General features: G+C 66.9%; 52 protein-coding genes (1 of these 52 running past the window's edge). 31 read left to right on the top strand and 21 right to left on the bottom strand.

The features are described 5' to 3' along the window. Positions 1 to 214: 214 nt before the first annotated feature. From ACFWO8_RS28085 to ACFWO8_RS28110, 6 genes are all read right to left on the bottom strand, one after another. A complete protein-coding gene (locus ACFWO8_RS28085; RefSeq protein WP_378966887.1) occupies positions 215 to 970 on the bottom strand; it encodes an ESX secretion-associated protein EspG in 756 nt (251 codons plus the stop codon). After that, on the bottom strand, positions 967 to 2046 hold the full coding sequence (locus ACFWO8_RS28090) for a hypothetical protein (protein ID WP_378966893.1): 1080 nt from the start codon (positions 2044 to 2046) through the stop codon (positions 967 to 969). Before ACFWO8_RS28090 ends, ACFWO8_RS28085 begins: the two co-directional genes overlap by 4 nt. A 317-nt stretch (positions 2047 to 2363) precedes the next feature. Next, the gene (locus ACFWO8_RS28095; RefSeq protein ID WP_378966898.1) at positions 2364 to 2756 is read right to left on the bottom strand and encodes a hypothetical protein; all 393 of its coding nucleotides are present in this window, start codon (positions 2754 to 2756) and stop codon (positions 2364 to 2366) included. A 32-nt stretch (positions 2757 to 2788) separates the two neighbouring features. Then, positions 2789 to 3310, bottom strand: a complete 522-nt coding sequence (locus ACFWO8_RS28100; RefSeq protein ID WP_378966906.1) for a DUF3558 domain-containing protein — start codon at positions 3308 to 3310, stop codon at positions 2789 to 2791. Positions 3311 to 3390: 80 nt separating this feature from the next. Next, entirely contained in the window at positions 3391 to 3816 is a 426-nt protein-coding gene (locus tag ACFWO8_RS28105) for an HIT family protein (RefSeq protein WP_378913856.1), read from the bottom strand. A gap of 14 nt (positions 3817 to 3830) precedes the next feature. Continuing rightward, entirely contained in the window at positions 3831 to 4208 is a 378-nt protein-coding gene (locus tag ACFWO8_RS28110; protein WP_378966914.1) for a PH domain-containing protein, read from the bottom strand. 342 nt (positions 4209 to 4550) lie between these two features. On the opposite strand from ACFWO8_RS28110, the gene purD reads away from it, so the two are divergent. Then, a complete protein-coding gene (gene purD, locus ACFWO8_RS28115) occupies positions 4551 to 5834 on the top strand; it encodes a phosphoribosylamine--glycine ligase (RefSeq protein WP_378966919.1) in 1284 nt (427 codons plus the stop codon). A 13-nt stretch (positions 5835 to 5847) separates the two neighbouring features. Here purD and ACFWO8_RS28120 read toward each other — a convergent pair whose 3' ends face one another. After that, positions 5848 to 7074, bottom strand: coding sequence for a M23 family metallopeptidase (locus ACFWO8_RS28120; protein WP_378966926.1), 1227 nt, complete (start codon positions 7072 to 7074; stop codon positions 5848 to 5850). Positions 7075 to 7201: 127 nt separating this feature from the next. Here ACFWO8_RS28120 and ACFWO8_RS28125 point away from each other — a divergent pair, with 127 nt between their 5' ends. The 10 genes from ACFWO8_RS28125 to ACFWO8_RS28170 all read left to right on the top strand — a co-directional run bounded on the left by ACFWO8_RS28125 (position 7202) and on the right by ACFWO8_RS28170 (position 18740). Continuing rightward, entirely contained in the window at positions 7202 to 8365 is a 1164-nt protein-coding gene (locus ACFWO8_RS28125; RefSeq protein WP_378966937.1) for a pyridoxal phosphate-dependent aminotransferase, read from the top strand. A 157-nt stretch (positions 8366 to 8522) separates the two neighbouring features. Further along, positions 8523 to 9176 (top strand): TetR/AcrR family transcriptional regulator, encoded by a 654-nt coding sequence (locus tag ACFWO8_RS28130; protein WP_378913865.1) that lies wholly within the window; start codon positions 8523 to 8525, stop codon positions 9174 to 9176. Positions 9177 to 9182: 6 nt separating this feature from the next. Beyond that, complete coding sequence (gene purB / locus ACFWO8_RS28135; RefSeq protein ID WP_378966950.1) at positions 9183 to 10604, top strand: adenylosuccinate lyase; 1422 nt, start codon at positions 9183 to 9185, stop codon at positions 10602 to 10604. A 106-nt stretch (positions 10605 to 10710) separates the two neighbouring features. Continuing rightward, the gene (locus ACFWO8_RS28140; RefSeq protein WP_378966955.1) at positions 10711 to 11133 is read left to right on the top strand and encodes an HIT family protein; all 423 of its coding nucleotides are present in this window, start codon (positions 10711 to 10713) and stop codon (positions 11131 to 11133) included. Positions 11134 to 11297: 164 nt separating this feature from the next. Next, the gene (locus tag ACFWO8_RS28145; RefSeq protein WP_378966960.1) at positions 11298 to 12230 is read left to right on the top strand and encodes an alpha/beta hydrolase; all 933 of its coding nucleotides are present in this window, start codon (positions 11298 to 11300) and stop codon (positions 12228 to 12230) included. 134 nt (positions 12231 to 12364) lie between these two features. Further along, positions 12365 to 14512, top strand: coding sequence for a S9 family peptidase (locus ACFWO8_RS28150; RefSeq protein ID WP_378966970.1), 2148 nt, complete (start codon positions 12365 to 12367; stop codon positions 14510 to 14512). 121 nt (positions 14513 to 14633) lie between these two features. After that, on the top strand, positions 14634 to 15335 hold the full coding sequence (locus tag ACFWO8_RS28155) for a DUF2334 domain-containing protein (RefSeq protein WP_378966975.1): 702 nt from the start codon (positions 14634 to 14636) through the stop codon (positions 15333 to 15335). Positions 15336 to 15523: 188 nt separating this feature from the next. Then, on the top strand, positions 15524 to 16948 hold the full coding sequence (locus ACFWO8_RS28160; protein WP_378966996.1) for an APC family permease: 1425 nt from the start codon (positions 15524 to 15526) through the stop codon (positions 16946 to 16948). Continuing rightward, positions 16945 to 17382: a hypothetical protein gene (locus ACFWO8_RS28165; RefSeq protein WP_378967001.1), complete on the top strand. Its 438-nt coding sequence runs from the start codon at positions 16945 to 16947 to the stop codon at positions 17380 to 17382. Before ACFWO8_RS28160 ends, ACFWO8_RS28165 begins: the two co-directional genes overlap by 4 nt. A gap of 11 nt (positions 17383 to 17393) precedes the next feature. Beyond that, a complete protein-coding gene (locus tag ACFWO8_RS28170) occupies positions 17394 to 18740 on the top strand; it encodes a dipeptidase (RefSeq protein WP_378967010.1) in 1347 nt (448 codons plus the stop codon). 1 nt (position 18741) lies between these two features. Here ACFWO8_RS28170 and ACFWO8_RS28175 read toward each other — a convergent pair whose 3' ends face one another. Continuing rightward, positions 18742 to 19386 (bottom strand): MBL fold metallo-hydrolase, encoded by a 645-nt coding sequence (locus ACFWO8_RS28175; RefSeq protein ID WP_378967017.1) that lies wholly within the window; start codon positions 19384 to 19386, stop codon positions 18742 to 18744. Positions 19387 to 19483: 97 nt separating this feature from the next. Here ACFWO8_RS28175 and purS point away from each other — a divergent pair, with 97 nt between their 5' ends. Next, positions 19484 to 19720 carry a phosphoribosylformylglycinamidine synthase subunit PurS gene (gene purS, locus ACFWO8_RS28180; RefSeq protein ID WP_218718741.1) on the top strand — a complete coding sequence of 79 codons (237 nt, stop codon included), beginning with the start codon at positions 19484 to 19486 and terminating at the stop codon, positions 19718 to 19720. Further along, on the top strand, positions 19717 to 20394 hold the full coding sequence (purQ, locus tag ACFWO8_RS28185; protein ID WP_378967037.1) for a phosphoribosylformylglycinamidine synthase subunit PurQ: 678 nt from the start codon (positions 19717 to 19719) through the stop codon (positions 20392 to 20394). The genes purS and purQ overlap by 4 nt, the downstream gene beginning before the upstream one ends. A gap of 419 nt (positions 20395 to 20813) precedes the next feature. Here the strand turns inward: purQ and ACFWO8_RS28190 are convergent, their stop codons facing one another. Further along, positions 20814 to 21890, bottom strand: coding sequence for a substrate-binding domain-containing protein (locus ACFWO8_RS28190; RefSeq protein WP_378967042.1), 1077 nt, complete (start codon positions 21888 to 21890; stop codon positions 20814 to 20816). A gap of 116 nt (positions 21891 to 22006) precedes the next feature. Between ACFWO8_RS28190 and ACFWO8_RS28195 the strand changes: the two genes are divergently transcribed. Together ACFWO8_RS28195 and ACFWO8_RS28200 are read left to right on the top strand one after the other, a co-directional pair. Beyond that, on the top strand, positions 22007 to 22444 hold the full coding sequence (locus ACFWO8_RS28195; protein ID WP_378914051.1) for a MarR family winged helix-turn-helix transcriptional regulator: 438 nt from the start codon (positions 22007 to 22009) through the stop codon (positions 22442 to 22444). A gap of 62 nt (positions 22445 to 22506) precedes the next feature. Further along, on the top strand, positions 22507 to 23799 hold the full coding sequence (locus ACFWO8_RS28200; protein WP_378967049.1) for a M18 family aminopeptidase: 1293 nt from the start codon (positions 22507 to 22509) through the stop codon (positions 23797 to 23799). A gap of 76 nt (positions 23800 to 23875) precedes the next feature. On the opposite strand, the gene ACFWO8_RS28205 is transcribed toward ACFWO8_RS28200, so the two are convergent. After that, positions 23876 to 25171, bottom strand: a complete 1296-nt coding sequence (locus ACFWO8_RS28205; protein ID WP_378967059.1) for a glycosyltransferase 87 family protein — start codon at positions 25169 to 25171, stop codon at positions 23876 to 23878. Between the two features lie 163 nt (positions 25172 to 25334). Here ACFWO8_RS28205 and purL point away from each other — a divergent pair, with 163 nt between their 5' ends. Both purL and ACFWO8_RS28215 read left to right on the top strand, forming a co-directional pair. Beyond that, a complete protein-coding gene (purL, locus tag ACFWO8_RS28210; RefSeq protein ID WP_378967071.1) occupies positions 25335 to 27629 on the top strand; it encodes a phosphoribosylformylglycinamidine synthase subunit PurL in 2295 nt (764 codons plus the stop codon). A gap of 22 nt (positions 27630 to 27651) precedes the next feature. Next, positions 27652 to 29436, top strand: coding sequence for an alpha/beta hydrolase (locus ACFWO8_RS28215; protein WP_378967079.1), 1785 nt, complete (start codon positions 27652 to 27654; stop codon positions 29434 to 29436). 48 nt (positions 29437 to 29484) lie between these two features. Here ACFWO8_RS28215 and ACFWO8_RS28220 read toward each other — a convergent pair whose 3' ends face one another. After that, entirely contained in the window at positions 29485 to 29772 is a 288-nt protein-coding gene (locus ACFWO8_RS28220) for a YiaA/YiaB family inner membrane protein (protein ID WP_378967088.1), read from the bottom strand. Positions 29773 to 29928: 156 nt separating this feature from the next. On the opposite strand from ACFWO8_RS28220, the gene ACFWO8_RS28225 reads away from it, so the two are divergent. Both ACFWO8_RS28225 and ACFWO8_RS28230 read left to right on the top strand, forming a co-directional pair. Then, positions 29929 to 31632 carry an alpha/beta hydrolase gene (locus ACFWO8_RS28225; protein WP_378967981.1) on the top strand — a complete coding sequence of 568 codons (1704 nt, stop codon included), beginning with the start codon at positions 29929 to 29931 and terminating at the stop codon, positions 31630 to 31632. Next, positions 31629 to 32252 carry a CPBP family intramembrane glutamic endopeptidase gene (locus tag ACFWO8_RS28230; protein ID WP_378967095.1) on the top strand — a complete coding sequence of 208 codons (624 nt, stop codon included), beginning with the start codon at positions 31629 to 31631 and terminating at the stop codon, positions 32250 to 32252. The genes ACFWO8_RS28225 and ACFWO8_RS28230 overlap by 4 nt, the downstream gene beginning before the upstream one ends. 1 nt (position 32253) lies before the next feature. Here ACFWO8_RS28230 and ACFWO8_RS28235 read toward each other — a convergent pair whose 3' ends face one another. Further along, positions 32254 to 33120, bottom strand: a complete 867-nt coding sequence (locus ACFWO8_RS28235; RefSeq protein WP_378967101.1) for an alpha/beta fold hydrolase — start codon at positions 33118 to 33120, stop codon at positions 32254 to 32256. A 70-nt stretch (positions 33121 to 33190) separates the two neighbouring features. After that, positions 33191 to 33691 (bottom strand): hypothetical protein, encoded by a 501-nt coding sequence (locus ACFWO8_RS28240; RefSeq protein WP_378967106.1) that lies wholly within the window; start codon positions 33689 to 33691, stop codon positions 33191 to 33193. 67 nt (positions 33692 to 33758) lie between these two features. On the opposite strand from ACFWO8_RS28240, the gene ACFWO8_RS28245 reads away from it, so the two are divergent. After that, positions 33759 to 34172: a sterol carrier family protein gene (locus ACFWO8_RS28245; RefSeq protein WP_378967113.1), complete on the top strand. Its 414-nt coding sequence runs from the start codon at positions 33759 to 33761 to the stop codon at positions 34170 to 34172. Positions 34173 to 34192: 20 nt separating this feature from the next. Here the strand turns inward: ACFWO8_RS28245 and ACFWO8_RS28250 are convergent, their stop codons facing one another. After that, positions 34193 to 35608 carry a YhgE/Pip domain-containing protein gene (locus tag ACFWO8_RS28250; RefSeq protein WP_378967120.1) on the bottom strand — a complete coding sequence of 472 codons (1416 nt, stop codon included), beginning with the start codon at positions 35606 to 35608 and terminating at the stop codon, positions 34193 to 34195. A gap of 145 nt (positions 35609 to 35753) precedes the next feature. Between ACFWO8_RS28250 and purF the strand changes: the two genes are divergently transcribed. The 6 genes from purF (at position 35754) to purM (ending at position 44089) form a co-directional block, all read left to right on the top strand. Then, positions 35754 to 37334 carry an amidophosphoribosyltransferase gene (gene purF / locus ACFWO8_RS28255; RefSeq protein ID WP_378967130.1) on the top strand — a complete coding sequence of 527 codons (1581 nt, stop codon included), beginning with the start codon at positions 35754 to 35756 and terminating at the stop codon, positions 37332 to 37334. 262 nt (positions 37335 to 37596) lie between these two features. Continuing rightward, positions 37597 to 39204, top strand: coding sequence for an ABC transporter substrate-binding protein (locus ACFWO8_RS28260; protein ID WP_378967139.1), 1608 nt, complete (start codon positions 37597 to 37599; stop codon positions 39202 to 39204). A gap of 68 nt (positions 39205 to 39272) precedes the next feature. After that, the gene (locus tag ACFWO8_RS28265; protein WP_378967991.1) at positions 39273 to 40313 is read left to right on the top strand and encodes an ABC transporter permease; all 1041 of its coding nucleotides are present in this window, start codon (positions 39273 to 39275) and stop codon (positions 40311 to 40313) included. Continuing rightward, entirely contained in the window at positions 40314 to 41264 is a 951-nt protein-coding gene (locus tag ACFWO8_RS28270) for an ABC transporter permease (protein ID WP_378967146.1), read from the top strand. Beyond that, a complete protein-coding gene (locus ACFWO8_RS28275; RefSeq protein ID WP_378967156.1) occupies positions 41257 to 42921 on the top strand; it encodes an ABC transporter ATP-binding protein in 1665 nt (554 codons plus the stop codon). Before ACFWO8_RS28270 ends, ACFWO8_RS28275 begins: the two co-directional genes overlap by 8 nt. Positions 42922 to 43009: 88 nt before the next feature. Beyond that, positions 43010 to 44089, top strand: a complete 1080-nt coding sequence (gene purM / locus ACFWO8_RS28280; RefSeq protein WP_378967163.1) for a phosphoribosylformylglycinamidine cyclo-ligase — start codon at positions 43010 to 43012, stop codon at positions 44087 to 44089. 287 nt (positions 44090 to 44376) lie between these two features. On the opposite strand, the gene ACFWO8_RS28285 is transcribed toward purM, so the two are convergent. The 4 genes from ACFWO8_RS28285 to ACFWO8_RS28300 form a co-directional block, all read right to left on the bottom strand. Next, entirely contained in the window at positions 44377 to 44604 is a 228-nt protein-coding gene (locus tag ACFWO8_RS28285) for a DUF3073 domain-containing protein (RefSeq protein WP_378967168.1), read from the bottom strand. A 175-nt stretch (positions 44605 to 44779) separates the two neighbouring features. Continuing rightward, the gene (locus ACFWO8_RS28290; RefSeq protein WP_378967174.1) at positions 44780 to 45730 is read right to left on the bottom strand and encodes an asparaginase; all 951 of its coding nucleotides are present in this window, start codon (positions 45728 to 45730) and stop codon (positions 44780 to 44782) included. A 79-nt stretch (positions 45731 to 45809) separates the two neighbouring features. Continuing rightward, entirely contained in the window at positions 45810 to 46478 is a 669-nt protein-coding gene (locus ACFWO8_RS28295; RefSeq protein ID WP_378967181.1) for an MOSC domain-containing protein, read from the bottom strand. Between the two features lie 11 nt (positions 46479 to 46489). Further along, a complete protein-coding gene (locus tag ACFWO8_RS28300) occupies positions 46490 to 47593 on the bottom strand; it encodes a YgfZ/GcvT domain-containing protein (RefSeq protein ID WP_378967187.1) in 1104 nt (367 codons plus the stop codon). Positions 47594 to 47715: 122 nt separating this feature from the next. Between ACFWO8_RS28300 and ACFWO8_RS28305 the strand changes: the two genes are divergently transcribed. The 5 genes from ACFWO8_RS28305 to ACFWO8_RS28325 all read left to right on the top strand — a co-directional run bounded on the left by ACFWO8_RS28305 (position 47716) and on the right by ACFWO8_RS28325 (position 55010). Beyond that, positions 47716 to 48621, top strand: a complete 906-nt coding sequence (locus ACFWO8_RS28305) for an aminodeoxychorismate lyase (protein WP_378967192.1) — start codon at positions 47716 to 47718, stop codon at positions 48619 to 48621. Positions 48622 to 48756: 135 nt separating this feature from the next. Further along, positions 48757 to 50211, top strand: a complete 1455-nt coding sequence (locus tag ACFWO8_RS28310) for a cytochrome ubiquinol oxidase subunit I (RefSeq protein ID WP_378967200.1) — start codon at positions 48757 to 48759, stop codon at positions 50209 to 50211. A gap of 9 nt (positions 50212 to 50220) precedes the next feature. After that, the gene (gene cydB / locus ACFWO8_RS28315; RefSeq protein WP_378967206.1) at positions 50221 to 51249 is read left to right on the top strand and encodes a cytochrome d ubiquinol oxidase subunit II; all 1029 of its coding nucleotides are present in this window, start codon (positions 50221 to 50223) and stop codon (positions 51247 to 51249) included. Positions 51250 to 51351: 102 nt separating this feature from the next. Beyond that, the gene (cydD, locus tag ACFWO8_RS28320; protein WP_378967232.1) at positions 51352 to 53292 is read left to right on the top strand and encodes a thiol reductant ABC exporter subunit CydD; all 1941 of its coding nucleotides are present in this window, start codon (positions 51352 to 51354) and stop codon (positions 53290 to 53292) included. A gap of 131 nt (positions 53293 to 53423) precedes the next feature. Next, a complete protein-coding gene (locus ACFWO8_RS28325; RefSeq protein ID WP_378967245.1) occupies positions 53424 to 55010 on the top strand; it encodes an ATP-binding cassette domain-containing protein in 1587 nt (528 codons plus the stop codon). A 325-nt stretch (positions 55011 to 55335) separates the two neighbouring features. Here the strand turns inward: ACFWO8_RS28325 and ACFWO8_RS28330 are convergent, their stop codons facing one another. The 3 genes from ACFWO8_RS28330 to ACFWO8_RS28340 all read right to left on the bottom strand — a co-directional run. Further along, positions 55336 to 56028, bottom strand: coding sequence for an FABP family protein (locus tag ACFWO8_RS28330; RefSeq protein WP_378967258.1), 693 nt, complete (start codon positions 56026 to 56028; stop codon positions 55336 to 55338). A gap of 178 nt (positions 56029 to 56206) precedes the next feature. Beyond that, entirely contained in the window at positions 56207 to 56512 is a 306-nt protein-coding gene (locus ACFWO8_RS28335) for a DUF1416 domain-containing protein (protein WP_378967269.1), read from the bottom strand. A 5-nt stretch (positions 56513 to 56517) separates the two neighbouring features. After that, positions 56518 to 57047, bottom strand: the 3' portion of a protein-coding gene (locus tag ACFWO8_RS28340; protein WP_378967280.1) for a sulfurtransferase. 304 nt of this gene lie beyond the right edge of the window; only the last 530 of its 834 coding nucleotides appear in the window; its start codon lies off the right edge, out of view; its stop codon occupies positions 56518 to 56520.

A 57047-nucleotide genomic window follows, 5' to 3' on the forward strand; every position in this document is an offset into this window, starting at 1 on the left:
GGCTTCACCGCAGGCAGCCCCCAGGAAGCCCTTGACTGCGCCTGCGATCTCTACCTCGGACACTGACCCCCGAACGACTTACGGGCGTGACCACTAAGACTGCGGAGGAGTGCCTTCGCGGGCATCGTCAGGCACAAGAAATCCGGTAGAGATCGGGCTGATCTGTACCGGATTCTCTGACAGAACTAGCAGCTGCAGGTTCTAGTTGTGTTGGTTACCAGGCTGATTGGCGGGTGGTGGCGGTGGCTTGGTCGATCAGGCGTTGGAGGTTGGCTTCTATTTTGTCGGGGGTGGTGGGGGTTACTTCTACTCGTTCGCCTTCTTGGATGAGGTAGCGGCCGTCGTTGGTGTAGTCGACCAGTTGGAGGGTGGTGCCGCCTTCTTGCCAGCCGTCCAGGGCGGGGCCGGTGGCTACGCGGAATTCGGCGTAGGTGATGAAGGGGCGTTTGAGGAATTTGAGGGCTTGTTCGGCGGGGGTGCGGTGGCGGGCGTAGGGGTCGGGGGTGGTGGTGAAGTCGTCGCGGTGGACGTTGAAGCCGCCGGTGGTGCCCGCGGGGGTTTTCGGGAGGATGGCCAGCAGGCGAGTGGTGATGGCGTGGGCGGGGCGTAGGGAGATCAGGATGTTGCCGCCCTGGCCGTATTCGGGGCCGGGGAGTTGGGCGGCGATGGCGCCGTTGCCTGCTTCGGTGGTGGCGCAGGCGCGGACCATACGGGTCCGGCCGTCGAGCCGGTGGCCGAACAGTTCGATGCGGATTTCGGGGTGCGCGAGGGCGTGTAAGGCGTGGTAGAGCGATTCGTCGGTGCCCATTTTGGCGATCAGCGTATCCGCGGCGCGACGGCATTCCAGGTCGAATTCGACCTGGGTTTCGACACCCGCGGTGAAGGTGAGGGGCCAGGGCATGCGGTCGCGGCCGAGCGTTTCCCAGGCGACCCAGAATTCGAACGGGGTCAGCTCCCAGGTGTCGGTCATGCGTCGCCGCCGATCACCGGCGGAACGTGCAGGCGGTCGGGTCCGAGCAGTTCTTCGTGGACGCCGCGCAGGTAGTCGGGGGCCTGGTGCTCGTCCTCGTCGTCCTTGCCGCCGCCGCGCGCTCCGGGTGCGCCCATTCCGCCCATACCCGAGCGGCCCGACGATGCGCCGGAACCCGCGCCCGCGCCCGCTCCAGCACCTGCGGCCTGTTTCTGGCCCGCGGTGCCGGGGACTGCCGCGCCGGGGGTGCCCGCACCTGCGCCCGCTCCCGCACCCGCGCCCGCGCCTGCTCCGCCGCCGGAGCCGAGGCCGCCGGGGGACGTGCCCGCCGGGGTGGTGCCCGGGGTGGTTCCTGCCGGGGTCGTGGTGGTGGGGGTTTCGGGGGTCGTCGTGGCGGCGGTGGTCTCGTCGCCGGTCGTGTCGTCGCCGGTGGTGTCGTCTTCGCCTGGGTCGTCAGCGGTGGGGGTTTCCGGCTCCGTGGTGGTGGGAGTGGTGTCGTCGTCGCCCGGGTCGGTGGTGGTGCCCTTGTCGGTGTTGGTGCCTTTGTCGGTGTTGGTGCCGGTCGGTTTGTCGTCGCCGCCGGTTGGCTTGTCGGACTGGGGTTTCGATGGCTCGGGCACCTTCGGGACCTGAGTGTCGGACTGTTGCGCGACCGGCTTGTAGACGGTCTCCATCACCTGGCGAGCCGCGGCTTGGGCGGCTTCTGAGCGGCCTGCGCTGGTGCTGTCCATGAGCAAGGAAGTCGCGATACCGCTGCCGGGCACGACCGAAGACGCGAGCGCGGAGACCACTATTCCGCCTATGGTGCTGCTCTGGTTGTCGGACTCGTGCGGCACCGAGTACTTCACCTGATTGAAGCCGGAATAGGCCTCTTCCATCTTGTTGCCGATCAGGGAGGCGGCCTGGTCGACCTTGTGCACGTCGGCGAGATAGCTCTTGGTGCTCGCCAGCGCTTGGCTCGCCGCGCTTCCCGACCAGCCTCGTTCCATTTCCTTCTGGATACTGTCGTGGAAGGCAGTGGCTTTCGTTGTGGTGTCAGTCGCCAATTGCCGCCAGCCTTGAACGCTGGTACTCATCGTCTCAGGGGTGATCGACTCAACAAATTTCATGATATCCGAATGGCTCATGGTGAGGAATGGTTCCAAGACGGGCGGCACGACCTGCGGCGTGAACTCGCCGGAAAAACCGGTGGCGAGGCTGGAATTCTCGGCGTAGATGCGAGACCTTGCGCTGTTGCCGGCAGCCTGGGCGTCCAGTTCGGACTGCGTGGGGGCTATGTCGCTATCGAACAGCGAGCTCATTCGGTCAGTAATTCTGGATGAGCTCGAAGCTGTGTACGCAACACTGGCCACTTTGCTCATGAAATCTGAGAAAGTCATTTGTCCCCCCGGATTCAGTCTAGTTTGTTGGTCTGTTGCTTGATGGCGAGCTGGGTCGCCTCGTCGCAGTCCTTGTATGCGGCACCGGCTTTGCGGTACATGTCGGCCATGGCGGCTAGCACTTCTTGGTGCAGGCGGATGGCATCGGAGTAAGAGCCGGTGCCAGGGCCGCCGATAGCAAGGTCTGCAAATTTCTGCCCGAGCTTAGTCGCTGAGCCCAAGCTGCCGAAAGAGTCGACATTGACCATGCCTTGGGTCCGATACTTCAGGCGGTCCAGATCGGAAATGTAATTATCGCAATGTTTCGCGCATCTTTCGGCAGTGTCGAACTCGATCACCAGCCTGCCTGCGGCAGCTTCGCCAGCAAGCGTTTGAAATTTTTTCGTGAGCTCGTGAGGATCGGCCATTTTGAATATCTCCAGTGCGGATATAGTCGTCGCTAACGGGGGATCGATGAAGCGAAATGAGATGCAGCATCATTCACCCAAACGCAGGGGTCGGTAGTCGAATTACTGCTTGAAGCTTTGCTTGCCGTCAAGGTGACTCGTCCCTGGCTTGTATCGAAAACGATTTCGCATTCTTCCGGAGGGTTGATTGAACCCAAGTAGAACTGCAGGGCTGGCCTACCGTCGACTGTTACATCGCGAAAATCGCGAAAGTATTGGTTTTCGCGAAATTGTTGCAGCGTATTTGTTGTAGAAAAGAACGAAATGAAGTGATCGCCGGCCCGCCAACCGCACCCCTTCCAATCCGGTCGCGGCACCGAGAACGGGTTGTCGTCCTTCGACGCAGGATCAGCCCCCGCCGCCAGCAACACGCTGTCCGATACAGCACACGGATCGAACAACTGCTCCTTGGTCAGCGGAGCCCCGCTGGCCTCAGGCTGCCCATCGACCGCTTCAGAACATCCGGCAAGCGCCAGTACAGCGCACACCCCGGCGGCAAAGCCAACCAGTCGCATCTCTTCTCCTCTATCGCGCACAACAACCGCTCGCCTTCTTAGACGCGCGGTCGGGCGGTTCGGTTCCATCGAAATGGAAATCAGGCTGGGACGTTGGCTCCGTGGCCGAGGTCGCGCAGGGCGGCCTTGATCTTGGTCTGGGCCTCGTCGAGGGATTCGGGGGTGGGGTCGGTGTTCGCGCCCGAGATGTCGAAGTCGCCCATCGTGTAGGCGGGGAAGACGTGGGTGTGCAGGTGGGGGACCTCGAGGCCGGCGATGAGCAGGCCGGCGCGCGGGGCGTCGAAGGCGACGCGGACGGCCTGGCCGATCTTCTGGGCCAGGCCCATCATCCGGGCGATCACGGCGGGATCCACGTCTTGCCACTGGTCGATCTCCGCGCGCGGCACGACGAGGGTGTGACCCTGGGTGACGGGGCCGATGGTGAGGAAGGCGACGAACTCGTCGTCTTCCCAGACGAAACGGCCGGGGATCTGACCTGCGATGATCGCGCTGAAGACGGATGCCATACCGGTGAGCGTAGCTAGATCGACACGAAATGCGACAGGATGCCCTGCACCTCGTAGATGTCGACCTGACGGTTGAAACGCTGCTTGACCGGCTCGTCGCCGCTGCCGATCCAGATGTAGAGCTCGGCGTCGAGGTCGAAGGTGCCAGCGGTTTCGACGGCGAAGTGGCTGATCGAACGGTAGGGAATGCTGTGGTAGCTGACCTTGCGGCCGGTGACACCCTGTTTGTCGACCATGATCAGGCGGCGGTTGGTGAACAGCATCGCGTCGCGGACCAGGATGAACGCGGCATACACCTGCTCGCCCTGACCGAACAGCTTCGCGTATTCCTGCTGGGCGGCGGCCGGATCTATGCGACCGGCATTGCCCATCATCCCGTCGAGCAGGCCCATCGTGTGCTCCCCGTTTCGGTGGCGGCTCTCGCGCCATACCTGCGTTCCATTGTGGCGCAACTGAACCCGAGCCGCGAGGGCTATGCCGGTTGGCCGCGCACGGATCGACGATCGGGGTCGAGTCGCCATGCCGCGGCCGTTGGTGCCCGAGCGAGCTGGTCGCGGGTGACCGCACGGGGCTGGTTCGATCCGGTTGCTGGGTTCGGAACATGCTCGAGGCCGGAGTATCGGTACGAGGGAACCGATACTCGGTACCGATACCGCGTATCGGTTCGCGGTGCGCGAAGTGCGCGGTCAGGGGCGTGCGAAGTGCGTGCGAAGTGCGCGACTAATCTTGCCTTCGTGCGCGTACTCGTCATCGGTTCCGGAGCCCGTGAACATGCCCTCGTCCTGGCGCTGCGCCGGGACCCCTCGGTGACGGCGGTGATCGCTGCCCCCGGCAACCCCGGCATCGGCCAGCACGCCGAGCTACGCCAGGTCGATCCCTGCGCCGCCGAAGACGTCGCGTCCCTGGCCGCCGAGGTGGCCGCCGACCTGGTGGTGATCGGTCCCGAGGTGCCGCTGGTGCTCGGCGTCGCCGACGTCGTGCGCGCGGCCGGGTTCCCGGTGTTCGGCCCGTCGGCCGACGCGGCCCGGATCGAAGGGTCCAAGGCATTCGCGAAAGATGTGATGGCGGTGGCCGGGGTGCGAACCGCGCACAGCGAGATCGTCGACAACCCGGCCGAGCTGGACGCGGCGCTGGACCGCTTCGGCCCGACCTGGGTGGTCAAGGACGACGGGCTCGCCGCGGGCAAGGGTGTGGTGGTGACCACCGACCGGCGCGCGGCCCGTGATCACGGTGCCGAGCTGCTCGAGCAGGGCCATCCGGTGCTGCTGGAGTCGTTCCTCGACGGGCCGGAGGTGTCACTGTTCTGCCTGGTCGACGGTGAGACCGTGATTCCGCTGCTGCCCGCGCAGGACCACAAGCGAGTCGGCGACGGCGATTCCGGCCCGAACACCGGCGGCATGGGCGCCTACACGCCGCTGCCGTGGCTGCCGGACGAGACGCTCACCGAGATCATCGACGACGTGGTGAAGCCCGTTGCCGCCGAGCTCGTCGCGCGCGGTAGTTCGTTCTCCGGCCTGCTGTACGCGGGTCTGGCGATCGGCACGAACGGCCCGGCTGTCGTCGAATTCAATTGCCGCTTCGGCGATCCCGAGACCCAGGCGGTGCTCGCGCTGCTGGACAGCCCGTTCGCCGAACTCCTGCACGCCACCGCGACCGGTCGCCTCGCCGAGGTCGACGCACCCCGCTGGAAGGACGGTGCCGCGATCACCGTCGTGCTCGCCGCCGAGAACTACCCGGCGCGCCCGCGCACCGGCGATGTGATCACCGGCGCCGATGACGGCGCGCTCGAGGGCGAAACGCTGGTACTGCACGCAGGCACGGATCAGCGCGCGGACAAGGCACTGGTGTCAGCGGGCGGGCGCGTGCTGAACGTGGTCGGTGTCGGTGCGGATCTCGCGCAGGCGCGCGAGCGGGCCTATGCGCGGCTCGCGGGAATCAAACTCCCCGGCAGCCATTTCCGGACCGATATCGGCGCGACCGACGTTGTGGTGCCGGAACGCAACAGCGTCGTCGGGTAGTTCGCCGACGTTGTCAGTCGAGACGCAGGCCGTGCATCGCGAGCCAGGCCTGTGGATCCACATGCTGACCGTTCTGGACGATTTCGAAATGTAGGTGCGGGCCGGTGGAATCGCCGCGGTTGCCGATGCGGGCGATCTGCATTCCGGCGGGGACGCGCTCGCCCTGGGAGACGACGAAGTCGTACATGTGGCCGTAGATGCTGATGGTGCCGTCGTCGTGGCGGATGCGGACCCACAGGCCGAAACCCTGCGCCGGGCCCGCTTCCACCACGGTGCCGTCGGCAACGGCGTAGATGGGGCTGCCGAGGGGGCCCGCGATGTCGATGCCGCGGTGCAGGGTGCCCCAGCGGGACCCGAAACCGGAGGTGAACGCGCCCTTCGCGGGCAGGCTGAACCCGCCGATGGACGGGGTCGATCCGGGCACCATCGTGCCGGGGACCACCGGGGCGCGCTGGCCCATCCAGTCCTGCCATTCACCGGAAACCGCGGCAGCCGCCTCCGCTTTCGCACGTTCGAGGGTGGCGCGGGCCGCCGCGGCGACCACGAGTGCCTCGCGGCGCTTTTCGCCCGCGTCGATCGCGGCGAGCATGCGGGTCGCCGATTGGGGGTTGGGGAGGAGCTGCGGGGGATAGGCGATGGCCACGTGCAGTGCTTCGCCCGGTGCGAGTGGGGGCCCGTCGACGGCGCCGCCGAACTGCCCGTCGGCAGCGACGAACACCGCCACCGCGGCCATTCCGGCGAGGAGTACGCGCCGCTCGACCAGCACCTGACGCACCCGCTCGCGGCTGGGCCGCCGCGCCCACATGCCCTCCGCCTGCGCCTTCGGTCGCCGCCAGAAGACCTTGCGCACCTCACCGCTACGCAGCTCACCGGCGATCTCCCCGACCACCGGATACCGCGCCGCCCACTCCGTCATCCGATCGCGAGCCGCGACCTTCGAAGGCAGCTGTTCACGCCAATTCGCCTGCAAGATCCGGCCATTGACGCTCACGACCCGGCGGCTCGAACGCTCGGCCGCGTCGGCACTCGATCGTGCCGGTCCATCGTCGTGCGTTCGTTCGGAGCCCTCGGCCACGCCGCTGCGGGCGGTGGATGCGCCTGCCGTCGCGCTGTCTGCGGTGGAGGCGCTACTTCCCCCGGACCGGCCCGGCGCCGCGTTGCCTGTTCCTGACGCGGTCGATTCCGAGTCCCCACCCGGTGCGCGAATGTCGGTGTCCACGTCGGTGCCTGTCCGCTTCATCTCGCCCCCGCGCCCAGGCCCCGACGTGACCATAGGGGTCGCGTCGGCGGCTGCGTCTTCGCTGTCGGAGCCATTGTGCCGACCATATCGGTGAACGTCCGCAATCGGGTGCTCTACCGTCTCTCGGGTGTCCAGAGAATCGCGCCGGTCGGCCATTGCCCCTTTCTACGTCATGGATGTGTGGAAAGCGGCCGCTGAACGCGCCAGGTCGCACGGCGATGTGCTGGTGCTCGCGGCCGGGCAGCCATCGACGCAGGCGCCCGCGCCAGTGCTGCGGGCGACCAGAGCCGCCATCGATCACGAATTGCTGGGCTACACCGAGACATTCGGCATTCTGCCGCTGCGCGAGGCCATCGCGGGCCATCACAGCGAGACCTACGGCTACGACGTGCACCCCGACGAGGTGGTGGTGACCACCGGGTCCTCGGGCGCGTTCACGCTGATCTTCCTGGCCGCCTTCGACCCGGGTGACACCGTGGTGGTGGCGCGCCCCGGCTATCCCGCCTACCGCAACACGCTGTCCGCCCTCGGGTGCGAGGTCGTCGAACTGGACTGCGGCCCGCAGACCAGATTCCAGCCGACCGTGGCGATGCTCGAAGCGCTGCCGGAGCCGCCGAAGGGTCTGGTGGTGGCCAGCCCGGCCAACCCGACCGGCACCATGATCGACCCCGCCGAACTCGCCGCGCTGGCCCGCTGGTGCGACCAGCACGGCACGCTGCTGATCTCCGACGAGATCTACCACGGCATCACCTACGCGGGCGCGAGCACGCCGACCTCCTCGGCGTGGGAGTTCTCCCGCGAATCGGTGGTGATCGGTTCGGTGTCGAAATACTTCTCGATGACCGGCTGGCGGCTCGGCTGGATGCTGGCCCCGGCCGACCTGCGCCCGGCACTGCAACGGCTGGCGTCGAATATGACGGTGTGCCCGCCCGCGATCTCCCAGTACGCGGCCGTGCACGCTTTCGGGCCGGAAGCCAAGGATGAACTGGACGGGCATGTGCGCCGGTACGCGCGCAACCGGTCGCTGCTCCTGGAGGGTTTGCCCGCGATCGGAATCACCGATCTCGCACCCGCTGACGGCGCCTTCTACGCCTACGCCGATATTGGACATTTGACCGACAATTCCCGGGCTTGGTGTGCCGAGGTACTCACCGAAACCGGCGTCGCACTGGCGCCCGGACTCGATTTCGACACCACAAATGGAAACCACACGGTCCGTTTTTCCTTCGCAGGCGCCACCGACGACATCGCCGCAGCACTGGAGCGTCTGGGCGGGTTCCTGAAGGGCTGATCCGACCCCTTGTCAACAGTGATGTGCGACAACAACTTTGCGTAGTACGAACACATCTGTGCTGGGATACGGTAAAACTCAGTTATCCCGAATTCCCAGTGTTTCCCCGATGACGATTGCGCACGGTTGAACTGATGATGACTGGCACTCCTGCACGGTGACCACCGCAACGACCCCGAAAGGCGAACGACGTCGGCAGGCTCTGGTGGCGGCGGCGGCTGAGCTGTTGCTCGAAGGCGGCTTCGACGCCGTGCGACATCGTTCGGTGGCCTCCCGAGCCGATCTTCCACTCGCGTCGACCACCTACTACTTCGAATCCTTGGAAGATCTGATCGCCCGCGCCGTCGAGTTCAGCGGCGCGATCGAACTCGACGCGATGCGCCGCCGGGTGGGCGAGGTCAGCCATCGCAGGCGCGGCACCGACGCGACGGTCGAGCTCGTCCTTGACGTGCTCGTCGGCCCCGATGACGGCGACTTGGACGCCCGCGGTCAGCTCATCGCCCGCTATGAGCGTTCCGTGGCGTCGGCCCGTCATCCCGAGTTACGTGAGGTCCAGCTCCGACTACGCACGCAGCTCGAAGAACTGCTCGCCGACGTGCTGCGCCGCTCCGACCGAGTGGTGCGCCCCGAGCAGTTACGCAGGCTGGTGGCCGTCGTCGACGGTGCGGTGGTCGCCGCGCTGATCGAAGGCCACCCCGAGCCCCGCCGACCCGCCCGGGCCGGTTTGCTCGAAATGATCGATATCGTCGCCCCGCCCGTGGTCCCGAACATGATGCCCCAGCAGGCCGAACGGGTGCGGCAATTAGACTGAGTGCTCGTGAGCCTCGTCCCGAATGTCCTCGCCACCCGATACGCCAGCCCGGAGCTCGTCGCGCTCTGGTCGCCCGAGAACAAGATCGTGCTCGAGCGCCGGCTGTGGCTGGAGGTGCTGCGTGCGCAGGCCGAACTCGGAATCGATGTCCCCGCAGGGGTTGTCGACGATTACGAACGCGTGATCGGCCAGGTGGACCTGGCCTCGATCGCCGAGCGTGAGCGGGTCACCCGCCACGACGTGAAGGCGCGGATCGAGGAATTCAACGCCCTCGCCGGGCACGAACACGTGCACAAGGGCATGACCAGCCGCGATCTCACCGAGAACGTCGAGCAGCTGCAGATCCGGCTCTCCCTCCAGCACGTCTACAACCACGGCATCGCCATCGCGGCGCGGCTGGCCGAGCGGGCCGCCGAGTACCAGACGCTGGTGATGGCCGGGCGCTCGCACAATGTCGCCGCGCAGGCCACCACGCTGGGCAAGCGCTTCGCCTCCGCCGCCGACGAGATGCTCGTCGGCCTCGCCCGGATGCGCGACCTGATCGACCGCTACCCGCTGCGCGGGATCAAGGGCCCGATGGGCACCGCCCAGGACATGCTCGACCTGCTCGACGGTGACACGGGCAAGCTCGCCGCCCTGGAACGGCAGGTCGCCACCCACCTCGGCTTCGCGACGGTGTTCACCAGCGTGGGTCAGGTGTACCCGCGGTCGCTGGATCACGATGTGCTGTCGGCGCTGGTGCAGCTGGGTGCCGGGCCGTCGTCGTTCGCGCACACGATTCGGCTGATGGCCGGTCATGAGCTGGTCACCGAGGGTTTCCAGCCGGGCCAGGTCGGGTCGTCGGCGATGCCGCACAAGATGAACACCCGGTCCTGCGAGCGGGTGAACGGCCTGCAGGTGATCCTGCGCGGCTACGGCTCGATGGCGGCCGAGCTGGCGGGCGCGCAGTGGAACGAGGGCGACGTGTTCTGCTCGGTGGTGCGCCGCGTCGCGCTGCCGGACGCGTTCTTCGCCATCGACGGGCAGATGGAGACCTTCCTGACCGTGCTCGCCGAGTTCGGCGCCTACCCGGCGGTGGTCTCGCGTGAGCTCGACCGGTACCTGCCGTTCCTGGCGACTACGCGCATCCTGATGGCGGCGGTGCGCGCGGGCGTTGGCCGCGAGACCGCGCACGAGGTCATCAAAGAGCACGCGGTGGCCGTGGCGCTGGCCATGCGCGAGCAGGGGCGCGAACCCGATCTGCTGGACCGTCTCGCTGCCGACGAGCGGATGCCACTCGACCGCGCGGGGTTGGATGCGGCGCTGGCCGACAAGGCCGCGTTCATCGGCGCGGCGTCGGACCAGGTGTCCGAAGTGGTCGCGCAGGTGCAGAAGCTGGTCGAGGCGAATCCGGAAGCCGCGCGCTACACGCCGTCGCCGATTCTGTAGTTCACGTCGAGTGATCCGGCGTAATCGCCCAATTCGGCTCGTAATAATCAGATATCTGACTAGAACGCGACGGATTGCGCGATTTCGCCGGGGTTACCGTACGTGGGTGAATCCGTACACGATCTTCGCCGACATCATCGATGGGCTCGCCCCTGCCTCGAAGGTTTACGAGGACGACGAGGTGCTGGCTTTCCTGGATATTCGTCCTGTGACGCCGGGGCATGTCCTCGTGGTGCCCAAGGTGGCGGCGCCCAGTCTGGCCGATCTCGATCCGGCGTTGGGCGGCAAGCTCTTTCAGGTCGGCCAGCAGATCGCGGCCGCGCTGCGCAGCAGCGAAGTGGCGGCCGCCGGGGTGAATTTCTTTCTCGCCGACGGGGTTACCGCCGGGCAGGAGGTCTTCCATGTGCACCTGCACGTGATCCCGCGGACACCCGGTGACGGCTTCGGTTTGCGTGCGCGGCCGACGTCCCCCGCGCGGGCGGATCTCGACTATCTGGCCGGTTCGATCCGGGGCGCGCTCACCCGCTGACCCGCCTTTTCGGGCGAAGCGGTCATTGCAAACCGGGGAGTTTGCTGAAGAAACGCCCGAAACGCCAAATGCTTCCAGTTCGTTCACCTGTGGGTTACCTTGGACTGTCATTGGCATGCGGTTATGGAGGGTAGATCGTGCGTCGTACAGGTGTTGCTGCTGCAGTGCTGGCTATTGCTCTCGGTGTGATCGGACCGGCGGTGGTTCACCCCGCGCCGGCGTCCGCCGCGCAGATCATCGGAGTCAACGAACTGACTCCGCATCGGACGGCTATCACCGTCACCTCGCCCGCGATGGGCCGCAATATCGATCTACAGGTCCTGCATCCGGCGGGTGGTGGCTCGCGTGGCACGTACTATCTGCTCGACGGGCTCGACCCCGGTATCGGCCAGAGCACCTGGACCAACGCCACCGACGCCGAAGCCTTCTTCCGCGGCAAGAACGTCAACGTGGTGCTGCCGATGGGCGGCCAGGCCAGCTACTACACCGACTGGATCTCCGACGATCCGCGGTTCGGCCGGTACAAGTGGGAAACGTTCCTCACCCAGGAACTGCCCGGCCTGATCGACGGACACTTCAACGGCAACGGTGTGAACGGCATCGGCGGGCTGTCGATGGGCGGCAACGCGGCTTACATCCTGGCCGCCCGCCACCCCGGCCTCTACCGCGCCGTGGCCGGTTACAGCGCCTGCCCGGACATCGCGATGGCCGCTGGCGCGATGATGTTCTCCATCGCCAATCGCGGCGGCAACCCGGTCAACATGTGGGGCGCGCCCGGCAGCCCCGAATGGGCCGCACACGACCCGGCCCTGCTGATCGAAGGGTTGCGCGGCAAGGCGCTGTACATGTCCACCGGCACCGGTATCCCCGGCCCGCACGAGGCAGAGCTCAAGCCCACACTGGCGGAGAACATCTTCCTCGGCGGACCCATCGAACTCGGCGTCAACACCTGCATGGTGGCCTTCGACCAGCGCCTGCGCGGCGCTGGCATCGGCGCGAAGATCGACTACCACCCGGTGGGCACGCACTCCTGGTCGTACTGGGAGGACGCCCTGCACGCCTCGTGGCCGGTCATCGGACCCGCGCTCGGGGCCTGACAGTCTCCACACCCGACCCGGTTCGACGGCTTTACCGCCGGAGAGCCGGGTCGCGGTGTGTTCGGATGCACTGCCGCGGCCGCCGACGGCCGAGTTGGCGGGCCCGGTTGGAGTAGGGCGGCTACGGTGGACGGATGGCTGGCGAGAATGAGACTGTGTCGGCGCCGATCGCGAAGAAGGCGCCCTTCGAGCGGGTCCACCACGGTGACACGTTTGTCGACGACTACGAATGGCTACGGGACAAGGAAGACCCCGAGGTCATCGCGTATCTGGAGGCGGAGAACGCCTTCACCGCGGCGCAGACCGACCAGTTGCAGCCCCTGCGGGACAAGATCTTCGACGAGATCAAGGCCAGGACGCAGGAGACCGATCTCTCGGTGCCGACGCGCCTGGGCGACTACTGGTACTACTCGCGCAGTTTCGAGGGCAAACAGTACGGCGTGCACTGCCGCTGTCCTGTCGACGCGAAGGCCGAGGGCATCGACGCGTGGACACCGCCGCAGCTCGAGGTGGGCTCCGCGATCGAGGGCGAGCAGGTGCTGCTCGACAGCAATATCCTCGCCGAGGGTCTGGACTTCTTCGCCCTCGGCGCGTTCTCGCTGAGCCACGACGGCAACCTGCTCGCGTACTCCGTCGACAGCTCCGGCGACGAGCGCTACACGCTGCGGATCAAGGACCTGCGCACCGGTGAGCTGCTGGCCGACGAGGTGGCAGGCGCGGCACCGGGGGCCACCTGGTCGCTGGACGGTACGCACATCTTCTATCAGACCGTCGACGAGTCATGGCGCCCCGACACCGTGTGGCGCCACCGCGTCGGCACCGGTTCCGACGCCGATGTGACGGTGTTCCACGAGCCCGACGATCGCTACTGGGTGAGCGTCGGTGCGACCCGCTCCGAGAAGTACCTGATGATCTGGCTCGGTTCCAAGATCACCACCGAGGGCTGGATCCTGGAATCGGACAACCCCGAGGGTGAGTTCCGGCCGCTGCTGGCGCGCCGCGAAGGCGTGGAGTACTCGGCCGAGCACGCGGTGATCGCGGGCGAGGACAAGTTCCTGATCCTGCACAACGATGTGGTCGACGGGGTGAAGGCGGAGAACTTCGTGCTCGCCGTCGCGCCCGCCACCGACCCGTCGGGCATGACGACCCTGATCGGGCATCGCGAGGACGTGCGGCTCGAGGACATCGACGCGTTCGCCAACCACCTGGTGCTCAGCTACCGGCGCGGCGCGCTGCCGCGCCTGTCGGTATGGCCGCTCACGCCGGAGGGCTTCGGCGAACTGACCGAGCTCGACTTCGGCCTCGAATTGTTCTCCGCCGGTGCGGGTTCGAGCCCGGAGTGGGAGCAGCCGACGCTGCGAGTCGGCGTCACCTCGTTCATCACGCCGATGCAGGTGTTCGACTACGTGCCCGCGACCGGCGAGCTGCTGCTGCGCAAGGAGCAGCCGGTGCTGGGTGGTTACGACGCCGATGACTATGAGCAGCACCGCGATTGGGCCATTGCCGCCGACGGCACCCGGATTCCGATCTCGATCATCAAGCGCAGCGGGCTGCCCGACGGGCCGAAACCCACACTGCTCTACGGATACGGCTCCTACGAGGCCAGCATCGACCCGTCGTTCTCGGTCTCGCGGCTGTCGCTGCTCGATCGCGGCATGGTGTTCGCGGTGGCGCATGTGCGCGGCGGCGGCGAGATGGGCCGGCTCTGGTACGAGCACGGCAAGACGCTGCTGAAGAAGAACACCTTCACCGACTTCGTCTCCTGCGCAAGCCATCTCATCGACACCGGCGCCACCGCGCCCGACCGGTTGATCGCCGACGGTGGTAGCGCGGGCGGGCTGCTGATGGGCGCGGTCGCCAACCTGGCCCCCGAGCTGTTCACCGGCATCATCGCCAACGTCCCCTTCGTCGACCCCCTCACCTCCATCCTGGACCCGTCGCTGCCGCTGACGGTGATCGAATGGGACGAGTGGGGAAACCCGCTGCGGGACAAGGACGTCTACGAGTACATGAAGTCGTACTCGCCCTACGAGAACGTCGAGGCCAAGAACTACCCGGCCATCCTGGCGATCACCAGCCTCAACGACACCCGCGTGCTCTACGTGGAACCAGCCAAGTGGGTCGCCAAGCTGCGCGCCACCAAGACCGGCGACAACGAGGTGCTGCTCAAAACGGAGATGACCGCGGGCCACGGCGGTGTGAGCGGGCGCTACGAGAAGTGGAAGGAAGTCGGCTTCGAATACGCCTGGGTCCTGGACCGGGTCGGTCTCGCGGACGCGTGATCCGATTGGGCCCCAGCTTCGGCTGGGGCCCACCGGCAGGGGGGTGAGGCGTGCGCCGAAGTTCGTCGGGGCGTCATCGGTGGAGCACGCGGGTGTCATCTGAGGCTGTCACCGTTGGTGCATGAACGCTGAGCTGATCGTGTCGGTGTCGGGGATCCGGGATACGACTCGCGATGCCGCGATCGAGTTCGCCGGGGAGATGGACGCGCGGGGCGTGCGGCTGTCGTTGCTGGTCGCGCCGCGATTGAAGGGCAAGTACCGGCTGGTCGACGATCCGGCGACGCAGTCGTGGCTGCGCGGGCGGCGACTCGTTGGCGACGCGATCGTGCTGCACGGGTACGACCAGGCCGCCACCAAGGCCCGGCGCGCGGAGTTCGCCGACCTGCCGCGACACGAGGCGACGTTGCGGCTCAAGGCCGCCGATCGGGTGATGGAGCGGGTGGAACTGCGCACCCGGCTGTTCGCCGCGCCGCGCTGGGATGCCTCCGCCGGTGCGCTGGCCGCGCTGCCCGACGTGGGGTTCCGGATGGCATTCGGGCTGACCAGCATGCTCGACCTGGAACGTGATGTGGCCCAACGTGCTCGGGTGTACGGGATCGGCGAGGGATTCCGGGCCGAACCGTGGTGGTGCCGGGCGCTGGTGATGGGTGCCGCGCGCACCGCTCGGCGCGGTGGCGTGCTGCGATTGGCGGTGTCGGCGGCGCAATTGCAGCGGTCGGGTCCGCGACAGGCGATGCTCGACGCCGTCGATCTCGCGCTGTACCACGGTGCCCACAGCGACGTGTACCGCTGGGAGCTCTACCCGGAGGCCAGAGCCGCCTGACTGGGCCGCCGCCGCGCGCGTACTGGCGATCAGCGCGCGGCGGTGGCCTCGGTATCGAGTGTGTCGACACTCGACAGTGCATATGTTTCCCAGAGTTTCGAGCCTTTTCGCCGGACGCGCGGCGGTTATCATTGCCCAGTTGATCGAGTGGTTTCCGCTAGTTGTTAAAACAGCAGGAGGCAGCGCTGATGACAGGCACCGCGACGAAAGTCGCGACAACGACGAAATATATGTCCTGGTTGACCTTGGCGTTGATGACCACGAGTTCGGTGGCCAGTCTGCGATCAGCGCCCACGATGGCCGTGTACGGATTGGCCTGCGTATTCCTCTACGTCATTCCCGCGATTCTGTTCCTGATGCCGACCTCGCTGGTCGCCGCGGAACTCGCGTCGGGCTGGCAGGGCGGGATCTATCAATGGGTCAGCGAGGGGTTGAGTAAGCCGCTGGGATTCCTCGCCGTCTGGTGTCAGTTCGCCATGACCATTTTCTATTACCCGAGCCTGCTCGCTTATGTGGCAAGCACTTTCGCGTACATCATTCATCCGTCACTGGCGTCCAACGGGCTCTACGTGGCGATCGTGATCATCACCGTCTACTGGGCCGCGGTGTACGTGTCCTCGCAGGGGACGAAAACGGTGGCCGGATTGTCGAGTATGGGCCTGGTGATCGGCACGCTGATCCCTGGCACGCTGTTGGTCATTCTCGGCCTGGTGTTCCTCGCGCAGGGCAATCCGTCTGCGGCGCCGATGGATTCGGGCCATCTGCTGCCCGCATGGGCCGGTCTGGCGAGCCTGGTGCTGATCGTGAACAACTTCCTGTCCTACGCGGGCATGGAGATGAACGCGGTGCATGTGTCGTCGCTGAAGAACCCGGCCAGGGAATTCCCGAAGGCGATGTTCTTGGCCATGGGCCTGGTGCTGGTGATCTTCATCCTGCCCGCGTTGGCGATCAGCTGGGTGGTCCCCTCGGCCAGTCTGAGTCTCACCGCGGGTGTGATGCAGGCCTTCGACGCCTTCTTCGGCCACTTCGGGATCGGCTTCCTCACCCCGATCATCGGCATCGCACTGGTGGCCGCCGCACTCGGCGGCATGCTCACCTGGCTGGCCGGGCCGTCGAAGGGGCTGTTGCTGATCGGGCGCAGCGAGGGCTATCTGCCACCGATCCTGACCCGGCTCAACAAGCACGGCGTGCAGCAGAACATGCTGGTGGCGCAGGGTGTGTTCACCACGCTGATCGCGCTGCTCTACGCCTTCATCCCCAATGTCTCCAGCGCGTACTGGATTCTGTCGGTGATCACCACGCAGGTGTATCTGATCATGTATGTACTGATGTTCGCCGCGGCCGCCAAGCTGCGCAGGGACAATCCGGATCACCCGCGTGGCTACCGGGCGCCCGCGCTGATGGGGCTGTGCGCCCTGGGCGCCGCCTCCTCGATCGCCGCGTTCGCGATCGGCTTCGTGCCGCCCTCGCAGTTCGGCGCGGGCAGTCCGCTGGTGTACGTACTCATCGTGGGCGGTGGCATGGGCATCGTCGGCCTGCTCATCCCGTACCTGTTCTACCGAAACCGAAGGGACAGCTGGAAACTCGCCGTACCGGAAGGGAAGCAGGCATGACGACCGGAGACGCCCCCGACCGCAAGCGGCGGTGGATCTACCTCACGACCGGTGTGCTGCTCGTGGTGTTCGCCCTGATCGGGCTCTTCACCTTCACCGAGATCCGCGAGAACACCCACGCGACCGCGAAAGCCGAACAGCTGCACAACAATCTGCTCGCCGCCGGTCTCCCCGCACCGGAGACGGACGTGATCGCCAACGCGCTCGGCGACGACGGCGGGTCGGTCTGCCAGGACCCGAGTTCGCCGCTGATCAAGGCGAAATACCAGGCCTCGATCACCAACGGTGCGGCCGGGCCGGGTCAGCGTCCGGTGATCGGCCCGCGCGATTCCGCCGAAGCGGTGGCGCTCGCGATCGCCACCTACTGCCCGGATCGCTTGCAGGACTACCTTTCTCATCTCGACACCCTGAAGCTGGACGACACAACGAAGTGAGGCGCGAAGAGATGACCGAAGATGTGACAGCGCTGCGCGGCAAGGTTTCCGGGCTGATGGGCCAGGCGAAAAAGGATCTGGCCCAGCTCGTTTCGCTGAAATCCGTCGCCGACCCGCGCCAGTTCCCGGCGGAAGGCTGCGAGCAGACCGCGCAGTGGGTGGCCGACGCGTTCGCCGCGGCCGGGCTGACCGAGGTCGGCTTGCACGAGACCCCGGATGGCAGCAAGGCGGTGATCGGGCACAAGCCGGGGCCACCGGGAACGCCCACGGTGCTGCTGTACTGCCACTACGACGTGCAGCCGCCGCTCGACGACGCCGCGTGGAAGACCCCGGTCTGGACACTGACCGACCGGGACGGCCGCTGGTACGGGCGCGGATCGGCGGACTGCAAAGGCAATATCGTCACCCACCTGACGGCTCTGCGTGCGATCGGGCCGGACTTCCCGATCGGCATCAAAGTGGTGTCGGAAGGGTCGGAGGAACAGGGCACCGGTGGGCTGGAGAAGTTCGTCGTCGCCAATCCCGATCTGCTGAGCGCCGACGTGATCCTGGTCGCCGACTGTGGCAACTTCGCGGTCGGCGTGCCCACTTTCACCCAGACCCTGCGCGGGAACGTGAATGTCGTCGTCACCGTGAAGACGATGGCGGGGCCGATGCACTCGGGCATGTTCGGCGGCCCGGCGCCCGACGCACTCGCCGCGATGATCCAGCTGTTGTCGTCGCTGCGTGACAAGGACGGCAACACCACCATCGACGGTCTCACCGACGACCAGAAGTGGACCGGTGTGCAGTATCCGGTCGACGATTTCCGCGCCGACGCCGGCGTGCTCGACGGCGTCGACCTGCTCGGCAGCGGCACCGTCTCCGACATGGTGTGGGCACGGCCCGCGCTGACGGTGCTCGGGATGGACGTGCCGGCGGTGGTCGGGTCGTCGGCGGCGATCCAGCCGAGCACCAAGGCCAGGCTCAACCTGCGCATCCCGCCGGGGACCGAACCCAAGCAGGCCTATGACCTGCTGGAGAAGCACCTGCGCGCGCATGTGCCGTGGAACGCTGAGCTCGACATCGAGGTCGAGGCGCTCGGCGAACCGTTCGTCGCGTCAACGCGGGGGCCCGCCCGTTCGGCCATGGAGCAGGCGATGGCGACCTCCTACGGCCGCGACGTGACCACCGAGGGGCAGGGCGGATCGATCCCGCTGTGCAATGTCTTCCAGGACACCTACCCGAAGGCCGAGATCATGCTGATCGGCGTCGAAGAGCCGAAATGCCTGATCCACGCCCCCAACGAGAGCGTGGATCCCACCGAGATCGAACACATGGCACTGGCCGAAGCGCTGTTTCTGACCAGCTACCGCTGAGTCAGAACTGGCCCTGGTCCTCGGGTTCGAGTACGCGGAACTCGGTGCCGGCCGGGGCCATCTCGGTCAGCCTGCCGAAGTAGGTGCCGTAGGCGGAGGGGTCGATGATGCCGTGGTGGATGGGCACCGCGGTGCGGGGATTGACGGCGCGTAGGTAGTCGACGGCCTCCGAGATGCGCATCCACGGGGCGACGGCCGGGATGGCGAGCACGCCGACCGGGACCGGCGGCACCCAGAGTGAGTCGCCGGGGTGGACCAGCTGGGCGGGGTCTGCCGGGGTGCCGAGCTGGAAGACGGTGTTGTCGATCACCGGGATCTCCGGGTGGATCACCGCGTGCCTGCCGCCGCCACCGGTGATCTGTAACTCGCCGATATCCAGCACCTGACCAGCCGAAACCGGCTCCCAGCCCTCGCTGCGCTGCTGCGCGGTCTGCGGATCCGACAGCAGGCGGGCACCGGGATTGTTCTCGATGAGGTCGCCGATCCGGTTCGGATCGATGTGGTCGGGATGCTGGTGGGTTACCGCGATCGCGTCCAAGCCGGTGATGCCCTCGAAGCCGTGCGCGAAGGTGCCGGGGTCGAACAGCACTTTCACGCCGTGCAGTTCCACGAGGATGCAGGAATGACCGAAGTGGGCGATGCGCATACCCGATGCTAAGCCGCCGTGACCCCGGAACGCGGGCGCGACGGCCCGGTCAACTAAGATTTCCGAGGTAACCCACACACCACTTGAGGAGCAACGCGTGGCACGAGTCGTGGTCGAGGTCATGCCGAAGGCCGAGATTCTGGACCCCCAGGGACAGGCCGTGGTCGGCGCGCTCCCGCGTCTGGGATTCGCCGGAATCTCGGATGTGCGGCAGGGCAAGCGATTCGAGCTCGAGGTGGACGACAGTGTGTCGGACGCTGAGCTCGAGCAGATCGCCGAGGCGCTGCTGGCGAACACGGTGATCGAGGACTGGAAGGTCGTTCGGGTCTCGTGAGCGCTCGCATTGGCGTTATTACTTTTCCCGGGACGCTCGACGATGTCGACGCCGCTCGGGCGGTTCGGTTGGCCGGCGCCGAGGCTGTGAGCCTGTGGCATGCCGATGCCGATATCAAGGGTGTCGACGCCGTCATCGTGCCCGGTGGGTTCTCCTACGGGGATTACCTGCGGTGTGGGGCGATCGCGCGGTTCGCGCCGGTGATGGGCGAGGTTATTCGCGCCGCCGGGCAGGGTCTGCCGGTACTCGGTATCTGCAATGGATTCCAGGTTTTGTGTGAGGCCGGGCTGCTGCCGGGCGCGCTGACCCGTAATGAGGGACTGCATTTCATCTGCCGCGACGAGTGGTTGAAGGTCGAGGCGACCGATACCGCGTGGAGTTCGCGGTATGAGTCGGGTGCGCAGATTCTTGTTCCGCTGAAGTCGGGCGAGGGGCGTTTCCAGGCTTCGGAGAAGGTGCTCGACGAGCTTGAAGGCGAAGGCCGCGTGGTATTCCGGTACGCGGGTGACAACCCGAACGGGTCGCAGCGCGGGATTGCCGGGATTTCCTCGGCCAACGGGCGGGTTGTCGGTTTGATGCCGCATCCTGAGCACGCGACCGAGGCATTGACCGGGCCCAGCGATGATGGGTTGGGGATGTTCTTTTCGGTGATCGATAGTTTTGTGGGGGCCTGAGAACTGGGGTTTGGTAGTCCCAGGTCGGTTGTGTGGCATAGCCGCAGGGGTAGCAGTAGTCCCGGGACGGTTGTGTGGCAAAGCCACGGGGGTTTGGTAGTCCCAGGCAGGTTTGACGCTGTGTTTATTGGCGCGCTGGCGCGCGCGTGTCCGCGGCCCCAAGGGGCCGCCGATCAGGGCTCGAGACTAACGCCTTCGGCGTAGCGCTTTCGAGCCCTGATCGGCGACCCGGCCGCGGACCGGCCACTTCGTGGCCGCCGCTCCCCAGGGGTCGCGGGTGCGGGGCTGGGAGTGCGGTCATGGCGGATTTGGGGTGTGCGGTGGGGCTGGGAGTGCGGTAGGGCAGGGTCTTGGGGTGTGCGGTGGGGCTGGGAGTGCGGTAGGGCAGGGTCTTGGGGTGCAGGGTGGTTGGGGTGGGGTTAGTGGAGGGTGTCGATGATGTCGAAGTCGACGCCGTTTGCCATTGCTAGGTGGGCGGGGCCTACTGCTTGGTTGCCCAGAAAGCCTCGGCGGGTGGCTGGGCCGTCCAGGACCAGGCCGGTTTCCGCGGCGGCGATGATGGTTTTCACGTCGAGGGTGCCGGTTGTTTCGGCCAGGGTGTTCAGCAGGTGGATCGCCTCGTAGGTGGAATTGCTGAAAGTGGTCAGCGCCGGGGCGAATTGGCCTTGGTGCCGGTGGTAGCGGGCGCGGCGGGATCGGCCCTCGGTGGTGTTGTTGTCGATGAAGAAGCTCGAGGCCACGTAGAGGTTGGTGTTCGCCGACGGGCCCGCGCTGAGTAGGACGTTCTCGTCGACCGCCGGGCTGAGGCGGGGCATGACGGTGGGTAGGCCCGTGGCGGAGAATTGGCGATTGAAACGGGCGGTGTCGGCGCCGACCATCAGGATCAGGACCGCGTCGGCCAGCAGGAGCGCCGGGTTCTCCAGGAAATCGCTGAAATCGGTGGTGCCGAGGGGGACGTAGTGCTCGACGATGATGTCGTAGGGGGTGGGCAGGGATCGGCGCAGGGCCAGGGCTGTTCGGCGGGGCCAGATGTAGTCGTTGCCGATGACCGCCCAGCGGCGCACCCCTAGTTCGCGGGCCATCCAGGCGGCCGCGGGGACGGTTTGGTGGTCGGGATGTTCGCCCACCAGCAGGACACCGGGGCGTTCGTCGGGCAGGCCCTCGTGGTCGGTGGCGTAGAGGTAGGGGACGCGGGCGTCTACGGCTTCGGCGACTGCTCGGCGCACCGCCGAGGTATGCCAACCGGTGATCGCGCCGACCATTCCAGTGGCCAGGAAGGCCGCTACTTCGTCGGCGACTTCGGTTGGTTCGCGGCCGCCGTCGATGGTCGTGAGATGGATTTCGCGGCCGAGAATTCCTGTGCTGCTATTGATTTCGTCGACGGCCAGGGAAATGGCGGCGGTACACGATGGCGCGATGATGCCACCGGGGCCCTGCGTGGGAACGATCGAGAGAATCTCGATCGTTTCATCCCGGCTCTGACCAAACGAAGGCACTCTGTACTCTACCGCCTGGTACGAACTGGATCGGGCTCTGACCGAACATCCCGCACTCTGTACTCTATCGCCTAGTGCGAACAGGATTGTTCGAATGACTATTTCGGCAGGTGGGAATGCAATCGGTGGCCATCATAAGTGGGTATTCCACGCTGCACGGCGCCCTGCGCTCCGCGGAGCGCAATTGGGTAGGTCGGCTCGAATCGGCGCTGTCGGCTGACAACCTCACGGCCGACCATTGGGCGATCCTGTCGCAGTTGTCCACCGACGACGGGATGACGATGTCGGAACTGGCCGCGCAGGCGCGGCTTGCCCCGTCCTCGGCCACCCGGCACGCGGACAACCTGGCCGAACGCGGGCTGATCTTCCGGGTCGCCGCCACCGACGATCGGCGCCGGATCCTGATCGGGTTGAGCAGTCTCGGGGCCAAGCTGGCCGCCAGGATCCGCGCGCAGGAGAAGCTCGCGGAGGAAGAGTTACGGTCGCGCCTCGGGATTCGGCGCTACGGCGAATTACTGGCGGCGCTCGCGGTGATCGCCGAACGCGACGACTGATCCGGGCACGGGACTTTCCGGGGCGGGGTGCCCGGGCGCGGTGTCGTGCCTAGGATCGCAGGATGCCGGTTTCCTTGACAGCGGCCACGGCCAGCGGATTGTGTGCCTTCATCGACGCGTCACCCTCGCCTTTCCATGTGTGCGCGACGGTGGCGGCCGAGCTGGACGGCAACGGGTTCACACCGTTGACCGAGGCGTCGGCGTGGGACGACGCGGGCGGGAAACACTATGTGGTGCGCGGTGGTTCGCTGATCGCGTGGGCTGATTACGACGCGGTGCCCGCTGCCCCGTTCCGGGTGGTCGGCGCGCATACCGACAGCCCCAACCTGCGGGTGAAGCAGCATCCCGACCTGGCGGGGGCCGGTTGGCAGCTGGTCGGGCTCGAGCCGTACGGCGGGGCCTGGCTGAACTCCTGGCTGGACCGGGAGCTCGGGCTGTCGGGGCGGCTCAGTGTGCGCGAGGGTGCGCGGATGCGCGATGTGCTGGTGCGGATCGACGAGCCGATCCTGCGGGTGCCGCAGTTGGCCATTCATCTGTCCGAGGACCGGCGCGGGGTCACCCTCGACCCGCAACGGCACGTGAACGCCATCTGGGGGATCGGCGACGCACCCGCGTCGTTCCTCGACTTCGTCGCCGAGCGGGCCGGGGTCGACGGCGCCGACGTGCTCGGCTGGGAACTCATGACCCACGACCTCGCGTCGAGCACGATCGTCGGTCGCGATCTCGATCTGGTGAGCGCGCCGCGGCTCGACAACCAGGGCACCTGCTACGCCGGGTTGCAGGCCTTCCTCGCGGCCGCCGACGAGCCGGGGGCCGCGACAGCGGTGCTGGTGATGTTCGACCACGAGGAGGTCGGGAGCCAGTCCGATCGTGGGGCGCAATCGGATCTGCTGCCCGCGGTGCTCGAGCGGATCGTGCTGGCCCGTGGTGGTGGGCGCGCGGATTACCTTGCCGCGCTTGCCGGTTCGGTGGTCGCCTCCGGTGATATGGCGCACGCGACGCACCCGAACTACCCGGACCGGCACGAGCCCGCGCATCGCATCGAGGTCGGCGGTGGGCCGGTGCTCAAGGTGAATCAGAACCTGCGCTACGCCACCGACGCGGCGGGCGCTGGTGCGTTCGCGCTCGCGTGCGCGCAGGCGGAGGTGCCGCTGCAGCGCTACGTCCACCGCGCCGATCTGCCCTGCGGCTCGACCATCGGCCCGATGACCGCCGCCCGCACCGGCATGTCGACCGTCGACGTCGGCGCGCCCCAGTTGGCCATGCATTCCTGCCGCGAACTCATGGGCGCGGCCGACGTGCCCGCGTACGCCTCCGCCCTAGCCGCTTTCCTGACCCCCGAAGCGACGGACTGACCTGATCCGGGGTCCGGCCTGAGCAATGAGCTGGTCTGGACGGTGAAGGTCTAGTGACCAACCGTCCAGGTCGGGCTCAGGCAGTCGCGTGTTCTGGTGTGTCCGCGGGCTTTCGATCAGGGCGGTAGGTGATCACCGCGTAGACGATCACGGCGAACGTGGTCCACACGTAACTGCTGCCGATGATCTGCTGCCACCAAGCCCAGGCGAGTTCCTTCTCGTTCGAATGTGGCAGGACCCACTGCGGGCCGACGATGAACATCAGCGTGAACAAGACGACGAGGGTGGTGAAGGCGCGGGAGCGGCGACGGATGGCCAGGCTCACGAAGACGACCAGCGCGGGCGCCACCCAGACCCAGTGATGCGACCACGACACCGGTGAGATCAACAACACCGCGGCCGCGTTCACCAGGAGCGCGCCGACGTCGTTGCCCGCGCCGATCAGGCGGTACATCCACACCGAGGCCAGCGCGATCGTCAACGCCGACAGGCCGATCCACAGGCCCGTCGCCAGCGATTCGTCCATGCCGAGGCGGAACAGGGTGCCCTTGATCGACTGGTTGCCCGCGAAGTAGGGCGTGCCGATGCGGCCGGTGTCGAACACGGTGTGGAACCAGTATTCGACCGAGTCGTTGGGGAACAGCAGGAAGCCGATGCCCACGGCGCCCGCGGCCGACGCGACCATGGTGGCCGCGGCCTTCCAGTCCCGGCGGACCAGGAAATACAGCAGGTAGCCGGCCGGAATCAGCTTGATCGACACCGTGATGCCGATCAGCATCCCGCGTGGCAAGAACGGCTTGCGTACGAGTATGTCGATGGCGACCACGGCCATCAGGATCAGGTTGATCTGGCCGAAGTTGAAGGTCTGGCGGACCGGTTCGAGGTACTGGGCGAAGCCGAGCCCGGCGATCACCACGGTGAGTACCGCGATCCGGTCGAGCTCGGGGCGCACGCGAACCAGCACCAGCCACAGCACGATTCCCAGGCTCGCCAGCGAGGTGAGCAGCACCACGACCTCGGCCACCACCAGCGGCATCAAGGCCAGCGGCACGAAGAACATCGCGGCCAGCGGGGGATAGGTGAACGGCAGCCCGAGGCCGTACACCGGCGGCATCGGGCCGTACAGGTCGCCGCCGTCGAGCCACACGCGCGCACCGTTGCGGTAGACCTGCAGGTCGATGAACCCGTGCCACCAGTGTGCGAGCAGCGCGACGACCGCGGAGACCACGAACAATCCGATGGCGGCGGTCAGCCAGCGTCGTTGACGGTCCGGGTTGTCGGAATTCTGTTCCGAGGAGAGAGAGCTCGGTTCCGCACCTTGCGCGGGAACAGGCGGCTCGACCTGCTCGGTAACCCCCGGTCTTTCGTTCACGGCGCCAGAGTAACGGGTACTCCGATGCCCCAACCGCAAGTGTGACCAGACCGAATCCAGCCACCGTCCCAGCGTGAGGGCAGGACGGGCGGCAGGCGGTTACCCCGCAACCATTAGACTCTGCAGATCAAGTTCCCCCCGGCCGAAAGGACCCTGGTCTCCCGTGACACTGCAGGTCGACACCGTCGCTACCGCCGCAGCCACCCCGGATGCTCCGCAGCCGTACAAGGAACTCGGTCTCAAAGACGACGAGTACGCCCGCATCAAGGAGATTCTGGGCCGTCGGCCCACCGATGCCGAGCTGGCGATGTATTCGGTGATGTGGAGCGAGCACTGCTCCTACAAGTCCTCCAAGGTGCACCTTCGCTACTTCGGTGAGACCACCACCGACGAGATGAAGGCCTCCATGCTGGCCGGGATCGGCGAGAACGCCGGCGTGGTCGACATCGGCGACGGCTGGGCCGTCACCTTCAAGGTGGAAAGCCACAACCACCCGTCCTACGTGGAGCCCTACCAGGGCGCGGCCACCGGCGTCGGCGGCATCGTGCGCGACATCATGGCCATGGGCGCACGCCCGATCGCGGTGATGGACCAGCTGCGCTTCGGCGCGGCGGACGCCCCCGACACCCGTCGCGTGGTCGACGGTGTGGTGCGCGGCGTCGGCGGTTACGGCAACTCCCTCGGCCTGCCCAATGTCGGCGGCGAGACCGTGTTCGACGCCTCCTACCAGGGCAACCCCCTCGTGAACGCGCTGTGCGCGGGCGCGATGCGTGTGGAAGACCTGCACCTGGCCTTCGCCTCGGGCAACGGCAACCGGATCATCCTGTTCGGCGCGCGCACCGGCCTCGACGGCATCGGCGGCGTGTCCGTGCTCGCCTCGGATTCCTTCTCCGGTGACGAGTCCGGCACCGGCCGCAAGAAGCTGCCCGCCGTGCAGGTGGGCGACCCGTTCACCGAGAAGGTGCTCATCGAGTGCTGTCTCGACCTGTACGCGGCCGGGCTGGTCGTCGGCATCCAGGACCTCGGCGGCGCCGGTCTGTCCTGTGCCACGTCCGAACTCGCCGCGGCGGGCGACGGCGGCATGCACATCGACCTGACCAAGGTCCCGCTGCGCGCCAAGCACATGACCCCCGCGGAGATCCTGTCGAGCGAATCGCAGGAGCGCATGTGCGCGGTCGTCACGCCGGAGAACGTGGACGCGTTCATGGCCGTCTGCAAGAAGTGGGACGTGCTGGCCACCGACATCGGTGAGGTCACCGACGGCGACCACCTCGTCATCACCTGGCACGGCGAGACCGTGGTCGACGTGCCGCCACGCACCGTCGCCCACGAGGGCCCGGTGTACGAGCGCCCGGTGCAGCGTCCCGACACCCAGGACGCGCTGATCGCCGACACCACCGCCACCCTGACCCGGCCCAAGACCGGCGACGAGCTGCGCGAGACCTTGCTCACGATGATCGCCAGCCCGCAGCTGTGCAGCCGCAAGTGGATCACCGAGCAGTACGACCGCTACGTGCGCGGCAACACCGTGCTGGCCGAGCACGCCGACGCGGGCGTCGTCCGCATCGACGAGTCCTCCGGCCGTGGTATCGCCCTGGCCACCGACGCGTCGGGCCGCTACACCTTGCTCGACCCGTACACCGGCGCGCAGCTGGCGCTGGCCGAGGCGTTCCGCAATGTCGCCACCACCGGCGCCACCCCCAAGGCCGTCACCAACTGCCTGAACTTCGGTTCGCCGGAGGACCCGGGCGTGATGTGGCAGTTCCAGCAGGCCGTGCGCGGTCTCGCGGATGGTTGTGCGGCGCTGGGCATTCCGGTGACCGGCGGCAACGTGAGCTTCTACAACCAGACCGGCAAGGACGCCATCCTGCCCACCCCGGTGGTCGGCGTGCTCGGCGTGATCGACGATGTACACCGCCGCATCCCGACCGGCCTCGGCATCGAGCCGGGTGAGTCGCTGCTGCTGCTCGGCGACACCCACGACGAGCTGGACGGCTCGATCTGGTCGCAGGTCACCCACGATCACCTCGGTGGCGTGCCGCCGCGGGTCGACTTCGCCCGCGAGCAGCTGCTCTCGGAGGTGCTCACCTCGGGTTCGCGCGACGGCATGATCTCCGCCGCGCACGACCTGTCCGAGGGTGGTCTGGCACAGACCGTCATCGAGGCGGCGCTGGCAGGCGAAACCGGTTGCCGCATCGTGCTTCCCGAGGGTTCGGACCCGTTCGTGCAGCTGTTCTCCGAGTCGGCCGGGCGCGTGCTCGTCGCGGTGCCGCGTTCGGAGGAGACCCGTTTCGCCAAGATGTGCGACGCGCGGCAGTTGCCGTGGGTGCGCATCGGTGTGGTGGACCAGGGTTCGGATTCGGTCGAGGTGCAGGGGCAGTTCTCCGTGACACTCGCCGAATTGCGTGAGGCATTCGAGGGCACGCTGCCTAAGCTGTTCGGAGCCCATACCGCGTGAATTGATCGATGAGGAGTCGAGCTTGACTACAGCGGATACGAGCTCGACTCCTCAGCCGGTCACGCGCGACGACGACGCGCACAAGAACCTCTTCATCCGGGTAATTCACCTGGTGGAGAGGTTTTTTCATCCCAATTACACCGGCCTTGTCGTGGCCACGATGTTCTTCGGGCTGTCACTGACACCCTCGCTGCTGCCGCGTGACTGGTTCTTCCAGGGATTGGTCAGCGGAATCAACGCGACGATCGGCTACGGGCTCGGCTGCTTGCTGGCGTGGGCCTGGCGCAAGTGGGTCGCGCCGCGGATCACCTGGCCCGAGCGGGTGCGCACGGCGTGGGCTCGGCGGCCGAGCTGGCTGCTGGTAGCGCTGAAGATCGCGATCGTGGTGGCGTGCCTGATCTTCGCGGTGCTGATGAGCGTCCAGTCCTCGAAGTGGCAACGGCAGATCACCGACCTGATGGGGATGGAACCGGTGTCCGACGCCGGGTATCCGCGGACCGTGCTGGTCGGCGCGGTGGTGGTCGGTCTGCTGATCTGGATCTCGCGACTGGTGGTTCGGCTGGTGCGCACGGTGACCCGGGTGCTGAACCAGTGGGTGCGGATCCCGGCGGCGTTCGCCCGGCCGCTCGGGGTGCTCGTCGTGGTGGTGGCCGCGGTGCTGTTGTTCAACGGCGTGTTGGCGAAAGGCTTTTTCGCCGTGGCCAATTCGGCGTTCAGCGCGCGCAACAGCCACACCTCGGAGAACGCGGTCCAGCCGACGCTGCCCGAACGATCCGGTAGCCCTGAGTCTTTGGCCAAGTGGGAGACATTGGGTTCGGAGGGGCGGTGGTTCGTGGCCAACGCGCCGACCGCCCTCGCTATCGGTCAGGTAACCGGAAAGCCCGCACGCGAACCGATTCGGGTCTACGCGGGGCTGGAATCCGCCGATGGCGTCGAGGCGCAGACCGACGTGGCCCTCGCCGAACTCGAGCGCACCAAGGCCTTCGAACGCGAGGCGCTCGTGGTGATCAGCACCACCGGCACCGGCTGGGTCGATACGACCAGCGCCGTGGCGGTCGAATTGATGTACGGCGGCGACACCGCCCTGGTGGCGACGCAGTACTCGTATCTGCCCAGCGCGCTGTCGTTCCTGTCCGACCGGGACAAGTCGATGACCATGGGGCGCACGCTGTTCGACAAGGTGTACGACCGCTGGTCGGCGCTGCCCGCGGAAACCAGGCCCAAGCTGCTGGTCTACGGCGAGAGCCTCGGTTCGCAGGGGTCGGAGGGCGCGTTCTCCGGGCTGGCCGATATCCGCAACCGCGCCGACGGCGTGCTGTGGGTGGGGCCGCCCAATTCCAATCGGCTGTGGTCGGAATTCGTGACCAGACGAGACCCCGGCACCGACGAGATTGCCCCGATCTACGCCGACGGGATGTCGGTGCGGTTCGCCGCGAACGCCGATCGGCTCGCGCAGCCGACGCCGACCTGGAACGACCCGCGCATCGTCTATCTGCAACACGCTTCCGATCCGGTGGTGTGGTGGTCACCGGATCTGCTGTTCAGTCAGCCGGATTGGTTGCGGGAGAAGCGCGGACCCGATGTGTCACCGGCGATGTCGTGGTATCCGATTGTCACATTCTGGCAGGTGGCCGCGGATCTGCCACGCGCGCAGACTGTTTCGGAAGGACACGGTCACAACTACGGCAATGTCGTGCCCGAAGCCTGGGCGGCGGTAGCCCAACCACCGGATTACACACCGGAATTGGCGGCCCGGATCGAGACGTTCGTCGCCGAGGCCGCTGCCACCGAACGGCAGTTGAAGTGACGAACCGGGGCAGCACCGAACCCCTCGATCGGAGCTGCCCCGGTCTTCTCACGACACCGATTTGAACGGATTGTGTTCGGCGATCAGCTGTTCCAGCCGTGCCTCATCGATCCGGCCGATCAGTGACTGAGTCTCCTGCTGGTCGCGCACGACCTTGGCGAGGGTGAAGCAGCTGGTCACCAGGAACAGGCCCGACATCGCCAGGAACGCGCGCTGCCAGCCGTCCAGCGGCAGGTAGGCGATTCCGACGCCGGTCCCGAACAGGCTGACAGCGAACGCGATCGCGGCCTGGGCCATGTAGGCCGAGGTGTTCTTCGGCTTGGTGTTTGTGCTCATGGTTGCCAGTGTGCTGATCTGGCGCTTCGCGATCGCGCGTACAACTACTCGAGTGCGGTACGTAGTTTGTGAGCGGCTCCGCAGTCACAAATCCGGTTGATTGTCGGTACCGGCCGCCATACTGGGGCGGTGACCGAGCGCGCTTCGACTTCCGCGATGCTGCGTGCGCGCGGCGGCGTTCTCGCGCGGCGCGTAGAAGATGCCGTCGATCTGAATTATGTCGGATTGGTGCTGGCGACGCTGTTTTTCGGGCTCTCGGTGACGCCCTCGCTGGTGCCGCGTGACTGGCTTTTCCAGGGGCTGATCAGCGGGATCAACGCCGCGATCGGGTACGGGCTCGGGTGTGTGCTCGAATGGGTGTTCCGGCGGTGGGTGCGGGCCCGGCTGCCGATTCCCAGCCCGTCGGATCGGCTGCGGTATGCCATCAAAGCGACCGTGTTGGTGGGGTGTGCGCTGGTCGCGGCGGTGATGCTGGTGCAGTCGGCGCGGTGGCAGCGTGAGATCACCTCGCTGATGGGGATGGCGGGGACCACCACGCCCGCGTATCTGCGGACCGGCCTGCTCAGTGTGGCTGTCGGCGTTGCGGTGGTGGCCGCGTATCGGACGGTTCGGGTCATGGTGCTCGGGCTGGCTCGTCAGCTCAATCGGTGGGTGCGGGTGCCGCGCGAAGTGGCCCCGGCGGCCGGGTTGCTGGTGCTGGTTGTGCTCACGGTGACGATCTTCAACGGTGTCGCCTCGCAGGCGTTCTTCGCGGTGGCCAACTCGGCGTTCAGCGTGCGCAACGATCGGACCACGCCGTACGCGGTGCAGCCCATCGCGCCGGAGCGTTCGGGGAGCCCCGGGTCGCTCGCGCCGTGGCAGACATTGGGGTTCGAGGGGCGGTGGTTCGTTTCCAACGGACCGAGTGCCGCCGCGATCACCGAGGTGACGGGAAAGACCGCGCGCGAACCTATTCGGGCGTACGTGGGGTTGGAGTCGGTGACTCGGGACCAGACCGCGGCGCAGCTGGCGGTCGCCGAACTCGAACGGACGAAGGCCTTCGAACGTGCGGCGATGGTGGTGGTCACGACTACCGGGACCGGCTGGGTCAACGGGATGGCGGCGGGGGCTGTGGAGTATCTCTACGGCGGTGATACGGCGATCGTGGCGACCCAGTTCTCCTATCTGCCCAGCGTGCTCTCGTTCCTGTCGGACCGGGAGAAAGCGGCCGCGGCCAGCCGGGAGCTGTTCGACGCGGTGTACGAGCGGTGGTCGGCCCAGCCGGAAGGGCAGCGGCCGAAGTTGTTCGTCTATGGGGAGAGTCTGGGTTCGCAGGGGTCGGAGGAGGCGTTCGACGGGCTGGCCGATCTGCGCGAGGAGGTCGATGGTGCGTTGTGGGTCGGACCGCCGAATTCGAATCGGTTGTGGAGCCAGTTCGTCGATCGCCGCGATCCGGGGTCGCCCGAGGTGGCGCCGGTGTACGCGGACGGATTGGTCGTTCGATTCGCCGATGACGCAACTGATTTCGATAGCTCAGAGCCGTGGCGTGCACCTCGCATCGCCTATCTGCAACATCCCTCCGACCCGATCGTGTGGTGGTCGGCCGATCTGATCTTCACGCGGCCGGATTGGTTGAGCGAGCCACGCGGTTCCGATGTGTCCACGCAGATGCGGTGGGCGCCGTTCGTGACGTTCTGGCAGGTCACGGCCGATCTCACCAACGCGCAGGGGGTCGTCGACGGGCACGGGCATCGGTACGGGAGTTTGGTACTGGACGGGTGGTTGGCCGTCGTCGCGCCTACCGGCGTCAGTGGTGATGTTGTCGAAAGTATCCGTGCCGCACTGGAATCGGCGGAGACCTACGAGCGGGAGGTGAAGTGAGAAGACTTGAAGGTGTTGCGGCGCTGATCCTTCCGCTGCTCTGGAGCAACCGAGTCCTGCCTGCCCTCGATCTCCCACTGCGCGGCCGCACCGCGGCGAATGTCGCCTTCGCGACGGGATACACAAAGCTCTTCCGGGGCAACCCGAACTGGTTGTCGCCCAGTGGGTTCCGATGGGGACTGAGTAGTGCGGCCGTAGTGCTCACCGGCTATGCCGTCGCCCTGGCGATCCCTTCGCTCCGACGCCTCCCACTCGAAATCGCCGCCCGCGCACCGGAAACCTCAACCCTGGAATGGATTGCCCTGCACATCCCCGTAGGCACCGTCCTGGCCGAAGAAGCGATCTTCCGGGGCACCCTCGACCCCGTGCTCGCCGAGAGTGCAGGCGCCCCGGTGATCAGTGCCATCGACTTCGGGCTGTGGCACATCCAACCGGCAAGAGCCGCAGGCGACTCGGTACTCCCGACGATCCTGGCCACCACCCTCGCCGGGCTAGTCTTCACCGAACTCCGTCGGCGGTCGGGCAGTGCGACCGCACCCGCGCTCCTGCATCTGGCGATCAATGCCGGGGGAGCGCTCGCGCCGGCCGCTGCCCGGTGGGTCGATGGGCTGGGGCGCTAGCTCAGGCCGTGGCGACGAAACCGGCGACGGCCTCGGTGAAGGCGTCGTTGTCGTCGCCCGCGGCGGTGTGGGCCGCCGCGCTGATCTCGGCCAGGCGGGCGTGCGGTGCGAGGGCGAGGAATGCCGCGGCGCCCTCGTCGCTGACGACATCGGACTTGCCGCCGCGGATCAGCAGAACCGGGATGGTCAGCGCCTCGGCGGCGGCTTCCATCTCGACGATGCGGGCGTCCGGGTCGTCGTTGACGTCGCTGATCAGGTCGGGGTCCCAGTGCCAGTACCAGCGGCCGTCACGCTGACGCAGGCTGCGCAGCAGGCCGTCGGAATTGTCGGGGCGCGGGCGGTGCGGCAGGTAGGCGGCGACCGCGTCGGCCACCTGGTCGAGGGTGTCGAAGCCGTCGCGGTGTCTGCCGAGGAAGTCCATCACGCGCGCCACCCCCGCGGATTCCGAGCGGGGCACGATGTCGACCAGGACGAGCGCACGGATCGCGCTGCCACCCGGCTTCGCCGTGGCGAGCAGCCCGGTGATCCCGCCCATGCTCGCCCCGACGACCACCGCACCCGCCTCCCGCGTCGCACCGAGCTGCTCGAGCACGGTGTGCAGGTCGGCGACCATCACATCCCGGGAGTAATCCGCCGTCGGCGACCAATCACTGTCACCGTGCCCGCGCGCGTCGACGGTGACAACGCGCATCCCCGCCGCCGCGAGCGCCCGCCCGGTCCGCTTCCACGAATACCGGTTCTGACCACCACCGTGCAGCATCACGACCAACGGGCCGTCCTCGGCACCGAAGCTGTCGGCGACCAGGGTGAGCCCGTCGGCAGCGCGCAATCGCAGCGTTGTCGGCTCTAGGGGACCGGTGACACTCATAGGACGAATGTACGACGCGCCCCACCCACCCTCGCCGTCGGGCGATAGATCGGTGGCGGGAGCCAGTGGTTCAGCTGTCGGACCTGGTCCAGGTCAGGTACTCGGCGTCGCTGGAGGGCGTGCCGTTCCACGGGTGCGCCAGGAAGTCCTCGTCGCGCACTTCGGTGCGACCCGGGAGGTGGGCGCAGACGCAGGCGATGGTCAATGTGGCTGTGCGGGAGCCGAGTTCGTCGGCCTTGAGGTCGTGGGCCAGGTCGGTGGCGACCGGGAGGAGGTCGTTCATCGTTGCGGTACCCGGCAGGCAGAGGTCGAGGTACAAGTCGACCGCGCCCGGTCGATCGGGCGACACGGCTGATCTTCCCGCGGCTATGCGGACATCCGGTGGGAGGCGGGTGCGCTGCATGAATTTCGACAGGTCGAATCCGGCGATCGTTTGTGGGCCGGTCACGAATTTGCCCTGACACGCCAGAACGGTCTGTGGCGGTTCAGGCGGGGTGGTGTCGTCGGGTGTCTGGCAGGCGGCGATCAGGGTCGCGACCGAGATCGAGAGCAAGGCTGTCACACGTCTCATCAAGAATCACGCTAGCGCGTGTTCGCCGTTGACCGCCGGAAATGCTCGGGTCGGTAGCGTCTCGGGTATGGCTGGACGGAATGTGGTTGATCCCGCGGAGGTGCGGGCGGCTGTGTTGGGTGTGGGGGAGTGGTTGCGGGATCCGGGGTTGCCGGTGCCGGGGCGGCGGGAGTTGGGGGCGGCGGTGAAGGGGACGGTGCGGGCGTTGGCGGGCAGTGCGCCGGGGCATTCGGTGGAGGTTCGGGTGCCGCCGTTCGTGGCGGTGCAATGTATCGAGGGGCCTCGGCATACCAGGGGGAATCCGCCGAATGTGGTGGAGACCGATGCTCGGACCTGGTTGTTGCTGGCTACCGGGCTGCTCGGATTCGACGACGCGGTGCAGGCGGGGATGGTGAGCGCGTCGGGGACCAGAGCGGGGGAGATCGCGGGGTGGCTGCCGATTGTGCCGCTGCCAACGCGGACCGACCCGGCCGCCGGGTAGCGGCAGCCGGGTCGCCGGGCTCAGGCGGCCGCGGTGTGCTTGCGGTGCAGGCCCTTGTAGTCGTAGTAGCGGGTGATGATCGTGCCCAATACGACGGCGATCGCGATGCCGAGCAGCGACATCCAGATGCCGCGATCGAGACCCGCCGCGTAGCCGGCGTCGAAGTACAGGATCGAGCGGACACCGAGGAACACCTGGTGCATCGGCTCGAATTCGGCGAGCCACGCGAGGTAGGTCGGCGTCGCCTCGATCGGGACGGTACCGCCGGAGGACGGCAGCCCGAGGATGACGAACAGGGTCAGGTTCACCAGCAGACCCGCGGTACCGAGGGCGGCCAGCGTCATGAGGGCGGTCCAGCCGACAGCGATCATCGCGAGCACCGAGAACAGGAACAGCGCGAGCGGATTGTCGACCGGCATGCCAACCACCTTCGCCACCAGCAGGAACACCAGCGAAACAACCACTGAGACCAGCGCGGATACCCCCCATTTGATGAGCAGGGTGCGAAAGCGCGAGATCGGGGTCGGCGGATAGTGCACCGACCAGGGGCCGTACTCGGTGGGCATGAAGCCGAGCTGGGAATCGATCATCGTGTGGATGACCATCGCCCCGACCATGCCTGCCAGCAGCAGCAGTAGCGAGTAGAAGAACGCGGTCAGGCCGATCCCGGTGCCGCTCGGCAGCGGACGGAAGTCCTGCGCGACCACATCGATCGGACTCTCGAGGGTGATCATCGCCGCGCCGGACACCTGCGGCGGCGGTGCGCCCGCCGGTGTCTCGGCCAGAGTGGCCTGTACCTGCTCGGTCAGTTGGATGCCGACCTGCTTGTCGACCTCGGTCAGCGCCTGGTCGCCGATGCGCTGCATGATCCCGACGCCGTAGGCGCCCATGCGCGGATTGGACTGCAGGGTGATGATCGGCCGTTCCATCTCGCCGGGCACGATGCTGCCCGTACCGAGAATGCCCAGGCGTTTGCTGAAATCGCCGGGGATGATGATCGCGCCGTACACCTGCCCGGTGCGCAGCAACTGTTCGGACTCCGATTTTCCGACGACGCGCAGATCCACCTTGTCGGCAGGCACACCGGCGACGAGCGCGTCGGTGACCTGCTTGCCGAAATCGACCTGCTTGCGCTGATCACCCGAGCCCATCACGTCGCCGACATCGGAATTGACCAGCGCGATCGGGAAGTCGTGCAGATTCTTCTCCGGGTCGGCGATATAGCCCAGGTACATCACGCCGAGCAGGGCGGTGAGCACGGTCAGCACCGCAGTGGGCGAGAGCACGATCCGGGCCCAGTGACGCCGATCGATGATCGATGTGGGGAAAGTCGCTTCGCGAGCGGGTGCCTGACCGGAATCAATCAGCTCCGCGTTGGTGTTCTTACTATCCGACCCGGTTTCACCGGCTGCAACGTGTGCACTGTCGTCCGTCACGATCCGCACCGTAACAGCTATTTGTGGCCGATCGGCGAGTTCGTGACCAGTGGATTGCTGCCGGGATGCGAGCGCGCGTACTGCCTGCTGCAGATGACCCGTAGACTGACTAGTGCCCCCAGCCCGCCCGAACAGGGAGCAAACGGTGACCGACGTCGATCCCACGATCGTCCCCACGCCCAATACCCCCGACGAGATCGAACACGACCCTCGCGAGGAGTGTGGCGTCTTCGGCGTCTGGGCTCCCGACGAAGACGTGGCCAAGCTCACCTACTACGGCCTGTACGCCCTGCAGCATCGCGGGCAGGAGGCGGCCGGAATCGCCGTTTCCGATGGTTCCCAGATCCTGGTCTTCAAGGATCTCGGCCTGGTCTCCCAGGTCTTCGACGAGCAGACTCTCGCGGCCATGCCGGGGCATATCGCCGTCGGACACTGTCGCTACTCCACCACCGGTGGCGTCACCTGGGAGAACGCGCAGCCGATCTTCCGCACCACCTCCGTCGGCTCCGGCCTGGCGCTGGGCCACAACGGCAACCTGGTGAACACCGCCGAATTGGCCGGTCGCGCACGCGAACTCGGCCTGATCGGCGCCGGTGTGATCGACGGTCGCCCGCAGATGACCGGCGCCACCTCCGACTCCGACATCGTCACCGCGCTGCTGGCGCACGCCTCGGCGGACTCCAGCATCGAAGCCGCCGCGATGGAACTGCTGCCGCAGTTGCGCGGCGCGTTCTGCCTCACCTTCATGGACGAGCACACCCTCTACGCCGCGCGGGATCCGCACGGCGTGCGCCCGCTGGTGCTGGGCCGGCTCGATCGTGGCTGGGTGGTCGCGTCCGAGACCGCCGCGCTCGACATTGTCGGCGCCGCGTTCGTCCGCGAGATCGAGCCCGGCGAGCTGCTGGCCATCGACTCCGACGGTGTGCGCTCCATGCGCTTCGCCAATCCCGAGCCCAAGGGTTGCGTCTTCGAGTACGTGTACCTGGCGCGTCCCGACACCACGATCGCCGGTCGCTCGGTGCACTCCACCCGGGTGGAGATCGGCCGCAAGCTGGCCAAGGAGCATCCGGTCGACGCCGACCTGGTGATCCCGGTGCCCGAGTCGGGTACGCCCGCCGCGGTCGGGTACGCCCAGGGCTCCGGCATTCCGTACGGCCAGGGCCTGATGAAGAACGCCTACGTGGGCCGCACCTTCATTCAGCCCAGCCAGACGATCCGTCAGCTGGGTATCCGGCTCAAGCTCAACCCGTTGAAGGAAGTGATCCGCGGCAAGCGGCTGATCGTCGTCGACGACTCCATCGTGCGCGGCAACACCCAGCGCGCGCTGATCCGCATGCTGCGTGAGGCGGGTGCGCTCGAGATCCACGTGCGCATCGCGTCGCCGCCGGTGAAGTGGCCCTGCTTCTACGGCATCGACTTCGCCTCGCGCGCGGAGCTGATCGCCAACGGCACCGGTGCCGACGACAGCTATGCCGACATGGTCGAGAACGTGCGCCGCTCCATCGGCGCCGACACCCTCGGCTACGTCTCCACCGAGGGCATGATCGCCGCCACCGAACAGCCGCGCTCGCGACTGTGCACCGCCTGCTTCACCGGCGACTACCCGATCGAACTGCCGCCGGAGGCCGCCATCGGCAAGAACGTGCTCGAGGGGATGCTCTCGGGCAAGGCCGAGTCGAAGCTGTTGGGCGAGAACGCGAACGTGGACGCGCTCAGTCGTCCATAGCGCACGCCGACGCTACACCGCACCAGAGGGGCCGGACAGGATAAACCTGATCGGCCCCTTTTGTGTTGTGTACGAGAGTAATTCCGGTGACCGGCAATTTCGTAAGATTAGTTCATAACATGGCGGCAGTAATTCGGACCATTTGAAACTGGCCGGTAATGGATCACCTGTACGGTCCCTCGATATATCGCTAGCTCACCATGTAGTCGTCGCTCCTGTGATCCGGGTGCGACGGCTGCGCGGCGTTCGAGAATGGGACCTGATGTTGAACAAGGCACGAAGTACGCGCGCGAAACAAATTGCCGCGGTGGGTATTACCGTCGCTGTCGCCGCCGCGCTGGCCGGTTGTGGCTCTGGCCGCACCGATGAAGCAGGCTCCGGTGCGGGCCTGGTCGTCGGTACCACCGACAAGATCTTCTCGCTCGATCCCGCCGCGGCGTACGACAACGGTTCGCTGCTGGTGGAGAACCAGATCTATTCGTATCTGCTGAACTTCGCGCCGGGCGATACCACGCCCAAGCCCGATGCGGCGGAAAAGTGCGAATTCACCACTCCGACGGTCTATACCTGCAAGATCAAATCCGGGCTGAAATTCGCCAACGGTAACCCGTTGACCGCCAAGAGCGTGAAGTTCTCCTTCGACCGGATGATCAAGATCAACGACCCGCACGGTCCGGCCTCGCTGCTCGGCAATCTCGACAAGACCGACATGATCGACGATCTCACCGTCGCGTTCACACTCAAGGTCGCCAACGATCAGACCTTCCCGACGATCCTGCCGACTCAGGCGGGCCCGATCGTGGACGAGAAGGTCTTCCCAGCCGACAAGGTCGCCACCGACGACGAGGTCGTCGCCGCCAAGGGCTACTCCGGCCCGTACACGATCTCGAGCTACGACAAGAACAAGCTGGTCGAATACCAGGCCAACCCCGACTACCAGGGCATCCTCGGCACGCCGAAGAACACCACGGTGTCGACCAAGTACTACGCCACCTCCGACAACCTGAAGCTGGACCTGCAGAACGGCGCCATCGACGTCGGCTACCGCTCGTTCACCCCCACCGATATCGACTCCCTGCGAGCCGATTCCAAGGTGAAGGTCACCGACGGCCCCGGCGGCGAGCTGCGCTACGTCGTGTTCAACATGAACACCATGCCGGGCGACACGCCGGCGCAGAAGCTGGCCGTGCGCAAGGCATTCGCGTCGTCGGTCGACCGCGAGGCGCTGGCCGCCGGCGTCTACAAGGGCACCTACCAGCCCGCCTTCGGCTACGTGCCCGCCGGCATGGCCGGTTCGGCCGAGCCGCTCAAGGATCTCTACGGCGCGAAGCCGGACAAGGTCGCGGCCGCGAAGTTCCTCGCCGACGCGGGCGTCGCCACCCCGGTGACGCTGAACCTGCAGTACAACCCCGACCACTACGGCTCCAGCTCTTCGGAGGAGTACGCGGCGGTCAAGTCCCAGCTCGAGGCCTCCGGCCTGTTCAAGGTGAACCTGCAGTCCACCGAGTGGGTGACCTACCAGAAGGAGCGTGCCTCCGACGGTTACCCGATGTACCAGTTCGGCTGGTTCCCGGACTTCCCGGACGCCGACAACTACCTGACGCCGTTCTTCGGCCCGAACAACTTCCTGCAGTCGCACTTCGAGAACCCCGGCATCAACGCTCAACTGACCGCCGAGGCCACCGAATCCGACCCGACGAAGCGGACCGAGCTCCTGAAGAAGATCCAGACGGATCTGGCGCAGAACTTCCTGCCGACCCTGCCGCTGCTCTCGGGTAAGCAGGTGGCGGTGTCGAAGCCGGGCGTCTCCGGTGTCGATCAGACCCTCGACGGCTCCTTCAAGTTCCGCTTCACGGTGCTGAGCAAGTAAGCGACGCGCAAGTGAGTGACGTTGCCGCTGCGCCCGGATCACCGGTCCGGGCGCAGCGTTTCGGGTGGATGCGCGGCGGGGGTTCCCGCCAGGTGGCTTTGCTGCGGTACCTGCTGATTCGGCTGTTGCTGATTCTGCCGACCGCATGGTTGCTGGTGACAGTGGTGTTCTTCCTGATGCGGGTGATCGGTGACCCGATCAGCGCGGCCATGGGTGGTCGACTGACCCAGGATCAGATCGAGGAACGCAAGGAAGCCGCAGGGCTCAATCGCCCTATCCTGACGCAGTATTGGGAGTACATCACCGGCTTTCTGCACGGTGACTTCGGACGGACGCAGGACAATCAAGAGATCGCCGACGTGGTGATCACCTACGGTGCCGCCACCTTCGAACTCGTCTTCTGGGGTCTGCTCGTCGCGTTCGCCGTCGGCATCCCGCTGGGCAGATACGCGGCGACGCACCGGGATACGGCGGCGGACGCGTTCCTGCGGTTCTCCGCGGTGCTCGCCTACGCGGCGCCGGTGTTCTTCGTCGGCATGCTGTTCAAACTGATCTTCTCGGTGTGGCTGGGCTGGTTCCCGGTCGGCGGGCGGGCCAGCACGGACGTAGAGCTCGCGCTGCAACATGTTTCGCCGAAGACGAACATCCTGATCATCGATTCGGTCCTCTACGGCGAACCGTCCTATGTGCTCGACGTGCTCGAACACGCGGTGCTGCCCGCGGTGGCACTGGGGTTGCTCACCGGCGGCATCTTCCTGCGGCTGGTGCGGGTGAACCTGATCCAGACGCTGCGTAGCGATTTCGTCGAGGCGGCGCGGGCGCGCGGGTTGTCCACGCGGGTGGTCACCGGCAGGCACGCGGTGCGCAACGCGCTGATCCCGATCATCACGGTGATGGGCATGTGCATCGCGATGATGCTCGGCGGCGCGGTGCTCACCGAGACCACGTTCGAATGGAAAGGCCTGGGCTATCAGCTCGCCGAGTATCTGCGGGCGCGCGACTTCATCGCGGTGCAGGGCATCGTGGCGTTCATCGCGCTGGTCGTCGCGGTGATGAGCTTCGTCGTCGACGCCATCGTCGCGCTGATCGACCCGAGGGTGAGGTTCTAGATGTCCACCGCTGTGAAACGACGGCGTCTGCCCGGCGCCGAGCTGTTGTCGAAAACTGTTGGACTGCAACGGGTCACCCTCATCACCGGGTTGGTGCTGGTCGCGGTGTTCGTGCTCGTTGCGGCGTTCGCGCCGTTGCTCGCGCCCTACGGGCTGGCCCAGAACACCGCTGACGGTGTGGCTTTCGTGCCGCAGCAGGGGCCCTCGGCCGAGCACTGGTTCGGTACCTCGGTGCGGAGCGAGGACGTGGCATCGCGGGTGTTGTTCGGTGCGCGCACCGCGCTGCTGGTGATCGCGATCTCGGTGACGCTGTCGCTGCTGGTCGGCGTGCCGCTCGGGCTGCTGTCGGGGTATGTGGGGCGCTGGGTCGACAAGATGCTGGTGCTGATCATGGACGCCATCTACGCGTTCCCGTCGCTGCTGCTCGCCATCGTGGTGTCGATCGTTGTCGCCGGTGGTACGTCGAGCAGCCTCGGCGGCATGCTGTCGGCGGCCATCGCGATCACGGTTGTCTATGTGCCGCAGTACTTCCGGGTGGTGCGCAACGCGACGGTCGCGGTGAAGACCGAGCCGTATGTGGATGCCGCCCGGGTAACCGGTGCGTCGACGACGCGAATCATGTTCCGGCACATCCTGTCCAACGTCACCGGCTCGCTGCCGGTGATCGTCACCATCAACGCCGCGGACGCCATTCTCACCCTTGCCGCGCTCGGTTTCCTCGGCTTCGGTATCGAGCCGACCCAGGCCGCCGAATGGGGCTACGACCTGAACAAGGCGCTCAACGATGTCTCCAACGGCATCTGGTGGACCTCGATCTTCCCCGGAACCGCGATCGTGCTGGTCGTACTCGGGATGACGCTGGTCGGCGAGAGCCTCGACGAAACGCTGAACCCGCTGCTGCGCACCAGGCGTGCGGTCACCTCGGCAGACAAGGAAACAGTCGATGAGTGAAAAGACTGCCGCACTGGCTGTTTCGGGCCTTTCGGTCACCTTTTCGACCGACAGCGGACCCGTGAACGCGGTGCGCAATGTGTCCTACGAGGTGTTCCCCGGTGAGGTGCTCGCCATCGTCGGCGAGTCCGGGTCGGGCAAGTCGGTGAGTTCGCGCACCGCGATCGGGCTGCTGCCGCATTCGGCTTCGGTGCGCGGGCTGGTCACCATCGGCGATCGGCCGGTCACCTCGATGACCGAACGGCAGCTCACCGCACTGCGCGGTGGCGAGGTGTCGATGGTGTTCCAGGAACCGGCGCGTGCGCTCGACCCGCTGTTCACGGTCGGGTTCCAGATCTGTGAAGCACTGCGCGCACACAGTGGGATGAGCCGAAAAGTGGCCAAGGCCAAGGCGATCGAGCTGCTGCGCACGGTCGGGCTGCCCGACCCGGAGCATCGGGTGGACTACTACCCGCATCAGCTCTCCGGCGGGCAGAAGCAGCGGGTGATGATCGCGATCGCCATCTCGTGTGAGCCGAAGGTGATCATCGCCGACGAGCCGACCACCGCGCTCGATGTCACGGTGCAGGCCGAGATCCTGGAACTGCTGCGCGATCTGCGTGATCGGCTCGGCAGCGCGATCGTGCTGATCACCCACAACATGGGTGTCGTCGCCGACCTGGCCGACCGGGTGGTGGTGATGCGCGCGGGCGAGGTGGTCGAACAGGCGCCGGTGCACGAGCTGTTCGCGAGCCCGAAGGCCGACTACACCAGGGCGCTGCTCGATGCCGTTCCGCACCTCGGCGCGGCGACTATCGAGCGGCCCGCGATCGACCGGTCCGTCGAGCCGGTGCTCGATGTGCGGGATCTGGTCGTCACGTTCCCCGGGCCGTTCGGGCGGCCCGCGTTCCGTGCGGTCGACGGCGTCAGCTTGCAGATCAGGCCGGGGGAGACCCTGGGCCTGGTCGGCGAGTCGGGGTCGGGCAAGTCGACCATCGGGCGCTGTGTGGCCGCGCTGCAGCGGCCGAGCGCGGGGCACGTGCTGATTCGTGGGCAGGACATCGGGGAGCTGTCCCAGCGCAAACTACGGCCGATCCGGCGGCGGTTCGGATTCGTGTTCCAGGATCCGGCCGGTTCGCTCAATCCGCGCCTGACCGTCGGCGAATGCGTCGCCGAACCTCTGGTCGTGCACGGCACCGGCGACAAGGCGAGCATCCGCGCGAGGGTCAGGCACATGCTCGACGACGTGCAGTTGCCCGCGGGCACCGAGGGCCGGTACCCGCACGAACTGTCCGGTGGGCAGCGTCAGCGGGCGAGTCTGGCGCGGGCGCTCGTGCTCGACCCGGATCTGCTCGTTGCCGACGAGCCGACCAGTGCGCTGGATGTGTCGGTGCAGGCGGCGGTGCTCGAACTGTTCGCCGATTTGCAGCGTGGTTGCGGTTGGGCGTGTCTGTTCATCAGCCACGACCTCGCCGTCGTCGACCAGCTCGCGGACCGGATCATGGTCCTGCGCGAGGGATCCTGCGTCGAGGAAGGCGACAACGAACAGATCCTGCGCGACCCACAACACGAGTACACCCGCCGCCTCGTCGCCGCCGTTCCGGTCCCCGACCCGGTCGAACAGCGGCGCCGCCGCGCCGAGATCGCCGCCACACTAACCCCCGAACTGGAACAATGACCTAGGAGCCGCACGACACCCGGACTGGCGGATCACTTAGAGTTAGTAGGCATCTATCCGCCGATTCGGTTTGGAGCTTTCCCCCACAATGACTGAACAGACACCCAGCGGTGCAGGCGCTTCCTACGCCGCGGCAGGCGTGAGCATCGAAGCCGGTGACCGCGCCGTCGAATTGTTCGGACCATTGGCCAGGAAGGCCAGCCGACCCGAGGTGCAGGGCGGTATCGGCGGCTTCGCCGGGATGTTCGCGCTCAAGGGCGGATACCGGGAACCGCTGCTCGCCGCCTCCACCGACGGCGTCGGCACCAAGATCGCCGTCGCCCAGGCACTGGACAAGCACGACACCGTCGGGCTGGATCTGGTCGCCATGGTCGTCGACGACCTGGTGGTCTGTGGCGCCGAGCCGCTGTTCCTGCAGGACTACATCGCCATCGGCAAGGTCATCCCGGAGAAGGTCGCCGAGCTGGTCTCCGGCATCGCCGAGGGGTGCATCAAGGCCGGTTGCGCACTGCTCGGTGGCGAGACCGCCGAGCACCCGGGTCTGATGGATCCCGATGACTACGACCTGTCCGCGACGGGCGTCGGCGTTGTCGAAGCCGATTCGGTGCTCGGTCCCGACCGGGTGCGTCCCGGTGACGTCGTCATCGCGATGGGCTCGTCGGGTCTGCACTCCAACGGCTACAGCCTCGCCCGCAAGGTGCTGCTCGACATCGACCGGATGTCGCTCACCGGCCACGTCGAGGAGTTCGGCCGCACCCTCGGTGAGGAACTGCTCGAGCCGACCCGCATCTACGCCAAGGACTGCCTCGCGCTGATCGCCGAAACCGATGTGCGCACCTTCTCGCACGTCACCGGTGGTGGCCTGGCCGCCAACCTGGCGCGCGTGCTGCCCGCCGGCCTGGTGGCCGAGCTGGATCGTGGCACCTGGAACCCGGCGCCGGTGTTCAAGATGATCGCTCAGCGCGGACGCGTGGAGCGCATCGAGATGGAGAAGACGTTCAACATGGGCGTCGGCATGGTCGCGATCGTGGCGCCCGAGGACGCTGATCGTGCGCTGGCGGTGCTCACCGCCCGCCACATCGACTGCTGGACGCTGGGTCAGGTCAAGAAGGCCGCTGACGTCGAAGCGCCGCGTGCGGTGCTGCTGGGCGACCACCCCAGGTTCTGATCGACGCAATTACCACTGAGCCGGGTCGCGATCGCCGCGACCCGGCTCACGTGCGTTGCGGGGTTTGTTCCGGCCACTGATCGGTTAACCCGTACCGGAGGGATTTTCCTGCCGGCTCGGGGTGGTCGGGGCCTCGAGGCGGCGAACACGACGAGCGTCCTGTGTGTGCACAGGACGCTCGTCGCGTATTCAGGTATTCGCCGTACTGTTACTGCGAGCCTGTCGTCACTCACCTGAGAACGGCTGGAAGGGGGAGGCCGGATGGCCTCCCCCTTCGTCGCTGTTGGTCAGCGGCGCCAGCTGTCGTAGCCGTCGTCCTCGTCGTTTCGACGAGACGACGACTCGTCCGCATCGTGCTCATCGGACAGCACTGCACCACTCCTTGGTTGGGAGTAGAGCGGAGCATCGCTATCCGACAGCTCGCGCTGAAGGCTCGCGAAGTCGGTCGGCGCGGAGCTGTACTTGAGCTCACGTGCGACTTTGGTCTGCTTTGCCTTAGCCCGGCCACGGCCCATGGCTGACCCCCTCGCGTCACTGCGGGGCGGCCTGGGGTTTGTTGGCGGCCCCGTTCGAATTAATACTCTTCCTGACAGACACTTTAGCGTGTGTCAGACCGTCGCGCTCCCATGAGTGGGTGAAGACCTGTCGAAGCGCCCCGGTTTGCCCCTTCTTCGCCCAGACTGCCCGGTCTCAGATGACTCCCGGGATCGCGCGGATCACTCCGACTCTGGCGTCGCCGCCGAACACCGCGGTGGCCGCGAGTTGGGTGTGCTGATCGGTCCACTCGACGCCTAGTTCGCGCAGAATCGCCAGCGTCAGCGGCATCCGGGCCCGATCGTGACCGTCTTCGATCTTGTACGCGAAGGACCTTCCGTCGGGTAGCGCACCCGCGTGAACGCCGTCGGCGCCGATCTTGCAGAACAGTCCAGGGGTCGCCGACATGGCCAGAAGATCCGGGCCGCTCGTGCCGGAAATCACTCGTGGATTCGCCCGAACGGCGTCGGCGATCCGGCGCGGCGCGGTGCCGGACTCGGCCGTGGTGAAGCCGGCGAAGGCGCGCGCGAGGTTGACCAGCGAGACGGGCACGATCGGCAGGCCGCAGCCGTCGATACCCAGATCGGTCTCCGGTTCGCCGGTGACGTCGGCGACGGTGGCCAGGACCGCTTGCTGAAGCGGGTGCTCGATCTCGAGGTATCCGGTGCGCGGCCAGTCGTTGATCGCGCAGGTCGCCAGCATCGCGGCGTGTTTGCCGGAGCAGTTCATGTACAGCGGGCTCGGGCCTTCGCCGGTGATCGCGGCGGCGCGGGCGTTTTCCTCGAAGGGCAGGTCGGGTGGGCAGGCGAGGTCTTCGGCGGTGTGGCCGAAGCGGTCGAGCAGACGACGGACGAGGGCGATGTGGTCGGGTTCACCGAAGTGGGAGGCGGTGGCGATGGCGAGTTCGTCGTCGTCGACGGGGTCGAAACCGTTGCGCAGCAGGGCCAGTGCCTGCATCGGCTTGTTGGTGGAGCGCGGGAAGATCGGGCCGTGGATCTCGCCGAGTTCGAGGGTGGGGGTGCCGAATGCGTCGAGGATCACCACGGATCCGCGGTGCACGCACTCACGAAAACCGGAACGGACGACCTCGACCAATTCGACACTCATTCGCTGACCTCCGCAATGAAGCGAGTCGTCGTCTCCGGGGGGTTCATCCTGCTGACCTCCGTGGTGACCTGCGGATCGTTCATCCCCTGACCTCTACCGTGACGCGGGTGCGGGTTCGGGTGTGGCGGTCGATCTGCATGTGGACGTCGGCGGAGATCGTCGGTTCTTCCGCGCGCAGGCGTTCGAGGCGGGCGGGGTCGGCGCCGGTGAACAGATCGCGCACGGTGATGCCGTGTTCGGGGACGTGGACCACGCGGACTTCGTCGCCCGCGCCGATCGTGCCCTCGGTGCGCACCCGGAAGTAAGCGCCGGTGTCGGATCGCAGGGCGAAGCGTTTCACCCAGCGCGGTTCGCCGGACCACTGCTGGAAGGTCGCGCAGGGCACGCGGGGCGCGCTCACCTCGAGGAGGGTGTCGCCGATCGCCCAGTGCGCGCCGAGCACCGCGTCGCTGACCGGGAGGCCGGTCAGGCGCAGGTTCTCGCCGAACCAGCCCGCGGGCAGTTCGCGGTCGAGCTCGCCGGCCCAGCGGCGGGCGTCCTCCTCGGCGTAGGCGTAGACGGCCTGGTCGATGCCGCCGTGGTTGGCGGTGTCGCAGACGTGGTCACCGGCCAGGCCGAGTGCGGCCACGGCTACGCGGCCATCGACAGGACGCTTGTCGATGGCGGTGCGGCCGACGCGCGTGCGGACCTCGATCTCGGCGTGTACGACGCACACGGCCTCGACGCGGCCGGTATCGCCCACGCGCATGACCGGACGGTTCATCGCCCGCGCAACCGGTTGACGGCGGCGCGCCCCGCCTGCTCGGTGTCGTCAATGGGGATCGAGTCGGGGTCGATGGCGGCGGCCATGCTGCCGACCACGAGTTCGGTGCCCGCGGGGACCGAACGCTTGACCAGGGCCAGGGCGATCGGGCCGAGTTCGTAGTGGTCGATGACGGTGCCGAGGCGGCCGACGGTGCGCCCACCCGCGGTCACGTCGTCCCCGGTCGACGGGCGCTCGTCGGCCGAGCCGTCGAGGTGCAGGAGCACGAGATTGCGTGGGGGCTTGCCGAGGTTGTGGACCCGGGCGACGGTTTCCTGCCCGCGGTAGCACCCCTTGTTCAGGTGGACGGCCCCGTGCTCGGAGATGCCGCCGATCCAGCGGGTCTCATGCGGGATCGTGCGTTCGTCGGTGTCGACGCCGACGCGGGGCCTCAGTGCGGCCACTCGCAGCGCCTCGTAGGCCCACATGCCCGCCGGGGCGGCCCCGGCCTGGGTGAGCCTGGTCCACCATGCCGAGAGCTCGGGCCGGGGGACGATCAAGTCGAAGGAGTCCGGCATCCGCCGCAGGAAGCCGCCACCGGGCAGCGCCGCGGCGGCATAGGTCTCGGGCAGCGCTGCGATGCCGAGCGTGTCGAGCAGCGTGTCCACTCGCGGGCCCAGCAGGCTCAGCACGGCGTGATCGGGGGCGGCCTCGGGTTTGGCGTCGGCCCAGAACACCATCTTCTTCAGAAAGGCCAGCAGCTCGGCGCCGCGGTCGGCCTCGGTATCGAGCCAGAGGGTGCCGTCGAGGTCGGTGAGGACGAAGTGATGGAGGACGCGGCCGTTGAGATCGAGGTCGAGCGTCTCGGCGCTGTGCGCGTCGGGCAGCGCGGCGATGTGCTGGCTGGTGATGGTGTGCAGCCAGGTCAGGCGCTCGGCACCGGTGATTGTCGCGACGCTGCGATGGGAGCGATCAACGACCGCGACCCGCTCCGCGGCGGCCTTCTGCTCTCCGAACGGGTCACCGTAATGCCAGGCGACCGCGGCGTCCGGAGTGTCGGGAGCACCCGCGACGGCACCCGGCGAAGAGAGAACAGGACTGGGGACGACGACCTGTGACACGACACCCACTGTAGGCGCGTCTGCCGACGCGCGCTGAACCTGGTAGTCCTCACGGCGCGCGTCGCGAGCTCGATTCGATCCAGCCGTAGGCATAACAGAGCGATAACGCCTACGCTCGGCACATGGGAGATCGGGTTCTTGTGACACTCGACGGGACGGTCGCTGACGCGAACGTGCCGTCGCTTTATGCCGACGACATCGGCGCACTACGCGGCGATGGAGTATTCGAAACTATTTTGGTGCGCGGCGGCACGGCTACCGCGCTGGAATTTCACCTGGCGCGGCTGCGTCGTTCGGCGCAGGCGCTGGAACTACCGGAGCCGGGTCTGTCGAGATGGCGCACCGCGGTGGAACTGGCCGTGAAGGAATGGGGATCGGAAGAGGAAGGAATGTTGCGGCTGATCTACACCCGCGGTCGCGACTCGGAATTCGACGCGCCGCGCTCGGAGCTGGCGCCGGAGGACCCACAGCCCACCGCGTATGTGCTCGTCTCCCCAGTGCCCGCGCGGGTCGCGACGGCGCGCGCGGAGGGCGTGAAGGTGATGTCGCTGGCGCGCGGCATCTCGGTCGACCTCGCGCAGGCGGCGCCGTGGCAGCTGCTCGGCGCGAAGACGCTGTCGTACGCGACCAATATGGCCGCGCTGCGGTTCGCGCGGCGGATGGGCGCCGAGGACGTGATCTTCCACAGCACCGAACACAAGGTGCTGGAGGGGCCGCGCTCGTCGGTGGTGATCGCACGCGGCAAGGAACTCATCACCGTGCCCGCGAAAAGCGGTGTGCTGCCCGGTGTCACGCAGCGGGCACTGTTCAACGTGGCGGAGAAGTCCGGCTGGTCGTGCAAGTACCAGACACTGTTCACCGCGGACCTTTTCGACTGTGACAGCATCTGGCTGCTGTCGAGCATCACCCTCGCCGCCCGAGTGAACCAGCTCGACGGCATTCGCTTGTCGGCGCCCGACAATGCCCAGGAGATCATCGACATGGTCGATCTGGGCATCGAACGGCCGGGGACCATCGGAGACTGGTGATCCGCGCGTGGGGCACGGGTGGGCGTGCCCCTGCGGGAACGGTTTCCGCGGGCCGTGGCGGTTGTCACGCTCGATCGGGGTAATTCCGGGCGTACGATCTACTACAAGTCGTCGTAGTAGATCGGTGGAGGTCGGATGGACACCCTTGATGTCTCCCGGTGGCAGTTCGGGATCACGACCGTCTACCACTTTCTGTTCGTTCCGCTGACCATCGGACTCGCTCCGCTGATCGCGATGATGCAGACCGCGTGGGTGGTCACCGGCGACGAGCGCTGGTACCGGCTGACCAAATTCTTCGGCAAGCTGTTCCTGATCAACTTCGCCCTCGGGGTCGCGACGGGCATCGTGCAGGAATTCCAGTTCGGGATGAACTGGAGCGAATACTCCCGCTTCATCGGCGACGTCTTCGGTGCGCCACTGGCTTTGGAAGCGTTGATCGCGTTCTTCATGGAGTCGACGTTCATCGGATTGTGGATCTTCGGGTGGACCCGGCTGCCGAAGCTGGTGCACTTGGCGACGATCTGGATCGTCGCCATCGGGGTGAACGCGTCGGCCTTCTTCATCGTCGCGGCCAATTCCTTCATGCAGCATCCGGTGGGCGCGCGATACAACCCGGAGACCGAACGCGCTGAGCTGGAAAGCATTTGGGTGCTGCTCACCAACAACACGGCATTGGCCGCGTTTCCGCATGTGGTGGCGGGCGCGTTTCTCACCGCGGGCACCTTCGTAGCGGGCATCGCAGGCTGGTGGATGGTGCGCAACGCACGCAGTGGTGATCCGGTGAAACTCGAAGCGGCGCGGACAATGTGGCGACCGGTCGGGCGCGCCTCGCTGGTAGTGGTCGCGCTCTCCGGTGCCGCACTGATCTTCACCGGTGATATTCAAGCCAAGCTGATGTTCGAACAGCAGCCGATGAAGATGGCATCGGCGGAATCGTTGTGCCACACGGAGACTGATCCCGACTTCTCCGTTCTCACCGTCGGTACGCACAACAATTGCGACAGTGTGATCCACGTACTGAAGGTGCCCTACGTGCTGCCCTACCTCGCCCAGGGGGAGTTCACCGGGGTGACGCTCGACGGTGTGGTCGATCTGCAAAAGACCTACAACGTCGCGTACGGACCCGGTGACTATCGGCCCAACCTGTTCGTCACCTACTGGTCCTTCCGCGCCATGATCGGGCTGGCAGGTGGGTCGGTGCTACTGCTGTTGGCCGGGTTCTGGGTGACGCGCGGTGGCCGGGTGCCGAATCAGCGATGGTTCTCCTGGCTGAGTCTGCTCGCGATTCCCACGCCGTTCCTGGCCAACGCCGCGGGGTGGGTATTCACCGAGATGGGGCGTCAGCCGTGGGCGGTGGTGCCCAATCCGACCGGTGATCCGAATATTCGAATGACGGTGCAGCAGGCGGTCTCCGAACACGATGTCGGGACCGTGCTGTTCTCGCTGGTGGTGTTCACGCTGCTCTACGGCGCGCTCGCGATCGTGTGGTGCTACCTGATGCGACGGTATGTCGTCGCGGGGCCGGACACGCCGGTGCCCGCCGAGAGTTCGGCCGACTCGGATACTCCCCAACTTTCCTTCGCGTACTAGGAGCCGACGATGGGTCTGCAACAGTTCTGGTTCGTCTTGATCGGCGTGCTGTTCACCGGCTATTTCGTGCTCGAGGGATTCGACTTCGGCGTCGGCATGCTGATGCCGATTCTCGGTAAGGGCTCCGATACGCGCAGGCGCGTTGTGCTCAATACGATCGGGCCGGTCTGGGACGGCAACGAGGTGTGGCTGATCACCGCCGCCGGCGCGCTGTTCGCGGCGTTTCCCGAGTGGTACGCCAGCATGTTCTCGGGGTTCTATCTGGCGCTGCTGCTCCTGCTGGTCGCGTTGATTCTGCGCGTGTGCGCGATCGAATACCGGGGCAAGATCAATGATCCGAAGTGGCGGGCCTGGTGCGATGCCGGGATCGGGATCGGATCGTGGATTCCGGCGTTGGCTTGGGGATGGATGTTCGCGAATATGGTGCGTGGCGTGCCGTTGAACGCGGACAAGCAGATCGTCGGGTCGGTGGGGGATCTGCTCAGCCCGTACGCCTTGCTCGGTGGATTGGCTACCGCAGCGCTGTTCGCGTTGCACGGTGCGGTTTTCCTGGTGCTCAAGACCGCGGGTGAGGTTCGGACCGATGCTGTGCGGATCGTCAGGTTGCTGCTGATTCCCACCGCGGTAGTTGTCGGCGGATTCGGATTGTGGACGCAGCTCGCCCACGGCGCCGGGTGGACCTGGATTGTTCTGGTGACTGCTGTGCTCGGGCTTGTTCTCGCCTCGGTGGCCAATTTCGCGGGCCGTGATGGATGGGCCTTTGTCGGGACGACGCTTACTGTTGTCTCGGCAACGGTGTTGATCGTGGGGTCGATGTTTCCGAATGTGCTGCCCTCGACCATCAGTCCGCTCTACGACCTCACCATCTACAACGCGTCATCGACGCCGTATACGTTGAAGGTGATGAGCTGGGCGGCGCTGATCGCAACGCCGGTGGTGCTGATTTATCAGGGGTGGACCTATTGGGTATTCCGGCAGCGGATTCGCGTCGAACAGATTCCGCCGCCGGTGGGTTTGCCTTTGAGCGGTAAAGGCTGAGCGATGGTGTCGGCCTCGTCCCGGGAAGGTTTTGCTCGCGAAAGGTCGGACGCGGTGGTGTCGGAAAGCTTGTCGCAGGATGGACCGGGACGGGTCGCGTCTATGCCGGCGGTGTCGGCGGACGCGCGGAGCGGCTCGGCGGTTGCGGGGCCGGACGCGGTGGCGCCACCCGGCCCGTCCGGGGAAGGCGGGAAGCGGTCCGGTCGGCGGCCGGTCGATCCACGGTTGTGGCGGTACGCGCGGTCGGCGCGTCCGCATCTGGTGATCGCGGTCGCGCTGGCGCTGGTGATCACGGCGACGATCGTGGTGATCGCCATTGTGCTCGGGCGGGTACTCGCCGGGGTTATCACTGATCCGGCCAAGCGTGAACTCGGTTCGTGGATCACGGAATTGGTTGTACTCGCGATCGCTGTCGGGGTGCGGGGGCTGGCGAGTTGGTGGCAGGCCCGGTTGGCGCATCGAGCCGGCAGCGCGGTCGTCGCGGAGCTCGAGACGGCGGTGCTGCGGGCCGGTGCCGAACTACCGCCGAGGGAACTCGACGCGCGGCGGACCGAGATCGCGGTCGTTGTCGGCAACGGTCTGAGCGGGTTGCGCGGATGGTTCACGGGCTACCTACCCGCGCTGTTGCTGGCGTGTCTGGTGCCGCCGGTGGTGCTGGTGGTCATCGCGTTGCACGATCCGACTTCGGCACTGATCGCGGTGATCACGGTGCCGTTGATCCCGGTATTCATGGTGCTCATCGGGCTCCTCACCCAGGGGCGAGCCGAGGCGACACTCGCCGCGACCACCCGGTTGTCGGACCAGATCCTCGACCTCTTCGCCGGCATGCCCACCTTGCGCGCGCTCGGGCGCGAAGGCGGCGGCGCGCCGAGTATGGCGAATCAGGTGCGGGCGCTGGGTGATTCGCTGCGGCAGCGGACCATGCGCGCGCTGCGGATCGCGTTCCTGTCATCGATGGTGCTGGAAAGCCTCGCGACGCTGAGTGTCGCGTTGATCGCGGTGACGATCGGGCTGCGGCTGGTGTACGGGGAGATGGCGTTGTACGGCGGGCTGGTGGCGCTGATCCTCGCTCCCGAGGTGTACTGGCCGCTGCGGCAGGTGGGGGAGAAGTTCCATGCGGCGCAGGATGGAATGGCGGCCGCTGACCGGGCTTTCGCGGTGCTCGAACCGGTTGCGCGGCCGCGGATCGAATCCGCGCCTCGTCGTGCCGCATGGGGCGATGCCGTCGCATCCGGCGCGGAGATAGCGCGCGGGGAGATCGGGGAATCTGGCCTGCCTGATGTGCAGTCGGGGCGGATGGTGGGGGACAGTTTCACAACGCGTGTAGGTGCCGATGCGGGTGGTGGACCGGCGCGAATCAGCTTGCGCGGATTGACTGTCGCGGCCAGGGCGGGCACCGCGCCCGATCACCTGTCGGCCGCTCTCGAACCCGGTCTGGTGACCGTCTTGACCGGGCCGAACGGGTGCGGGAAATCGACTACGGTGCAAGTGATTCTGGGGCTGATCGCACCCGATGAAGGTGCCGTCCTGGTCGACGGGATCGATGTTCGCGAACTCGACCCCGATGGCTGGTGGAGCCGCATTGCCTGGTTGCCGCAACGCCCGGTGCTGGTTCCTGGGACGTTGCGCGAGAACGTGGAGTTGCTGGGTGCCGCAGCGGACCGGCCCGACTGGGATCTCCGAGCCGTCAGCGCGGCAACAGGATTCGACGCCGTGCTGGCCGAACTCCCGGACGGCTGGAACACCGTCGTCGGTCAGAACGGCACCGGCCTTTCGCTCGGCCAACGCCAGCGCCTCGCCCTGACCCGGGTGCTGGCCGCCCACCGCCCGATCCTGCTCCTCGACGAACCCACCGCCCACCTCGACTCCGAGAGCGAACAACGCGTGCTCGCTACCCTGCGCGTCCTCGCCGACCGCGGCGCGACAGTAGTGGTAATCGCCCACCGCCCAACAGTTCTGGCAGCTGCGGACATACTCGTCGAGGTGGTCGCGGGCATGGCGGTGTCCGCCGACCGATCCGGTCAGGAGGTTCAGGTCTCGTGAGCATTGTTGGGGATGTTCCTGCGGGTGATCGCCGACCGGATCGGTCGGAAGAGGGCGGCGTTCGTGCTCGACGCGGGCAGGACCGATCGGAAGGCCAGGGTCTCCTCGGCCTCATTCGGGATGTTCGGGACATGTGGCGGCTGCTCGCGTTGTCGCCCGCGCGGGTCGCTGTGGCGATCGCGTGGGGAGTTGCGGCGCTGGGGAGCGGGCTCGGGCTCGCCGCGCTGGCCGCGTGGTTGATCGCGCGGGCGTGGCAGATGCCGCCGGTGCTCGATCTGAGTGTCGCGGTGGTCTCGGTGCGGGCGCTCGGTATCTCGCGGGGGTTGTGCCGGTACCTGGAGCGGCTGGCCACCCACGATGTGGCGCTGCGGGCGATGACTACCGCCCGGACCTCGGTGTATCGCACGCTGGCCCAGTCCGATGTCTGGTGGTGGCGGGATCGGGCAGGCTCGTCGGGTCGGCGTGTCGTGGCGGGCCGGGAGATGCGGCGCGGAGACGTGCTGGTGCGCATCGGTACCGATATCGATGACCTCGGGGCGGTCGTTGTTCGGGTGCTGGTTCCGGTCGCGGTCGCGGTGGTGTTGTCGCTCGCGGCGGTGGGGTTGATCGCGATCATCTCGCCACTCGCCGCGGTGATTCTGGCTGTCGCGCTCGGGGTTTCGGGGATCGTGGCGCCGTGGCTGTCGGCGGTGGCCGCGCGGGCGGCCGAACGCGCGGTGCGGGCCGATCGGGCGGAGTTCACCGCTGAGGCGGTGACCGTGCTCGACCATGCCGCTGAACTGCGCGTCGCGGGTCGCCTCGATGCGGCGCTCGCGGTGGCGGACAAGGCCTCTCATCGTGCGGTGGCCGCGGAGGACTCGGCGGCGTCGCGCAGCGCCTGGGCGGCCGCGGCGACCCCGCTCTCGATCGGGATCAGTGCACTGGGCGCCTTGCTGGTCGGCATCGCCGCCTACGGACCGACCGGCGGACTTCCCGGCGGAATGACCCCGATGGCCCTGACGATCCTCGTCCTGGTGCCCCTCTCCGCCTTCGAAGCAGTCGGTGCGCTCCCGGCCGCCGCGACCACCCTCACCACCGCAAGGGCCGCGCTGCATCGCCTTCGCGACACCTCGGTGAAACCCTCAGCGGCCGCAGACAAGCCGGCCACGATCGCGATGCCTGCGGGGCGGCGGGTGGTCGTCCTCGGCCCGAGTGGGGCGGGAAAGACGACGTTGCTGATGGCCTGGGCCGGGCTGTTCGATACACCTCGGGACGGGGTCACCTTCTTCGCCGAGGACGCGCATCTGTTCGGTACCTCGATTCTGGAGAATCTGCGGGTGGCGCGTGGTGACCTCAGCCTCGATGCGGCCGAAAGCGCTTTGCGCACAGTCGGTCTCGGGCCTTGGCTGGATTCGTTGCCGGACGGTGTGCACACCTCGCTCACCGCCGGTGCGGCCGCGGTATCGGGTGGTCAACGCCGCCGCATCCTGCTGGCCCGCGCCCTCGTCGCCCCCGCGCACACCCTGCTCCTCGACGAGCCGACCGAACACCTGGCCGCAGCCGAAGGCGACCACATTCTGCGCGACCTCTTGGACGCGAACAGCGGCCTCGTCGCCCCCGATCGCACAGTTGTCGTTGTCACCCACCAACTCCCGCCCGGCCACGGAGCCGACACGATCGTCACCGTCGACGCGACCGGCACCTGCCACGTCGAATATCCCCATGCCGCGGCGAACTGATGCATTCGCCCAGGTCAGCACCGCAATTAATTCGATTGCCGACCGCGCCGGGCGCAGCTAGATTCATCAGTACACAAGAGAGGAGGTGGTCTGAAGAATGTATGTTCATCGGATGCGTGAGGTGGCTGCCCGCTAGCAGCTCCACTGCGGGAGATTCCCCAGCGGTGCGCTGAGCGAATCCCAGGCAGTCACCCGACCCCCGAGCCCCCGGATGATCCAACCGGGACCATCGCGTTCACCGAATGCGATGGAAAGGCTCGGGGGTCGCTCCATTTCACGACGAAAACGGCCCGCCCAGAGCTGGACGGGCCGTTCGCGAAGATTGTCAGCCGATGTAGCGGACCAGCCGCGCCGACAGGCGGGGGACAAGGGCGCCGTCGGGGTCTACTCGTTCTTCCACGTAGGCGAGGTCACCGTTCTCGACGATGCCGTAGAGGCGTTTCGCGCCGCCGACTACCGCGCCCGACGCGCTGCGGATGGAGACGTCGGTCGCGAGCTCCCAGGATGCATGGTTGCGGGCCTTGCCGTAGTACAGCTCGATCACGCCGTTGCTGTGGATGAGCAGGAGTTCGAGCATCTCCTCGGAGCCCTCACCGCCGACCCGCCAGTAGCCGCTCTCGCGCAGGTCCGGGCCGGTGTACTCGCCCTCGGCGTCGAGCTTCCAGGTCTGCGATTCCCAGGCCAGGTAATCGCCACCGTCGTGGGAGACGATGATCTGCTGGCCGAAGTGGTAGCCGCCCTCGGTGGGGTGGTGGCCCTCGCCCTCGCCGCGCCACACGCCGACCATCGGCAGCAGGGCGAGCATGGCGTGGTTCAGATCCGGGCCGAGGCGCAGATTGGCCGTGTCTTCGGGCAGGGGAAGACCAGGCAGGACCGAAATGTTTCGGGCGCCGGTCTCTTTCGCCCGTTCAGCGGCGACATTCACTGCCTCGTCGCCACTACGACGCTCGGCCGGAGCGCCTTGCTCGTTACTCGCTCGCTCGGCCTGTTCGTTACCTTCGCCGGCGAGCCCGCTCATGACTCGGTGAAGAGGCGGTAGAAGACGTAAAGGCCGAACCAGCCGATGAGAATCGACACGGCAACAAGGAGTACCTCGAAGAAGATGACCACAACCGAAGTCTAGCTACCCCTCGCAACAGATACGAAAACGGCCCTGGTAGTTCCCGCACAGGAACTACCAGGGCCGTTGTGAGATCTTACTTCGCGACCTCGACGTCCACGGCGTGGATGCCCGCGCCATCGGGGCTGATCTCGGCGGAGCCGTTGCCCGACGAGGACAGCGCGCGCAGGGTCCACGAACCCGGCGCGGCGAAGAAGCGGAAATCACCGGTGCCCGAGGCGACGACCTCGGCGGTGAAGTCACCGTTGCCGTCGAGCAGACGCACGAAGGCGCCGCCGACGGGCTGGCCGTCGGTGCTCAGGACACGGCCGGTGATGACCGTTTCCTTCTCCACATCGACGCCGGCCGGAATGGCCTGACCCTGGGTAGGTGCTGCACACATATTGATTACGCTCCCAACTCGATAGGCACGCCGACGAGCGAACCGTATTCGGTCCAGCTGCCGTCGTAGTTCTTGACGTTCTGGTGGCCGAGCAGTTCCTGCAGCACGAACCAGGTGTGCGAGGAACGCTCACCGATACGGCAGTAGGCGATGGTCTCCTTCTCGCCGTCCAGGCCCGCATCCTTGTAGAGCTCGGCGAGCTCGGCATCGGTACGGAAGGTGCCGTCCTCGTTGGCCGCCTTGCTCCACGGCACGCTGATCGCGGTCGGGATGTGGCCGGCCCGCTGGCTCTGCTCCTGCGGCAGGTGCGCGGGAGCGAGGATCTTGCCGGAGAACTCGTCGGGCGAACGCACGTCGACCAGGTTCTTGACGCCGATGGCCGCGATGACCTCGTCGCGGAAGGCGCGGATGGTCAGGTCGGGCGCGGCGGCCTTGTACTGGGTGGCCGGGCGCGAGACCGCGTCACGCGAGAGCGGACGACCGTCGAGCTCCCACTTCTTGCGGCCGCCGTCGACGAGCTTGACGTCGTTGTGGC

Source organism: Nocardia sp. NPDC058480 (assembly GCF_042720495.1).
In the GTDB taxonomy this organism is placed as follows: Bacteria; Actinomycetota; Actinomycetes; order Mycobacteriales; family Mycobacteriaceae; genus Nocardia.

Excerpts from the sequence above, each read along its gene's own strand:
- ACFWO8_RS28085 (WP_378966887.1), bottom strand. The coding sequence starts at position 970 with ATGACCGACACCTGGGAGCTGACCCCGTTCGAATTCTGGGTCGCCTGG.
- ACFWO8_RS28090 (WP_378966893.1), bottom strand. The coding sequence starts at position 2,046 with ATGAGTACCAGCGTTCAAGGCTGGCGGCAATTGGCGACTGACACCACA.
- ACFWO8_RS28095 (WP_378966898.1), bottom strand. The coding sequence starts at position 2,756 with ATGGCCGATCCTCACGAGCTCACGAAAAAATTTCAAACGCTTGCTGGC.
- ACFWO8_RS28100 (WP_378966906.1), bottom strand. The coding sequence starts at position 3,310 with ATGCGACTGGTTGGCTTTGCCGCCGGGGTGTGCGCTGTACTGGCGCTT.
- ACFWO8_RS28105 (WP_378913856.1), bottom strand. The coding sequence starts at position 3,816 with ATGGCATCCGTCTTCAGCGCGATCATCGCAGGTCAGATCCCCGGCCGT.
- ACFWO8_RS28110 (WP_378966914.1), bottom strand. The coding sequence starts at position 4,208 with ATGGGCCTGCTCGACGGGATGATGGGCAATGCCGGTCGCATAGATCCG.
- ACFWO8_RS28120 (WP_378966926.1), bottom strand. The coding sequence starts at position 7,074 with ATGAAGCGGACAGGCACCGACGTGGACACCGACATTCGCGCACCGGGT.
- ACFWO8_RS28150 (WP_378966970.1), top strand. The coding sequence starts at position 12,365 with ATGGCTGGCGAGAATGAGACTGTGTCGGCGCCGATCGCGAAGAAGGCG.
- ACFWO8_RS28155 (WP_378966975.1), top strand. The coding sequence starts at position 14,634 with ATGAACGCTGAGCTGATCGTGTCGGTGTCGGGGATCCGGGATACGACT.
- ACFWO8_RS28160 (WP_378966996.1), top strand. The coding sequence starts at position 15,524 with ATGACAGGCACCGCGACGAAAGTCGCGACAACGACGAAATATATGTCC.
- ACFWO8_RS28165 (WP_378967001.1), top strand. The coding sequence starts at position 16,945 with ATGACGACCGGAGACGCCCCCGACCGCAAGCGGCGGTGGATCTACCTC.
- ACFWO8_RS28170 (WP_378967010.1), top strand. The coding sequence starts at position 17,394 with ATGACCGAAGATGTGACAGCGCTGCGCGGCAAGGTTTCCGGGCTGATG.
- ACFWO8_RS28175 (WP_378967017.1), bottom strand. The coding sequence starts at position 19,386 with ATGCGCATCGCCCACTTCGGTCATTCCTGCATCCTCGTGGAACTGCAC.
- ACFWO8_RS28195 (WP_378914051.1), top strand. The coding sequence starts at position 22,007 with ATGCAATCGGTGGCCATCATAAGTGGGTATTCCACGCTGCACGGCGCC.
- ACFWO8_RS28200 (WP_378967049.1), top strand. The coding sequence starts at position 22,507 with ATGCCGGTTTCCTTGACAGCGGCCACGGCCAGCGGATTGTGTGCCTTC.
- ACFWO8_RS28220 (WP_378967088.1), bottom strand. The coding sequence starts at position 29,772 with ATGAGCACAAACACCAAGCCGAAGAACACCTCGGCCTACATGGCCCAG.
- ACFWO8_RS28225 (WP_378967981.1), top strand. The coding sequence starts at position 29,929 with ATGCTGCGTGCGCGCGGCGGCGTTCTCGCGCGGCGCGTAGAAGATGCC.
- ACFWO8_RS28235 (WP_378967101.1), bottom strand. The coding sequence starts at position 33,120 with ATGAGTGTCACCGGTCCCCTAGAGCCGACAACGCTGCGATTGCGCGCT.
- ACFWO8_RS28240 (WP_378967106.1), bottom strand. The coding sequence starts at position 33,691 with ATGAGACGTGTGACAGCCTTGCTCTCGATCTCGGTCGCGACCCTGATC.
- ACFWO8_RS28245 (WP_378967113.1), top strand. The coding sequence starts at position 33,759 with ATGGCTGGACGGAATGTGGTTGATCCCGCGGAGGTGCGGGCGGCTGTG.
- ACFWO8_RS28260 (WP_378967139.1), top strand. The coding sequence starts at position 37,597 with ATGTTGAACAAGGCACGAAGTACGCGCGCGAAACAAATTGCCGCGGTG.
- ACFWO8_RS28265 (WP_378967991.1), top strand. The coding sequence starts at position 39,273 with ATGCGCGGCGGGGGTTCCCGCCAGGTGGCTTTGCTGCGGTACCTGCTG.
- ACFWO8_RS28270 (WP_378967146.1), top strand. The coding sequence starts at position 40,314 with ATGTCCACCGCTGTGAAACGACGGCGTCTGCCCGGCGCCGAGCTGTTG.
- ACFWO8_RS28275 (WP_378967156.1), top strand. The coding sequence starts at position 41,257 with ATGAGTGAAAAGACTGCCGCACTGGCTGTTTCGGGCCTTTCGGTCACC.
- purM (WP_378967163.1), top strand. The coding sequence starts at position 43,010 with ATGACTGAACAGACACCCAGCGGTGCAGGCGCTTCCTACGCCGCGGCA.
- ACFWO8_RS28285 (WP_378967168.1), bottom strand. The coding sequence starts at position 44,604 with ATGGGCCGTGGCCGGGCTAAGGCAAAGCAGACCAAAGTCGCACGTGAG.
- ACFWO8_RS28290 (WP_378967174.1), bottom strand. The coding sequence starts at position 45,730 with ATGAGTGTCGAATTGGTCGAGGTCGTCCGTTCCGGTTTTCGTGAGTGC.
- ACFWO8_RS28295 (WP_378967181.1), bottom strand. The coding sequence starts at position 46,478 with ATGCGCGTGGGCGATACCGGCCGCGTCGAGGCCGTGTGCGTCGTACAC.
- ACFWO8_RS28305 (WP_378967192.1), top strand. The coding sequence starts at position 47,716 with ATGGGAGATCGGGTTCTTGTGACACTCGACGGGACGGTCGCTGACGCG.
- ACFWO8_RS28310 (WP_378967200.1), top strand. The coding sequence starts at position 48,757 with ATGGACACCCTTGATGTCTCCCGGTGGCAGTTCGGGATCACGACCGTC.
- cydB (WP_378967206.1), top strand. The coding sequence starts at position 50,221 with ATGGGTCTGCAACAGTTCTGGTTCGTCTTGATCGGCGTGCTGTTCACC.
- cydD (WP_378967232.1), top strand. The coding sequence starts at position 51,352 with ATGCCGGCGGTGTCGGCGGACGCGCGGAGCGGCTCGGCGGTTGCGGGG.
- ACFWO8_RS28325 (WP_378967245.1), top strand. The coding sequence starts at position 53,424 with ATGTGGCGGCTGCTCGCGTTGTCGCCCGCGCGGGTCGCTGTGGCGATC.
- ACFWO8_RS28330 (WP_378967258.1), bottom strand. The coding sequence starts at position 56,028 with ATGAGCGGGCTCGCCGGCGAAGGTAACGAACAGGCCGAGCGAGCGAGT.
- ACFWO8_RS28335 (WP_378967269.1), bottom strand. The coding sequence starts at position 56,512 with ATGTGTGCAGCACCTACCCAGGGTCAGGCCATTCCGGCCGGCGTCGAT.